This is a genomic window from Proteus hauseri, from assembly GCF_004116975.1.
Classification (GTDB): domain Bacteria; phylum Pseudomonadota; class Gammaproteobacteria; order Enterobacterales; family Enterobacteriaceae; genus Proteus; species Proteus hauseri.
The window spans coordinates 1,614,801-1,672,471 of sequence record NZ_CP026364.1 but is presented as its reverse complement, the minus strand read 5'-3'; the positions used below and the strand labels follow the sequence as shown (position 1 = coordinate 1,672,471).

The following is a 57,671-nucleotide window of genomic DNA, read 5'->3' as shown; positions in this document are numbered from 1 at the left end:
AGACAAAGTAGGTGCAATGTTCTTTTTAGGTAGCGGTAATCAAGCGAAAGGTATCAATAACTACCTGCACGCTAATCCTTATTTTGTTGATGATGATTGCTTATTAGTTGGTGCTCAGATTTTTGTTAATCTTCTGACTCGCTAATTACACTCAATTCTGCCCTAAGCCCGCTTTTGCCCCCGCAAAAAACGGGCTTTTCTTATTTTTAAGATAAATTATTCGATAAAGTTACCATTTAAACTCACTGAACTTAAATCAGGAAGCTTTTGATAGACTTCTTTGCTATGCCATTGTGTTTCCCATTGTTCTGGCATTTGAATAATGTTTCTATCAATATGAGGAGCATATAACGAAATAAACTCATGCATATAATCTTTCATATGCGTATGTTTACTCAAACAAATATGTGTATAACTTGGCTGGACTAAATGATCAATATTAATACATTTTAATGCACCACCATCTTCTTTTTCATCATAAGACGCTGTGGCTATCACACCAATACCAAGATGACGCTTTACATAATATTTAATAATTTCAGTATCTGTTGCCGTTAACGCGACTTTAGGTTTCAGATTATTTTTATAAAATACTTTGTCTAATTTAGAACCTCGGGTAAAACCAAAGACATAAGTAATAAGTGGGTATTGTGCAAGTTGTTCTATCGTAACTAACTCGCCACTCGCTAACTGTGCTAAAGGATGGTCATAGGGGACTAATAAACTACGAGTCCAGCGATAACATGGTAATGTCACCAAGTCTTCATATAAATGCATAGATTCTGTGGCGATAGCAAAATCGACATCACCGTTTTTAACCATTTCTGCTAATTGGGCTGGAGCCCCTTGATGAAAATGTAGCGAAATATTAGGGTAATAACGGCGGAAATGATCTATTACATTGGGAAGTGAATAACGAATTTGGGTGTGAGTGGTTGCTATATGCAAATCGACTTTTTTATTACGGTCTTCTTCTGCAACAATACTTTTTATTTTATCCACTTGCCCAAGAATATCGCAGGCAATTTTATGAACTTCTTTTCCCATCGGACTTAATGCCAATAGATTATTATTTTTACGTACAAATAAAGAAACACTAAGCTCATCTTCTAATATTTTTAGCTGTTTACTGATTGTAGGCTGAGAGGTATATAACTTCTCCGCAGCATTGGTAATATTGAAGTTATTCTTTACGACTTCAACAAAGCTTCTCAGTTGGTTAATGTTCATTTGGGGGTACCTGGGTTAATCTGCACAAATGTGTGGTTAATTATTAGTTTTATAAAATGATTATTTTTAATATCTTTAGTTGAGAATGTATAACTGCATCTCTATTTTTATACACAGTAATTCTTATTCTTTATACCGCTTTGTTAATAAGAATAGCGATATTTATTCTATTATCCACTTATCTATTTTAATCATTCGAGGAAACACTAAATAAAAATAAATTATTGCCATTTTAATTTTGCTAACAGTCGCTCTATCACGCATTTTTACCGTATATTACCGATGAGAACTATCACTTCTTTTATTATGCATAATACATATATAAATGGATTATCCTGCGTCAAAAAATTAACTTAAATAATAGCTTGCTATAAAATACAAATAAAAACATATCATTACATAAAAAAAGACACCAAAATTAAACACTAAATTAAAGCCAATCAATACGCATTAACTTCTGCGATTTTACAGAAAAGCCAAATTCCGTTATGCTATAGATCACATTTTTAATCTTGAGGCTACGTTTTGTTATATCAAAACAACACAAAAAACTTCCTAAACTTTCAGTCAATCTCATCTATACTCAATAAATATCTCCTTATCTATTAGCTTTAAATCACTCTTTTAACTATGTAGAAGTAGACTGTTTTTTAGTGAATCTTTATCACTCACTCTTCTCGCTATCAAATAGTAACTTCATTTCTTTTAATTAATTGAATAACAAGAATTGACTAATACCTTAATAAAGGTCACTTAATATGAAAATGAAGAAGAAAAGAAACAAACCATTACAAATCAACGACATAACAATCATAGATGACAGTAAACTAAAAAAAGCAATCACGGCTGCAGCATTAGGTAATGCGATGGAGTGGTTCGACTTTGGTGTTTATGGTTTCCTTGCTTATGTATTAGGACAAGTCTTTTTCCCTGGGGCATCACCTGGTGTTCAGATGATTGCTGCACTTGCCACCTTCTCAGTACCCTTTCTCGTACGACCATTAGGTGGTGTTGTTTTCGGTACGTTAGGCGATAAATTTGGTCGACAAAAAGTATTGTCTGTCACCATCATTATTATGGCGCTAAGTACCTTTGCTATCGGTCTGATACCCTCTTATGAAACCATTGGTATCTGGGCACCTATCTTGCTGTTACTCGCTAAATTAGCACAAGGTTTCTCAATAGGTGGCGAATATTCAGGTGCTGCTATTTTTGTCGCAGAATATTCACCAGACCGTAAACGTGGATTTATGGGAAGTTGGTTAGATTTTGGTTCTATCGCCGGCTTTGTTTTAGGTGCAGGTGTCGTTGTATTAATTTCAACAACCTTGGGTGAAACTGCGTTTCATGAATGGGGATGGCGTATTCCGTTCTTCTTAGCATTACCTTTAGGTCTTATTGGCTTATATCTGCGTCATGCATTAGAAGAAACGCCAGCATTCCAACAACACATTGATGAGATGAATAAAGATGATCGTAAATCTATCGAAAATCCACCTCGTGTCTCTTTACGTGAAATCGCATCAAAATATTGGAAAAGTTTATCTGTTTGTGTCGGTTTAGTTATCGCAACTAATGTCACTTACTATATGTTATTAACTTATATGCCGAGTTATTTATCTCACAATCTTAATTACTCAGCAGATCACGGCGTATTAATTATTATCGCGATTATGATGGGGATGCTATTTGTCCAACCTGTAATTGGTTTATTAAGCGATAAAATTGGTCGTAAGCCTTTTGTTATTATTGGTAGTATCGGATTATTTGTCTTGGCTTACCCGGCCTTTATGATGATTAACAGCGATGAAATTGGCTTAATTTTCTTAGGATTATTAATTATTGCCGTTTTACTCAACTGTTTTACCGGTGTTATGGCATCAATTTTACCCGCCATATTCCCAACACATATTCGTTATAGTGCATTAGCTATCGCATTTAATATTTCAGTATTAATTGCCGGTGCGACACCAACAGCGGCTGCATGGTTAGTTGAAGCCACAGGTGATTTATATATGCCTGCATATTATCTGATGGTTGTAGCTATTGTCGGTTTAATTACGGGTATTAAAATGACAGAAACAGCAAATAAACCGTTACGTGGTGCAACACCTGCGGCGTCCGATAGATCAGAAGCAAAAGAAATTCTTTCTGAACACTATGATAATATTGAGCAACGAGTGGAAGATATCGAATCTGAAATTGAAACATTACAGAAAAAACGCCAAGCACTTATCGACCAACATCCTAAATTAGACTAAAAAGAGGTTACCATGTACCCAGCGCCTGTTCATTTGGTTTGGTTTCGCAATGATTTAAGAGTGACAGATAACAAAGCTCTTTTTTATGCTTGCCAAGATAAACAAGCGCTGGTGCATGCGATCTTTACTATTACGCCTGAACAGTGGAAAGCACATAATATGGCTTTATCACATCAGGCGTTTATTCATGATGCGCTACTGAACCTTTCAATATCGCTAGCTAAATTGAATATCGTACTCACCGTTATCATAAGTGACACATATTCTGATGCAGCAATTTCTGTTGCTCAATATTGCCAACAGCATCAAGTAACGGCGCTTTTTTTTAATCACCAATATGAGCTGAATGAACAACGTCGTGATAAAAAAGTCATGGCATTACTTGAGAATAAAACCACTATTTATTCTTATCACGATCATGTATTTATTCCGCCAGGTAATGTAGTGACACAACAAGGGGAAATGTATAAAGTTTTCACCCCTTTTAAAAATGCATTTTTACGCTTATTTTTTTCACAAGATAATGCTTCGTTACCAATCCCTGAAATAAGGGCTAATCAAAAGGCGGTATTACCTCTAAAAGCCCCTTTATTCCCTATTGAAACTTCAGCAACTGCCTCTTTTATTCCTACGGAAGAAGATGCACTTAAGCGCTTAAAAAAATTCTGTTATGAAAGTATTCCCCATTATGCAAAATGGCGAGATATTCCAGCGGTTGATGGAACAAGCCAATTATCACCCCATCTTGCCGTTGGGTTGCTCTCTGTCCGCCAATGCTTTAATCGTTTATACCAAACTGAACCTGATTTTATGGAAAATAACACATCTGGTGCTTTCACCTGGTTTAACGAACTGATTTGGCGAGAATTTTATCAGCACCTTATCGTTGCAAACCCTAATTTATGTAAACATATCGCTTTTCAGATATGGACAGAAAAAATTAGCTGGCTAAATGATAACGATAATTTTAAAGCATGGACTCAAGGCCTAACAGGATTTCCAATTATCGATGCCGCAATGAGGCAGCTGAATCAAACAGGATGGATGCATAATCGCTTACGTATGTTAACCGCCAGCTTTTTAGTTAAAGATTTGCTGATTGATTGGCGCTGGGGTGAGCGCTATTTTATGTCGCAATTAATTGATGGTGATTTTGCAGCAAATAACGGTGGCTGGCAGTGGGCTGCATCAACAGGTACAGATGCTGTTCCTTACTTTCGTATTTTCAATCCCACCACACAAGGCCGTAAGTTTGATGCTGATGGTGAGTTTATTCGCCACTGGTTACCTGAACTTGCTGATGTACCAATTCGTTATATTCATACCCCTCACGAATGGGCTGCAAAAACAGATAATAATATCGACTATCCTTTTCCCATTGTTGATCATGCTAAAGCAAGGATCAGAGCAATTGAGGCTTATGAGCAAGCAAAGAAATAAAAGCTACCACAACCGCATCGCGATAATAAAAGCAGCTCTTAAAAGAGCTGCTTTTATTTAAGCATCATTATATTAGAAACTAACCTGTATTACGCATACCTGCTGCAATACCCGCAATTGTTACCATCAGCGCTTGCTCAATTCGAGGATCTGACTCGCTATGAGTACGAGAACGTTGTAATAACTCAGCTTGAAGTACGTTAAGTGGATCAGTATACACATTACGCAGGGCAATAGATTCAGCAACCCAAGGTAAACCCGCCATGAGGTGCTCGTCTTTAGAGATAGCGAGTACACTCTTAATATCATCCGAAAGCTGCTGGCGTAATTTGGAACCTAATGGCCATAAACGTTCTTCAACTAAACGCTGGTCGTAATATTCAGCTAACCAAAGATCTGCTTTAGCGTAAACCATTTCTAACATCGCAATACGCGTATTAAAGAATGGCCAATTTTGGCACATGTCGTCTAATACTGCTTGTTTACCATTATCAATCTCATGTTGAAGAGCCGCACCGGCACCAAGCCATGCTGGTAACATTAAGCGGTTTTGTGTCCATGCAAAAATCCACGGGATTGCGCGTAATGTTTCAACACCACCAGTAGGGCGACGTTTTGCTGGGCGAGAGCCCAGTGGTAATTTACCTAATTCACCTTCTGGCGTTGCTGCTCGGAAGTAAGGAACAAAATCAGCTTGTCCTCTTACATAGTCACGATACATAGCACATGAAACATCAGATAAAGAATCCATTACCTCAATCCAAGGCGCTTTCGGTTCTGGCGGTGGCAATAAATTTGCCTCTAAAATAGCACCAGCATAGTGAGCCAAGCTGCTAATAGTCACTTGTGGTAAACCAAATTTAAAGCGGATCATCTCACCTTGTTCGGTAACACGTAATCCACCTTTTAAGCTTCCTGGTGGTTGAGAGAGTAGCGCCGCATGTGCTGGAGCACCACCACGACCAATTGTGCCCCCACGACCATGAAATAGTGTGAGTGTAACACCTGATTTTTCACATAGCTTAATCAGAGAATCTTGCGCTCTATATTGCGCCCATGAAGCCGCCATTACGCCAGCATCTTTTGCAGAGTCAGAGTAACCAATCATCACCATTTGTTTATCGTCAATTAAGTCGCGATACCAAGGGATATCAAACAAACGGGTCATCACACTTTCAGCGTTATTTAAATCCTCTAAGGTTTCAAACAATGGGGCTACAGGTAACCGAATATTAGCGCCAGCTTCTTTTAGTAATAATTTTACGGCTAATACATCAGAAGGCACTTTTGCCATTGAAATAACATAAGAAGCAATAGAATCTTTTGGTGATTGCGCAATAACACGACAAGTTTCAAAAACCTCTTGTGTTGCTGCACTTGGCTGCCAGTCGGTTGGAATAAGTGGACGCTTAGAATTTAATTCTTCTAATAAGAACATCTGTTTCTGTTCTTCAGACCAGCTTGCATAATCGCCTAACTCTAAATATTGGGTGAGTTCAGATAATGCGTCGGTATGGTTAGTACTTTCTTGGCGAATATCAAGCTTAACCAGTTGTAAACCAAAACAGCGAATACGACGTAATGTATCTAACAATTGTCCGTTAGCAATAATACGCATACCACACTGATTTAAGGACTGATAACAGGCATAAAGTGGATCCCAAAGCTCTGCGTTATCCAGTAATAAACCTTCCGGAGGCAAAGATTGTTGGCCTTTAATACGTTGCTCAAGATAATCACGAGTGACTTGCAAGCGAGTTCGTAGCTGTTTTGCGATTTCGCGATAAGGCTCGGCAACATCAGTGCCTCCGGCTAAATCACGTAGCTCTGGTGTACTTTCTGTCATTGAAAGTTCAGAAACCAGCACTTGAATATCATTTAAAAACAGATCTGCGGCTTTCCAGCGACTCAACAATAAAGCATGGCGGGTAATTTCAGCGGTTACATTTGGGTTACCATCGCGATCCCCTCCCATCCATGAAGTAAAGCGAACAGGTGAAGCCTCTACGGGTAAGTTGTAATCAATAGATTCTTTTAATTGTTCATTAAATTCACGCAAGAAAGCCGGAACACCTTCCCATAAACTATTTTCAACAACAGCAAAGCCCCATTTTGCTTCATCTATTGGCGTTGGGCGAATTTTTCTAATTTCATCGGTATGCCAAGACTGCGCAACTAATTGACGCAAACGACGCATAATATTGGTGCGTTCGTAATCCGCCAAATCATCATGGTCAAGCTGAGAAAGACAGCTATTTACTTCAACGAGTTTATGAATCAGTGTGCGACGCGCAATTTCTGTTGGGTGAGCGGTTAACACAAGTTCTATTGAAATTTGCCCTACTGCTTCTTTTAACTGTTCATCAGTAAAATTTTTATCTTTCAGTCGTGTAATAAGTTTTGCCAATGCCACAGGATTACTTGCCGCTTCACCATGAGGCGAAATGCTATGGTATTGCTCTGCCACATTCGTCAAATTCAGAAATTGATTAAATGCTCTAGCAACAGGTAATAATTCATCGTTAGAGAGATTCTGTAACGTTAATAACAGCTTTTGTCGCTGAACTTCGTTACCAGCACGAGATGATTTAGATAATTTACGGATTGATTCCACTTTATCTAAAATTTCTTCACCTAACGCTTCTTTAATTGTGTCTCCGAGTAGCTTACCAAGCATACTGACATTGCTACGCATAGCTGAATATTGTTGATTCATAAGACTCCTGACCTTGGCTTTGTGTCGGTAACAACATGGTCCTTCCTAATAGAAAAGTCATGTCCTCCCAGTTGTGTAATTAACTTTCATTTCTGATGTGACTTTGTTTTGATTTTTGTGATAAGCCACACTGCTTTTTTTCATAGCCTACTATTCATATCAGAAAATAAACACTTTGGGGGATTTTTCTGAAATTTAATTACGACTTCAGTGTTATAAGAATCGCTAATATTCGCGTTGTTTTGGCTCAATTTTATCAAGAATAAGGACTTTTTTTTATTTCTTATCGACTAAAAAGTGTTTTTTACTAAAAATGATGAGATATATGAAAATTTATTTGGCAAAAAATAATAATAAATTTTTTCATGATGTAAGTGGCTTATACCCTTATTATAAAAGTAGCATATAAAAGTCACGTACCATATATGTTATATAAAGCTTCGCTTATTGAATTTTAATCAAATAATTTTAGTGACTAATGATTTTATTTATAACCCTTCTCTCTATCTAATACCTTATTTGTCTTATCTTTTTCAGGTTTCTCTGTCAGATTAATAACTCAATAATAACTAAGGATCTGATTCTTTCTTTTATCTGATTTTTATGTTTATTATTTTTTACAGCAAATAGCAATAAAACAAAATAAAATATGGATTAATAACAACTATTCATTACTAATGAAAAAATAACATCACATAAGTAGTTTTAAATATAATTATCATAAAACAGGGGAAATCTATGGATAACGAATTACTTAATGCATTAGCACTCATAAAAACAAAAGAGTGGGTAGATTTAACACACCCATTTGATAAAGATTCACCACACTTTTTTATGTTCGATCCGGCTGAATTTAAAACTTTATTTGACTATCAAGATGGTTTTTTTGCACAACAATTTACCTTCCCAGGACAATATGGTACGCACATTGATGCACCTTGCCATTTTGTTCCTAATACTCGTTATTTGCATGAGTTAGAACTTAAAGAATTAGTCTTACCTCTTATTGTTATAGATCAATCAGCACGAGCAAAAGTTGATACTAATTTTACTTTTTCAACAGCAGATATTCTTGAATTTGAAACACAACATGGTGAGATTGAAGCGGGGACTTTCGTCGCATTACGTACAGATTGGAGTAAACGCTGGCCATTACAAGAAGCTATGGATAATAAAGATGCCGAAGGTAAAAATCAGATCCCTGGATGGGGAATTGATGCGCTAAAATTCTTATTTGAAAAGCGAAAAGTAAAAGCAATAGGTCATGAAACCTTTGATACCGACTCAGCACAAGATTTTCATAAAAACCATGCATTATTAGGCGAATATTACGTTTTAGAACAAGATACTTACCAAATTGAATTAATGACAAATCTTGATAAATTACCGACGCGTGGCGCGGTTATTTTTAACATTGTCGCTAAACCTTATAACGCCAGTGGCTTTCCTGTACGCTCTTTTGCTATTTTGCCTTAATCTGCGGTTTTATTTTATAGCAAAATAACGAACAAAGCGCTGAAGATCAGCGCTTTGTGTTAATGATAATACGTTTACTTTTTCAACGAATCGACTTTCTTTTCTATATCGTCTTTCAACTCAGACGCTTTATGTTTCACATCGTGAGCTGTTTGTGTGACTTTTTCTTCTGCTCGATGTTTTACCTCCGTCGCTTTATCTTTTAGCTCGTCAATCTGTTTTTCGAGTTTTGACATTTATCGCTCCTTTTTGACTAGAGATACTTTTAGTATAGACCAACTAATAAATTATGTGGGTCGATAAGAAAATATTTATCTAATGATATTTATTTCAAACTTGCTTTTTCATTACGCTTACTGCGTTTTGATATTTTCTCTAAATACCCCATCACAAATGCCGATAACACAAAAGTTAAATGAAGAAGCACGTACCACATTAATTTATTATCAGGAATGTTTTTTAAATCCATGAAAACACCCAATAAATGAATAGAGGAAATAGCAACAATGGAAGCAGCCACTTTATTTTTTAATGATTCAGCATCCATTTTACCAAGCCAAGATAATTTATCTTTTGCCCCTTCTATCTCCATATTGCTAATAAAATTTTCATAGCCAGAGAAAATAACCATAATTAGCAATCCACCCACTAAGGCTAAATCAATCAAAGAAAGCAAACGTAAGACTAAATCAACCTCAGATATAGCAAAGATATTTGGCAATATTTCATACATCGATTCAAAAAATTTTATGGTTAATGCCAATAATCCTAACGAAAGCCCAATATAAACGGGGGCAAATAACCAACGCGAACGGTACATCCACTTTTCTAGTACTCTATTCATTATTATTCCTCAATGTACAACATCATAATCAGCATTAATTTGAGTATTAAGTATGGAGCAGAAAAAGCCAATAAAAACTATCAGCAGTAAAAACTACTGATAGCTAATTTATAAAAAGAGGAATTAAAGAAGTTGAGAAAGACGATTTAAATCTGATTGAATTGCGCCAGCAGTGACATCTCGCCCAGCACCAGGGCCTCTGATTACCAGTGGATTATCGCGATACCAGCGACTTTCTATCGCAAAAAGATTATCACCGGGTAACAGTGATGCAAGTGGATGATCTTTTCTCACTGCTTCAACACCAACTTTGGCTTTTCCATTAGCATCAAAACGCGCGATATAACGTAAAACCATGTCCATTTCATTTGCTGCGGCTAATCGTTGCGCCATTTGTTCATTTATCACTGCGCTATTATCAAAGAATTGCTCTAATGACCCGGTTTCGGCTTGAGCGGGTACTAAAGATTCCACACGCACTTGCTCTGGTTCAATATCGTAACCCGCTTCACGCGCCAAAATAATCAGTTTTCGCATCACATCTTGGCCAGATAAATCAATGCGAGGATCAGGTTCTGTTAACCCTTGCTGCCATGCTTGCTCAACAAGTTCGCTGAAAGGCACAGTGCCATCGAATTGTAAAAATAGCCAAGATAAGGTGCCGGAGAAAATACCGCTGATTGATAAAATCGTATCACCACTTTCTCGCAAATCACGCACAGTATGATTAATTGGTAAACCCGCACCAACTGTCGCGTTATATAACCAGTGGCGCCCCGTTTTTGAGAATGCATCTCTTGTTGCTCGATAGCGTAAACTGGAAGCCGATCCCGCAATTTTATTAGCGCTAATAACATGGAAACCATAGCTAGCAAAATCTTCATAAGATGCTGCAAGTGATTCACTAGCTGTTATATCAACAACAACTAAATCATCAAAAGGATGTGCTCTCATCCAAAGATAAAGCGCTTCTTCATCCAGTTCAGTGGCTTCTTCATCAAAGAAAGCTAAAGCTCGACTTGGATTAATACCTTGATAATCCAATAAACTACGACGGCTATCTACAACCCCCGCAAGAATAAATTCAAAATCGCTACGTGCCGATAATGGCCCCTGCTCTCGAGAAAAAAGCTCCAGCCAACGTGAACCAATATTTCCTTTACCAAAGAGCACTAAGCCAATTTGTTTTTCTGCTCTAAATAAAGTTTGATGTAAACCTTGTAGTAAATGCTCAGTATAATTGCGCAACACGGCAACTAAGCTGATGTTATCTTCGGCATGCCAAATAAATTCAACAGGTTGATCTTTTAGTTGCTGATAAAAACGATGGCAATGCAATGGGTTTTTACACACACCAGCACCGACTAATGCCACTAAAGAAAAACCTTCGCGCAAATGTAATTTTCCTGGTAACACGGCATCTTGCAGCACATCAAGTGCACTGTTAGCCACTTCGCTGGTATAGCAAAGTTGCAAAAGATGGCTATCGCGATCAACACCTGTTGCTAATGGACGGATTTGTGCTCGTTTTAGTAATTCATCAACTTCTTTCGCTCGTTGCTCAAAATTTTCATGGGTTGCTAATTGAAGCTCTATTAAGCAGACATCATCATGGCTGGTAACAATTTTAGCTCCCGTTCCTGATGCCAATACTCGTTCTATTCGAGTCGAACCCTGTTCGGGTTGATAGCTACAACGAAGTTGCAAATCAATATTACTACCCGATACTGGTTGCAATGTACGGGTGTGCAAAACAGGGGCTGCTAACCGAGCAAGTTCACTCGCTTCATCTAAACGCAGCAATGGCAATAAGCACGCATCCTTCACTTTACGAGGATCTGCGCTATAAACCCCAGCAACATCACTCCAAATAGTGACTTTTCCTACATCGGCTAATGCACCAACTTGTGTTGCTGAATAATCGCTACCATTACGGCCTAATAAGACGGTTTCACCTTGCTGATTACGGCTAATAAAGCCCGTCACGACAAAACGATTTTCAGGATATTTAGCGAGTAAGGTTTGTAATAAAGGACGGGATAATACTTCATTTACTTGTGGTTGTGCTGCGCGTTCTGCACATAAAAACTCTCGCGCATCGAGCCAAGCACTTGGTAAACCTTGCTCTGTTAATAGATTTGCCATTAAGCGTGCCGACCAAATTTCACCATGCCCAACAACTTCAGCATAAGTTGCATCTGTTATCGGTTTATCCAGTAAGTAACTTAATCGCTCAAGATCAGCAATAAAGGCTTGGGATAATCGCTCTGCATTCTCTTTTGATAACAAACCTTCAATTAAAGATAACTGGTAACGTCGTAGGGTTTGTTGAACTTGATGGGCAGAAATACGGTCACTTTGACTGAGCTTAAGCCAGCTAATTAACTGATTAGTCGTTGAACCCGCGGCAGAAACCACCATTAAATCATTAGGCTGGCTATAATTTGTCATGATATTTACGACGCGTTGGTAACATTTTATGTCTGCAAGACTGCTACCACCGAATTTATGTAACTGACGGCAAATAGGTTCTGCCTGTTGTTTTATCGCCACTACACTCATGATCTACGGTTACCTTTTGGTTGCTGCATCAAACGCAATTTGCAAATCGTTAATTAAATCCTGACTATCTTCAATACCGACAGAAATGCGAAGTAATGAGGCGCTGATCCCAGCGGTTTTTCTTGCCTCTTCTGACATTCCTGCATGAGTCATGGTTGCAGGATGGCAAATCAACGTTTCCACCCCACCTAAAGATTCAGCCAGTGTAAAAAGGGTTAAGTGAGATAAAAAGGTTTTTATCACTTGCTCTGTGCCTTTTAACTCAAAACTTAACATTGCACCAAAACCTTGCTGCTGTTTTTTCGCTATATTATGACCAGTATGGTTTTTTAATGCAGGATAATAAATTTTTTCGACTAAAGATTGTGTCTGTAAATAATCCACAAGTATTTGGGCATTTTCTTGCTGAAGCCGAATACGAGGAACTAACGTTCTTATTCCTCGAAGTAATAAATAACTATCAAACGCACCTGATGTTACGCCAATATTATTCGCCCACCAGCTTAAATCCTCAAGTTGTTTCCTGCACTGACAGATAACAACACCTGCAACAATATCTGAGTGTCCATTAAGATATTTTGTACATGAATGCACAACGATATCCGCACCGAGCGCTAGCGGTTTTTGCAACACTGGGCTCATAAAAGTATTATCCGCAACAACGAGTGCACCAACTTGATGAGCAAGTTCACTTATTTTTTCAATATCAGTGATCCGTAATAATGGGTTGCTTGGTGTTTCAATAAAGACAATTTTTGGCTGTTGCGCTAATGCCTTTTGTAACGCGCTCTCGTCATTTTGATCAACAAAAATAACCCGATATGCACCACGCTCTTGTTGGCTATTAAACAAGCGATAACTTCCACCGTAGCAATCGTGAGGTGCAATAATCACATCTCCCGGTTGAAGAAAAACCGTACAAATTAAATGAATAGCAGACATTCCACTACTAGTGACAACCGCACCAACGCCACCTTCTAATTCAGCTAATGCTTTTTGTACCATATCACGTGTGGGATTGCCCCTACGTGAGTAATCATGTTCGCGTGGTTGATTAAATTCTGGAAAATTATAGGTACTGGAAAGATAAATAGGCGGTACAACACAACCGAATTGAGTATCTTCATTCAGCCCATTATGGATGGCAATTGTGGCGGTTTTCTTTGTCATATGGGACACCTTGTGACTACGATAAAAGGATAAGTCCCTAACAGCATAGCTAACTAGACACCAAGACGTCAACACATCTAGACATCTAAACTCCTTTACGGATAGATTAAGTAATGGAATAATATTGAACTTAACAGTATCGCCAGTGACCTATTGCTTTTTCTCACACCTTCAGCCAGAAGAGTCGGTGGTTTTAGAAAAGTCATGATAAACTGGCATGGCTCATCAGAATATGGATTTAGCCCTATTCTGACTTCAACTAAATGATATTAATTAAGGTAATTCATGGCTGAATGGAATGGTGAATATATCAGCCCTTACGCTGAGCATGGGAAAAAGAGTGAGCAAGTCAAAAAAATAACAGTTTCAATCCCATTGAAAGTGTTGAAAATTTTGACCGACGAACGCACTCGCCGTCAAGTTAATAACTTGAGACATGCAACCAATAGTGAATTATTGTGTGAAGCCTTTTTACACGCATTTACCGGACAGCCTCTGCCAAATGATGAAGACTTACGTAAAGAACGTAACGATGAAATCCCTGAAGAGGCAAAAGAAATCATGCGTCAAAGGGGCGTTGATCCCGATACTTGGGAATATTAACCACAAGCAATATTTCACATGATCTTTTAATTACTACAAAACAAAAATGCCCAAAGCTTTCACTTTGGGCATTTTTTCAATTCCGAACTGTCTACAGATTTTCAGACTAAACTGAAACCCTGTGACAACAAATATCTTATTTGCTGCCTGGAATTTTGAAACGTTTGTTGAACAGATCAACACGACCACCGGTTGCAACATCACGTTGTTTACCAGTATAGAATGGGTGGCATTTATCACAAACGTCCAGATTCAGGTTGTGACCTGCAGTGGAGTTGATTTTCATAACGTTACCGCAAGAGCAAGATGCAGTAATTTCTTCGTATTTAGGATGGATATCTTTTCTCATGGAAAACCTCTACTAAGGCCGTGTCGCCATTCAGCCCACAGCCGAACACCACACGTCGTGTTGATTGAAATTAATTGTTTGGTAATTTAACTACCAAAGGGGGCGGATCATACAGAATATCCACTAAACGCGCAATGAAATCTGAACACTTTTTGTGATATTCTTACAGGCACCTTGTTACTAAAACTCTCGGAAACCCTGATATGACTATAGTTCAGGTAATATTACCTGTACCACTGTTTTCTTCCTTTGATTATCTGTTACCAGAAGGAATAAACACACCTGTAATAGGCTGCCGTGTTATCGTTCCTTTTGGTAATAAACGCCGTTCTATTGGTATTGTCAAAGGATTAAGCACACATAGCGAATTTCCGATAGAAAAACTCAAACCTATAGAAGAAGTACTTGATGATGAAAGCTTATTTCCTGGTGTCTTGTGGGATTTGCTTAATTGGGCTTCAGCCTATTACCACTACCCTTTAGGTGAAGTGCTCTTTCATGCGATGCCGATTTTGTTACGGCAAGGAAAGCCCGCAGAGTTCACACCACTATGGCAATGGTACGCTACAGAAGAAGGGCTCAATATCGATTTGAATAGCCTAAAAAGTGCTAAAAAGCAGCAACAAGCGTTAGCTGCACTTCGCCGAACCCCATTATATCGTCATCAATTAGAAGAGCATGACATCACCACCGCCATACTTAACAACCTTAAAAAGAAACAACTCGCAGATTTACGCCCTATTCAACCTGCGCCAATTCATTGGCAAAATGAATATGCGGTGCAAGGTGAGCGATTTAAACTAAACACTGAACAAGCAATAGCTGTAGGTGCAATTACAGCACAATCGGATCAATTTTCACCTTGGTTATTACTTGGTATTACAGGTTCAGGTAAAACAGAAGTTTATCTTAGTGTATTAGAAAAAATTCTTGAGCAAGGTAAACAAGCCCTAGTACTTGTGCCCGAAATTGGTTTAACACCGCAAACTATTCGCCGCTTTAAAGCGCGCTTTAATGCCCCAGTTGATGTTTTGCATTCAGGTTTAAATGATACCGAACGATTAGCGGTTTGGCTGCGAGCTAAACGTGGTGACAATGCAATAGTTATTGGTACTCGCTCGGCATTACTCACCCCTTTTCAAAATTTGGGTATTATTATTATCGATGAGGAGCACGATAGCTCTTATAAGCAGCAAGATGGCTGGCGCTATCATGCTCGTGATTTAGCTGTTTTTCGTGCAAAACAAGAAGACATTTCTATTGTTATGGGAACGGCGACGCCCTCTATTGAGACTAGCTATAACGTTGAGCAGAAAAAGTATCAGCAACTCACGTTATCTCAGCGCGCAGGAAATGCAAAACCCGCCACCGAACATTTAATTGACTTAAAAGGGCAACCGTTAGTCACCGGTTTATCACCTGTTTTAATTGGTGCAATCAAACAACATCTTAATGCGGGCAATCAGGTAATGCTCTTTTTAAATAGAAGAGGATTTTCACCGACATTGCTATGCCATGAGTGTGGTTGGATAGCTGAATGCCCACGCTGCGATCACTATTATACCTTACATCAAAAGCACGGTATGTTGCGCTGCCACCAATGTGATAGTCAACGTCGTATTCCTGCCCAATGTCCACAATGTGGTTCAACAAACTTAATTCCTGTGGGATTAGGAACAGAACAACTTGAACAAAGTATTGGAACGCTATTTCCAGATACACCAATAACACGTATTGATAAAGATACAACGAGCCGGAAAGGCGCTTTAGAGCAGCAACTAGAAGATATCTATCAAGGTGGTTCGCGTATTTTGATTGGTACACAAATGCTGGCTAAAGGACACCATTTTCCTGATGTCACGCTGGTGGCACTACTTGACGTTGATGGCGCCTTATTTTCAAGTGATTTTCGTGCTGCGGAACGCTTCGCTCAGCTTTATACTCAAGTTTCTGGGCGTGCGGGAAGAGCAGGAAAACAAGGGGCGGTGTATCTACAAACACACCAGCCCGAGCATCCTCTTTTATTAACACTGCTAGAAAAAGGCTATGACGCTTTTACGAAAGAAGCATTACAAGAGCGACAAGCGACCTTTTTGCCGCCTTATTCTAGCCATATAATGATCCGCTCTGAAGATAATAATAATCAGCGGGCGCCACAATTTTTGCGCCAACTAAAGCAGTTTTTTGAACAACATCCAATGCGCGATGCTAATTTATGGGTAATGGGTCCACTTCCTGCTATTCAAGCAAAACGGGGAGGAAATTACCGCTGGCAATTATTACTTCAGCACCCATCTCGGGGTTATTTACAGAAATTAATGTCGGTAACTTATCCACAAATTGTGGTGCTACCTGAAAGCAAAAAAGTGAAATGGAATATCGATGTTGATCCAACAGATTGTTGATCATATATACATTCATAAATTGAATGTATTTTAAACAATATAATCTTAATAATAAAAGACAAACAATTGCTCGTTACGTAGCAAGACTATTTATCAATTTTGCGAACTAACTCATAAAAACGATTGGTATCACACTTTTTATGCAAACTAGGTAACAGTATCTATTTAAAAAGTGGGTAGAATAACAATTTAGAATATTTCTTGAATGAAAACCGTCGATAATTTCTTGTTTTGAACTGCGACGGTTTTTTTGCAATAAAAAAGCAATCGTTTAACCAAACCATCAGAAGGGAGGTATGGGGTTTGCAACAGAATAATAAAGATAATACGCAAGCGACAATGAAAGATGTTGCACTTGCGGCTGGCGTGTCAACGGCAACTGTTTCACGTACATTAATGAATCCAGAAAAAGTATCCACACAAACTCGCCAAAAAGTTGAGCAAGCTGTTCTTGATGTTGGTTATTATCCTCATAACCTCTCTAAGAACCTTAAACGTAATGAATCAAAGACTATCCTCGTGATTGTTCCAAATATCAGCGATCCTTTTTTCACTGATGTTGTTTGTGGTATTGAAGAAACAGCCGCTCAACATGGCTATTTAGTCCTTATTGGTGACTGCAAACATCAGCAAAAACACGAAAATGCCTTTATCAATTTAATTATTACCAAGCAAATTGATGGCATGTTACTTCTTGGCTCACATATCCCTTTTGATGTATCCAAAGAAGAACAGAAAAATCTGCCTCCTATGATTATGGCAAATGAGTTTGCGCCTGAACTTGAATTACCAACAGTACATATTGATAATTTGACGGCTTCTTTTAGAGCAACTCATTATTTGCAACAAATGGGGCATAAGCGTATTGCCTGTATTACAGGCCCTGAAGATATGCCTTTATGCCGTTATCGCTTACAAGGTTATATTCAAGCAATGCGTAGAACCGGTGTACCGCTGCGTGAAGATTATATTATCCGCGGTGATTTTACTCATGAAAGCGGTGCAGAAAGTCTGAAAAAACTCATTTCTTTACCTGAGCCACCTACTGCTGTTTTTTGTCATAGCGATATTATGGCGATAGGCGTGATGTGGCAGGCGAAAAAATTAGGATTGCAACTCCCTGATGATCTCTCTGTTATTGGTTTCGATAACCTTGATATTACCCGGTATAGCGAACCTGCCTTAACAACGATGGAACAGCCTCGTTATCAAATTGGCCGTCAATCTATGTTGCTATTACTTGATCAATTACAAGGGCGACCAGTGCCACCAGGTTCTCGTTTATTAGATTGTGAGCTTATTGCAAGAGAAAGTGTCTGTCGGCTTAAAAGCTAGGCAAAACTCACTATGTTAAGTAACATATCGTTTGTGATACCTATTCCTTTAATTATCAGCGAATCGAACTGTGGCACAACGAGACTATGTGGGACGAGGGCAGACATCTGCTCGTCGTAAAAAGACAACGAAAAGTAAAGGTAAAAAGGCCGCTAAAGGGTTGCCTTTGACAACGCTTATTGCGGCAATTGCGATTGTGGCGCTGTTTATCGGCGGTCTCTATTTTATTACACAAAATAAAAAAGAGTCCGTACAAACAACGTCGCCCGCAACTGGACAACATCCAGCAAACACCCTTCCACCAAAACCTGAAGAACGCTGGCAATATATTAAAGAGCTAGAAAATCGTCAGGTTGGTACACCTTTACAGCCTAATTTATCCGCTCCTGGCAGCCAGATTAATCCGAAATCTACGCTTTCGCCTGAGCAATTAAAATTTCTACAGCAAATTGAAGCAGATAAGCGCCAGCCTGCTGTACAACTTCCTGAAGTGCCTTATAACGGTGAAGTGCCTCGCTCTCAAGTAGCGGTAACACCACCGGCAGCAATAACACCATCAACACCGCAACAACCTGCTCCTGCAATTCAAGAGCAAGCCCCTGCGATAGTGACACCTGCTAAGCCTGTTACTGAAAGCCGTTTTTTAGTTCAATGCGGCTCATTTAAAAATACAGAACAAGCAGAATCAGTCAGAGCGACATTAGCTTTTTCTGGTGTCGAAAGCAGAGTGACAAAAGGAAATGATGGGTGGATCCGCGTATTATCAGGCCCCTACAATAAAGAACAAGCCAACACAGTAAGCAGACAAGCGGCAGGTGCTGGCGTATCAGGTTGTATTCTTCGCTCTTCTGGGGGTTGAAAAATGAAAATTCTCCCCCACCTATAATTTTAATTCACATTACGGGTAGTGCTGGATCATAAAATGCACTCCCCGTTATTCTTTTTATTGATTAAACCAGGGGCTGACTCATGACTACAATCGTAAGTGTTCGCCGTAAGGGCCAAGTTGTAATCGGTGGTGATGGACAAGCGACGATGGGTAATACCGTCATGAAAGGCAATGTCCGCAAAGTACGCCGTCTTTATAACGATAAAGTCATTGCGGGATTCGCTGGCGGCACTGCTGATGCATTTACTCTTTTTGAACTATTTGAGCGTAAATTAGAACTCCATCAAGGGCATTTAACTAAAGCAGCCGTTGAACTCGCTAAAGATTGGCGTACCGATAGAATGCTACGCAAACTCGAAGCATTACTGGCCGTTGCAGATGAAAACACCTCCTTGATTATTACGGGTAATGGTGATGTTGTTCAGCCAGAAAATGATCTAATTGCGATAGGTTCTGGTGGCCCTTATGCACAAGCAGCCGCACGAGCAATGCTAGAAACGACAGATCTCAGCGCACGAGAAATTGCTGAAAGAGCACTTAATATTGCTGGAGATATCTGTATTTACACCAACCATAATGTCAACTTTGAAGAACTCTCTTCAAAAGAGTAAGGATCTGAGCGCATGTCCGAAATGACTCCTCGCGAAATTGCCAGCGAACTCGATAGATTTATTATCGGTCAAGATAAAGCAAAACGTGCAGTGGCAATAGCCCTACGTAACCGCTGGCGTCGTATGCAGCTTGATGAAGCGCTACGCCACGAAGTTACCCCTAAAAATATCCTTATGATTGGACCTACAGGGGTAGGTAAAACAGAAATTGCTCGCCGTTTAGCAAAATTAGCTAATGCACCTTTTATTAAGGTTGAAGCAACTAAATTCACCGAAGTGGGTTATGTGGGTAAAGAAGTTGATTCTATTATCCGTGATTTAACCGACTCTGCGGTTAAAATGGTTCGTAGCCAAGCGATAGAAAAAAATCGTTTCCGTGCTGAAGAAATGGCAGAAGAGCGTATTCTTGATACCTTAATTCCACCCGCAAAAAATAACTGGGGTGTAACAGAGCAAGCTTCTGAGCCTTCAGCCGCGCGTCAATCTTTCCGTAAAAAATTACGTGAAGGACAACTAGACGATAAAGAGATTGAAATTGAGTTATCAGCGACACCTATGGGTGTTGAAATCATGGCTCCTCCAGGAATGGAAGAGATGACGAACCAATTGCAATCTATGTTCCAAAATTTAGCGGGTCAAAAGCAAAAAGCACGCAAAATGAAAATCAAAGATGCGTTTAAGCTAATTGTTGAAGAAGAAGCAGCTAAATTAGTAAATCCTGAAGAACTAAAACAGCAAGCGATAGATGCAGTTGAACAACACGGTATCGTTTTTATCGATGAAGTTGATAAAATCTGTAAACGTGGTGGCCAAAGCTCGGGTCCTGATGTTTCTCGTGAAGGTGTGCAACGTGACCTCTTACCACTGGTTGAAGGTTGTACAGTTTCAACAAAACACGGTATGGTAAAAACCGACCATATTCTGTTTATTGCATCAGGCGCATTCCAAGTTTCTAGCCCATCAGATTTAATTCCTGAATTACAAGGGCGTCTGCCAATTCGTGTTGAACTTCAAGCACTGACAGCAGAAGATTTTGAGCGTATCCTGACCGAACCAAATGCATCACTGACTAAACAGTATGAAGCATTAATGGCAACAGAAGGCGTTTCTATCAGCTTTACACCAGACGGTATTCGCAAAATTGCAGAGTCTGCGTGGCGTGTAAATGAAACCACCGAAAACATCGGTGCGCGTCGTCTTCACACTGTTTTAGAACGTTTAATGGAAGAAATTTCCTACGATGCGAGTGAGCGACAAGGTCAATCTATCGTAATTGATGCAGAATATGTTAAACAGCATCTTGATGAGCTTGTAGCAGATGAAGATCTGAGTCGATTTATTTTATAATCAACTTGTGCGATCCTTATCAGCAATATTTTACGTGGGAGGCTTGCCTCCCATTCTTATTTTTATAATAACAACGAACACGAGTATTGAATTTCAGCATGAGCTCTCTAAATTCCACCAGCCGGACTCAGGCCTGGCTTGAAAGTTTACGACCCAAAACATTGCCTTTAGGGTTAATCGCGATAGTGACTGGTTCTGCACTGGCTTACTGGATGGGTCATTTTGAGCTACCTATTGCACTGCTGGCCATTTTAACAGCAGGAACTTTACAGATCCTATCAAACCTCGCTAATGATTATGGTGATGCTGTAAAAGGAACTGATACTGAAGAGCGTTTAGGGCCACTGCGTGGAATGCAAAAAGGTGTAATAACACCAGCTCAAATGAAAAAAGCGCTAATTTTAAATGTTATTATTTCCTGCATTTCAGGTATTGCACTTATTGTTGTCGCATGCAAAAAGCCAGAAGACGCCATTGGATTTCTAATGATGGGCTTGTTAGCCATTGTCGCCGCAATTACTTATACCGTAGGGAAACGCCCTTATGGTTATATGGGACTCGGTGATATTTCAGTCTTAATCTTCTTTGGTTGGCTAAGTGTTATCGGTACTTACTACTTACAAGCAAACACTTTCGCTATTGAGACATTACTCCCAGCGACTGCATGTGGATTACTTTCTGTCGCTGTTCTTAATATTAATAATATGCGCGATTTAGAGAGTGATATCCAGGCGGGCAAAAATACCTTAGCGGTTCGTTTAGGCGCTGCTGGATCTCGTACTTATCATACCTGCGTTATTTTTCTTTCTATTGTCTGCTTAATTTTCTTCACGCTACTTTATATGCACCGTTGGACTGCGTGGCTATTTTTATTAGCCGTACCAATGTTATTACTGCATATTAAACGTGTTAATGCAGACCATAGCGGTGAAGCGATGCGCCCATTGCTTGAGCATATGGTTAAAGCCGCACTACTTACCAATGTATTATTTTCTTTAGGTTTAGTTTTAGAATAATTTTAGCGGATTGTTGATTTGACTCACTGAATTACCAGTGAGTCTTTTGCCAACACCCCCTGTTAAGGGATATACTGAACTTTCCTGTGGCAACCTGACGTAAATCCTATGAATTATGATACTTCTGAACTCTGTGATATCTATCAAGAAGATATCAATGTCGTAGAACCGCTCTTTTCAAACTTTGGTGGTCGTAGCTCTTTTAGTGGGCAAATCATCACCGTAAAATGTTTTGAAGACAATGGCCTGCTTTATGACTTACTAGAAGAAAACGGTAAAGGCCGCGTTCTTTTGGTCGATGGCGGTGGCTCTGTGCGTAAAGCCTTAATTGATGCTGAGCTAGCACAACTTGCTGTTCTCAATGAATGGGAAGGTATCGTTGTTTATGGCGCGGTACGCCAAGTAGATGCATTATCTGAGCTTGATTTGGGTATTCAAGCAATGGCAGCAATACCTGCGGGTTGTCCTAGTGAAGGAATTGGCGAAAGTGATATTCGTGTTAACTTCGGCGGTGTAACCTTCTTCTCTGGCGATTATCTTTATGCAGATAACACTGGAATTATTTTATCAGAAGAGCCACTTGGCTTAGATGTCGATGACGACGAAGAACAACTAGACATTTAAGTAAGCTATTACTTAGTTGTGTCTTCTCTTCTATTGCGCTGTTCAAGAGATATAAAAGCCACCCTAGAGTGGCTTTTATTTTAACTAAATACAAAGTTAAACAATTTACTGTACGTCTTCCATTTTGCCTAACAGTGCGCGTAAACGTTCTTGCCAACTTGATTGCTCTTGTTTTAGTTCATCGTTTTCACGAACTAATGCTTCTCTTGATTCTTTAGCACCTTCCACTTCTTGGCTTAGCGCGTCATTCTTTTCTTTTAACTCTTCAATTTCCATCTGTAATAAAGTGATGGTATCGATAGCTTGTTGTACTTTAGATTCTAACTTCTCAAAAACTTCAAATGACATACTGTAATCCCCCATATAATCGATACTCCCGATTGTAAGTAGCCTATCAACAACTGTCTAGCATCTTCCGTGGAATTACATTTTTTTTTCATTCTGTCAAAAACACTGGTCTGATCACATTACAAATGTCGAACAAGTCACTATTCAAGAGCGTTTTCACTCATTTTCATGATGAGACACACAAAATTCAATTTCGCTTATTCTCGTTTACGCTCATTAACGATAAATTTACAGTTATCTTTTCAATTAGAAAAGAATACTAACAATAAATAACCCTCTTTCAGGATAGAATATATGAGCCAGACGAAAACCACTCTTACGGGTCAATGTATTTCCGAGTTTATCGGAACTGCATTGCTAGTCTTCTTCGGTCTTGGTTGTGTTGCAGCAGCGCGTATTGCTGGTGCTCAGCTAGGCCTTTGGGAGATAAGCATTATCTGGGGGCTAGGTGTTGCCTTAGCCGTTTACCTTACCGCTGGCACATCGGGTGCTCACCTGAATCCTGCCGTTACAGTTGCATTTTGGTTATTTGCCTGTTTTGAGCGCAGAAAAGTATTACCTTATATCATTGCACAGATGTTAGGCGGCTTCTTTGCCGCGCTTATCGTGTACTTTATGTATTACAATTTATTCACCGACTATGAACAAGTAAATGGAATTATACGAGGCTCACAAGAAAGTCTCTTTACCGCCGGTGTTTTCTCTACCTACCCTGCAGCACAAATTTCTGTTGTACATGCATTCTTTATCGAAGTTATTATTGCAATCATTCTGGTTGGGCTTATTTTAGCACTGACTGATGATGGTAACGGGGTTCCTAAAGGCCCACTAGCACCTTTACTTATTGGTATCTTAATCGCCGTTATTGGTGGGGCATTTGGCCCATTAACCGGTTTCGCCTTAAACCCAGCTCGTGATTTTGGTCCTAAACTGGTCGCTTACTTTGCTGGTTGGGGCGATATAGCGCTTACTGGCGGGCGAGATATTCCTTACTTCTTAGTACCTATGATTGCGCCATTTATTGGTGGTATCTTAGGTGCGTTAGCTTACCGTAAATTAATTGGCCGTCACTTACCTTGTGATACCTGCAAAATCGAAGACGACAAATAACTATTAGATAATATTGTTGATTATCAGAACGGATTATTATTATGACAACTGAAACAAACCTATCGAATACTGAGAAAAAATATATTGTCGCTCTAGATCAGGGGACAACCAGTTCACGCGCAGTGGTTATTGACCACGATGCAAATATCGTCAGCATTGCACAACGTGAATTCACACAAATTTATCCTAAACCAGGCTGGGTTGAGCACGACCCAATGGAGATTTGGGCAACACAGAGTGCAACTTTAGTCGAAGTTTTAGCCAAAGAAGATATTCCATCAGACCATGTAGCGGGTATCGGTATTACTAACCAACGTGAAACAACTATTGTTTGGGAAAAAGAAACCGGTAAACCTATTTATAATGCGATTGTATGGCAATGCCGCCGTACTGCAGATTTCTGTACTCGTTTAAAAGATAAAGAAGGCGTTGAAGAGTATATTCGCCAAAATACCGGATTAATGGTTGACCCTTATTTCTCGGGTACAAAACTCAAATGGATCCTCGACAATGTTGAAGGCGCTCGTGCAAGAGCAGAAAAAGGCGAGCTATTATTTGGTACCGTTGACACTTGGCTCGTGTGGAAAATGACGCAAGGTCGTGTTCATGTCACTGATTACACTAACGCCTCTCGTACAATGTTATTTAATATCCACTCATTAGATTGGGATCAGAAAATCCTCGATCTGTTGGATATTCCTCGCAATATGCTACCAAAAGTGGTGGCATCTTCTGAAGTTTATGGCCAAACCAATATCGGTGGTAAAGGCGGTACTCGTATCCCTATCGCAGGTATGGCGGGCGACCAACAAGCTGCACTTTACGGCCAACTGTGTGTGCAAAGCGGTATGGCAAAAAACACCTATGGTACAGGTTGCTTCTTACTAATGAATACAGGTAAAGAAGCTGTGCGTTCTAATCACGGTTTGTTAACCACCATTTGCTGTGGCCCTCGTGGCGAAGTGAATTATGCGTTAGAAGGTGCTGTATTCGTTGGTGGTGCATCGATTCAATGGCTACGTGATGAGCTAAAACTAATTGATGAAGCGACTGACTCAGAATATTTTGCAACCAAAGTGAATGATACTAATGGTGTTTATGTTGTTCCAGCATTTACTGGTTTAGGTGCGCCTTATTGGGATCCGTATGCTCGTGGTGCGATTTTCGGCTTAACCCGTGGTGCAAATCGTAACCACATTATTCGTGCAACCTTAGAGTCTATTGCTTATCAAACTCGTGATGTTCTTGATGCAATGCAAGCAGATTCTGGTGCTCGTCTACAGTCGCTGCGTGTTGATGGTGGTGCAGTTGCTAATAACTTCTTAATGCAATTCCAATCTGACATTCTAGGCACTCGTGTAGAACGTCCTGTTGTTCGCGAAAGTACGGCTCTAGGGGCCGCATTCCTTGCGGGTCTGGCTATCGGATTCTGGGATAATTTAGATGAAGTAAAAAATAAAGCGGCAATTGATAAAGAATTCCGTCCTGGTATTGAAACCACTGAACGTAACTATCGTTATAACGGTTGGAAAAAAGCCGTTGCACGCGCTCAAGAGTGGGAAGATCGCGGCTAATTGCTCAACATAATTTAAAGCGTTAGAGAGAGAGAGGTAGCTCAGGCTACAAAACTAAAATGCCGATAGCTTATAAAAGCTATCGGCATTTTTCTAAGATAAATATTAAAATCTATAAATTCGCTAAACAGTATGCTCTTCATGGCTAAAACGATGCGCCAGCGGTACCCAGCAAAGCACAATAGCAACCGACATAATAAACATAATCATTCCTAAACTAAATTGATTGTGTTGTGGTAATAATGCCGAAAACCATGTTGCTATACCTGAACCTACATTTTGTAAGCCACCCACTAATGCTCCAGCAGAACCCGCTAAATAAGGAAAAGGCTCCATCGCCCCAGTTGTTGCTAATGGAAATAACATTCCTGCACCAAAGAAAAATAAAGCCGCAGGAACGAGCAATGTCCAGATATTTATAATGTTTAGCCAACCGGGGATCCACATTAAAATACCTGCTGTTAAGCAACAAAAAACCGAATGCCACATTAATTGAACAAAGGTTTTTCCTTCACGCCCAGCATACCAAGCACCAAAAAATGCCGCAGGAATAGGCAGAATAAATAAAATACTAATCGTAATACTATTTAATCCTAATACCCCACCCATTAACACACCACTACAAGCTTCAAAAACAGCGATGCCGGATAATGCGCAAATCAGCATAATCAAAAAAGCACTGAACGTACTGTTTGATAACAATAAATAAAAAGAGGACAGCATTTTACGTTTTTCAGCTTGTACTGGACGCGTTTCAGGCATCCAACGATACATACAAAACAAAACACTTGTTCCTAATAATAATAGGAAAATATAACAGGCATGCCAGCCAAAAAAATGTGCAACCACACCACCAATCATTGGTGCTAATAATGGGCTAACAAGCACCCCCATATTCAGTAAACTGTTGGCGTAACGAAGTGCTGTGCCTGTATATAAATCACGAGGTTGAGTACGTGTCATAACACCGGCAACACCTGTACCCATACCTTGTAATGTACTTGCGATAACTAATGTGGTTAGATTTTTTGAAAAAATCGCCACTAATGTAGCTAAACAAAAAATGATCATGCCAATCAAAATGACGGGGCGACGCCCAATTCTGTCGGAAATAGGGCCATAAATAAGTTGTGAAAATCCATAAGAAAAAAGATAGGCGCCCATTACTTGTTGTACGGCACCTGTCGGTTCACCGAAATAAACCGCCATATCAGCAATAACAGGAACATAAATAGTTTGGGTCATCTGACCCACAGCAACTAGTGCAATAATCAGTAATAACAGATTTGCATGTTCTAACTTTCTCATTTCTTTGCTCAAGAATTAACAATTAACAGATTAACGGACAGGAAAACACTCCAGAGGATTTATTTAAATAAACTCTGCGAATGCACTTCTGCTAAGAATGAGACTAAGGTAACAAATTTAGAAAAATTTGCGAGATAGTCAGCAATTTTTGTATGAGTGCTAATGTCAGAGAAATACACCATAGTTGTCAATATAAATGTACATTTTATATCAACAATTAACAAAATTTCAGATTAATAACACCAGCACATCATCTTGATAAATAAAAATCAGCTTCTTCTTTAGAATAAACAGGCGATATACGCGCGTTCATAAGAGAGGAGATAACATAATATGGCAAACTGGGTCAGTGGAAAAGTTATCCAAGTTCATCATTGGACAGAGGCATTAATGAGTCTGATTGTACAGGCACCTGTAGATAAGTTTACAGCAGGGCAATTTGCAAAATTGGCATTAGATATCGAGGGCGAACGTGTACAACGAGCCTACTCTTATGTAAATTCTCCAGAAGATCCTCATTTAGAATTTTATCTTGTTACGGTGCCAGAAGGTAAGCTAAGCCCTAATTTATCCGCGCTAACTATTGGCGATGAAGTGCTTATAACACAGCAAGCTAGTGGTTTTTTTGTCTTAGAAGAAGTTCCCGATGCAACAACCTTATGGATGCTTTCAACTGGTACCGCTATTGGCCCGTTTTTATCTATTTTACAACTTGGTGAAGATCTAGAACGGTTTGAAAATATAGTATTAGTTCATGCTGTTCGTTACGCCAACGATTTAAGTTATCTTCCGTTAATGGAAAAACTAGTCGAACGTTACCAAGGTAAATTACGCATACAAACTATTGTTAGCCGAGAAAACCATATTGGTTCATTAACGGGACGCATTCCGGCATTAATTGAAAATGGTGCCTTAGAAAAAATGGTGGGATTAACCATCACCCCAAAAGAGAGCCACATTATGCTATGTGGTAATCCACAAATGGTTAGAGATACTCAACAACTCCTTAAAGAACAACGAGAAATGCGTAAACATTTACGACGTAAACCGGGGCATATCACTAGTGAGCAATATTGGTAATAGCTATGCTCGTGACAAAAAATAAAACTAAGGGCTGACTTCACTAAGAAATCGGCCCTTACTTGTTAATCTAAGGCTATCGATGAATAGCGATTAAAGTTAACGTAAACGTTTATAGTCAACTTTCTCTGTCTGTTGCCCAAAATAATTAGCACCATCAGTACCAACAAATACACCGCAATCGAGCAATATCACCATAATAATAAATAGAGGAAGAAAACGCCCTATTGCCCATTGCCAAAACGAGTCTAAACTACTGGTATCGGCTAATCCTAGCATTACAGCAAATAACAAAAGTAAAATCCAAATACCGCGTTTATTTCTGTCATGTAATCTTTTAGTAAAAATAGCACACATAGGATAGAGGATAATAAACAATAGCACCCAAGTTAAGATCGCAGGTAGCGGGTAATATTCATTTAAAAGAGAAAAAGCTAAAAACAGGACGAAACACACCCCAAAACCAGACCAAAAATCACGACGCCCAATTCGACCTTTGAATGAAAACGCCCAATGTTGTAATGTCATTAATATTTTCTCAATAGTATACTTATTTAGTGAGTTACTCTGTCCATTTGCTATCCAATAATACAGACTGAGTTTATTTTCACCTATAGCAGAACAGACAAACGGAGGACAGATGATAAAAAAAAGCATCGATAGAACGTTAATTCCGATTATTATCAGTATTGCTCTTTGTTTGCCTACATCGGTTTTCGCGACAGTAGAATTAGTCGCACAAAAACAACCTAGTAAAGATGATATTTCTTACCTTAAACAGGATGCACCTGTTTTTGAACTGACTATTCCTATGTTGCGCGCAAATTTCAACCAGCGAAACCCACTATTATTTTTAAACGAATATAAAATTATTACCAATAACGATATTACGATCCCTCTCGTTAGAGCCGCCACACGCATCACACCTTACTTATATTCATCGGCCGTGTTAGAACGTGGTAGCGAAAAAATAAAAAGCCTACAACTCACGCTAATTCACACTCCAGAATCACCCGAAATAGAAAAACAGAATCTTGAAATAGCAACAAAATACATTACATCATTTGTGGCACAATTTGACGTTTCTATTACCCCAACACAAATTCAAGAAGTACTCGATTTATTCGCCTTCAAAAATAATATTCCTGTTTATATTAGCCATAATGTAGGCGCAATTCGTTATATTATTACTAACGAAGGAACTCAACTAACAACCTTTGCCATTGAACCCATTAAGCTGTCACTCAATAGCAATATCGATTCAGCTATTCCGTGATAAAAAACAAAGCTATTCTATTCAATGTTCTCTATACTGTTGTGTATCAACATAATTGTATGTGTTTATCAGCAAATTTAATTTAAACCACTCGGTTGGAGGAAAAGTTATGCGCCATCCATTAGTCATGGGTAACTGGAAACTCAACGGCAGCATTAAAATGGTACACGAATTAATCGCTGCATTACGTAAAGAAGTTAGCGGTGTTGCAGGTTGTGACGTTGCTATCGCACCGCCTACAGTTTACCTGTGCCAAGCTCGCCACGAAGTTGGTGGTAGCCGTATTGCATTAGGTGCTCAAGATACGGGTGTTAACCTATCAGGTGCTTTCACTGGTGAAACTTCCGCAGAAATGCTGAAAAATGTCGATGTTAAATACGTTATCATCGGTCACTCAGAGCGTCGTACTTACCATAAAGAATCAGATGAGTTTATCGCTCAAAAATTCGGTGTATTAAAAGAATTAGGTTTAACACCTGTATTATGTATTGGTGAAACTGAAGCTGAAAACGAAGCAGGTAAAACACAAGAAGTTTGTGCTCGCCAAATCGATGCTGTTTTAAATGCACATGGCGCGCAAGCATTTAAAGGTGCAGTTATCGCTTATGAACCAATCTGGGCTATCGGTACAGGCAAATCTGCAACGCCTGCACAAGCTCAAGCTGTTCATAAATTTATTCGTGACCATATCGCGAAGAAAGATGCCGCTATCGCTGAACAAGTGATTATCCAATACGGCGGTTCTGTTAATGATAAAAATGCGGCTGAATTATTTGGTCAACCAGATATCGATGGCGCATTAGTTGGCGGAGCTTCACTTAAAGCAGATGCATTTGCCGTTATCGTTAAAGCAGCAGCAGAAGCTAAAGCGAAAAAATAATTTTTATCTTAATAGGTTATACCTTTAATCGATAAAAAATAGAAAAAATCACCTTACTACATTAAATAGAAGGTGATTTTTTTATCTCTTACTTTTTCTATCTCGTATTAACGACGACTAATTTCATCAAATACGCCCCCTGAAGCAAAATGGGTTTTCTGTGCTGATTGCCAGCCACCAAAGACTTCATCAACAGTAAACAGCGTTAACTGAGGAAAACGATCTTGGTATTTTTCAGCTATTGCGCTATCTCTTGGGCGATAATAATTTTTTGCTGCAATTTCTTGGCCCTGAGGTGAGTAAAGATATTCTAAATAAGCAGTTGCTATCTCACGAGTACCGCGTTTATCAACAACTTTATCAACTACCGCAACAGTAGGTTCAGCCAAAATAGAAACCGATGGTGTAACTATCTCAAACTTATCAGCACCTAATTCATTAATAGCAAGTAGCGCTTCATTTTCCCAAGCAACCAATACATCACCAATTCCTCGCTCAACAAAAGTATTTGTCGCACCTCTAGCGCCTGAATCAAGAACTTCCACGTTTTGATACAAATTTTTTACAAATGCCTTGGCTTTTTCTTGATCTTGTTGATTCGCTTTTAAACCATATCCCCAAGCAGCAAGATAGTTCCATCTCGCACCACCCGAGGTTTTAGGGTTTGGTGTAATAATAGAAATACCAGGTTGAATAAGTGAATCCCAATCTTTAATTTGTTTAGGATTTCCTTTTCTAACTAAAAATACGATAGTTGATGTGTAAGGTGCTGAATTATCAGGTAAACGCGTTAACCATTGTTTATCTATACGCCCTCTTTCTGCTATTGCATCAATATCATAGGCAAGTGCAAGTGTGGCAACATCGGCTTCAATACCATTAATCACCGAAGTTGCTTGTTTCCCAGAACCACCATGAGACTGGCGAATAATGACTTTATCACCAGTTTTTTGTTCCCAATATTGACTAAATGCTTGATTATATTTTTGATAAAGTTCTCTCGTTGGATCGTAAGAAACATTCAATAGTTGAATATCTTTAGCCCATGCATTACTAGAAAATACAAGTATTGCGAAAATCGTTGATAAGGTACTCCATCGTTTAAACATGTCTATCCCCTATTATTGAGTTTCATAACAGGCTGACAGAAAGCGTTATAACGATGAAATAATAAAAAACGACTCGTTAGATAAAACAAGCATATGCGAGCATATATAAGAAGTAGGAGCAGAATGTGTGAAAACGAGAGTTAAATAAGAAAGCCAAATGAAATGTTTTCATCGAACATCGAGAAGCTGTTCTGATGCAAAATCAGATGCATCAGAACAGTTCACGAATAAGGAGATCAGCTGAAAAAACGTATACTTTAATACAGTTTTTTCGCGGTTTCATACCAATCAGATTTGAAGACACGCTTCATATTCATCACTGCATCAATAATATCGTGATGAACTAATTTTTCGTTTTGGATCCCAACACAACGGCCACCAAAACCTTCTAATAGAAGCTGTACTGAATAAGCCCCCATACGAGAAGCAAGGATCCTGTCATAAGCGACAGGAGAACCACCCCGTTGAATATGACCTAATACGGTTGCACGAGTTTCATGTTTTGTTTCAGTTTCAATAAAACGTGCTAATTCATGAACATCACAAACGTGCTCAGTGATTGCAACGATAGCATGACGCTTACCGCGCTCAATACCCGCTTTAATTTCAGCTAATAACTCATTGCGATCAAAATGCAGTTCAGATTCTGGCAACACCACAAATTCACAACCACCGGCGATAGCAGCAGAAAGCGTTAAGTCACCACAGTAACGTCCCATCACTTCAACGATAGAAATACGTTTATGAGAAGTCGATGTATCACGTAAGCGGTCAATTGCTTCAACAGCTGTTTCTAATGCGGTGAAATAACCGATAGTATAATCAGTACCCGCAACATCATTATCGATGGTGCCAGGTAAACCAATACATGGGAAACCAGCTTCAGTTAATTTTTTTGCACCAAGATAAGAACCATCACCACCAATAACCACAAGTGCGTCAAGTCCATTTTGCTTCATATTTTCGATAGCAACAGCACGAACATTATCTTCGCGGAACTCAGGGAAACGGGCAGAACCAAGGAAAGTACCACCACGGTTTATCATGTCGGATACACTAAAGCGGTCGAGTTTTTTCATACGGTTTTCATATAGCCCCATATAGCCATCAAAAACACCGTAAACCTCTAAACCTTCGCTTAGTGCAGCACGGACAACACCACGGATTGCGGCATTCATACCTGGTGCATCACCACCACTTGTTAAAACCCCAATTCTTTTGATCCCATTGACCATGATTACCTCTGATTCTTATTCGATGTAATTATTGCAAAATTGTCGGAATAACTTTTTTATATCAATACTGGCTTATTTGGTATAATTCGCCAATATTGCAAATGCTGAATTGATTCAACATCACCATTGTACGGATATTTTTCATCACTTCATCATTATCGTACATTTTTTTTAATAAACTTGACGCGCATTAAACAAATCAGACAGCCTGTATAACAATTATACGTATTAAAAATAGGTTACTGGCTACGTTAACACTTTTTATACAGATACTTTACTGCCTTTTTGCTTTCATCTCAAAAAAACGCTATTTATGCTAAAAATTATCATCGGCAGATTTCGATAAAAATTGAATTTACTCTTTTAAAGAGCGGTTACACTTTATTTTTCACTTTTTAGCGTTCAATCATTCAATTTGAGATAGCATTATAAAATAATACTAATCCCCTACACTTTTGTGACTAATAGCAGCATTTGTGCTCTTTTTTACCGATTTTACGCCTAGGCTGTTACAGAATATCAAGCGGTACCTCTCCTTCTGATGGAAAATAAAAATAACGTCGTGTAATGATTACCTCTTTGATTATAGATGTAATGACTCATTATTGATGGTTAGAACCATTACGGTGTCAACACAGCACCTAAATATGCACGGCATATAACATCGTGATACCAACAAAAATTCTTACTAAAGGTTTACAACCCGAATACTCTGAGGCGTTGTTGTAGGAAATGATAGAAATAATGTAGACTAATGTAGAAACCATTCCGCACATTAATGCGTAATTTTATTATCTATATAGATAGATTTTTGTAATTCATTTTTCATAGTTACTCACCTAAGATAATATTTAGGTTATATGTATGAGATATCTGTCTATAGACACTAATACACATTTTTAGTCTCTATTTTTTATATTAAATCGCTAGTTACAATTTACCCTAGGCTCTGTAAGTCATGAATAAAGAAAATAAACGTAAAATTAGAGTAGGACTCATCGTCGATGAATTTTTTGGAGCCGCAAACACAAGATTTGGCGGTTATGGTTATTTAGCCAGATACTACATAGCAAAATATTTAAAAAATGATGAGTTTGAATTTGATGTTTTACTTGGTAAGGGAAAAAGTCATTTTTTTGCTGAAAAAAATGTTGTTGATGGCGTTACATTATATAAATTACCTCGTAGAAAGTGGTTCACCCAGCAATTCTTAAAAAAGAAAAACTACGATATTTACTTCAGTGTTGAGCTCACTCACGACAATATATTAAAAAATGAATTAGACCCTAACAAAAAACTAATTCTTTGGATCCAAGATCCAAGACCAATGTACGAATGGGATGAGATTTTTACTGTCGATTTAATTCCTGAAACATCCTACTACAACCAAAAAATTTATGATCTTGTTCATGATTGGTATAAAGCGGGAAGAGTGCGTTTTATCACACAAGCAAAATGTTTAAATCAAAAAGCTATCGATTTATATCAATTAGATAAAGATGTTCCTATTGAATTTGCACCGAACCCAATTGATATCGACTATAATTTTGATGTTTTAACTTACCCTAAACAAAACAACATTGTCTTCTTAGGCCGCATTGCTTCTGTTAAGCGCGGTTGGATTTTTTGTGAAATCGCGAAAAAAATGCCCAACTACAATTTTTATGTTTTAGGTAAAATATTTAGAGCTGATGATAAAAATCACGACATTATGTCTGAATATGAAAAAATCCCTAATCTACATTTTGTTGGTCATGTTGAAGGTGAAGAAAAAAATAAATACTTACGTGATGCAAAAGTATTAGTTAACAGCTCAATTCATGAAGCATTACCCGTATCATTTTTAGAGGCACTCTCTTTCGGCACACTACTAGTCAGCAATAGAAATCCAGACGATTTAACCTCTAAATTTGGTATTTATGTTGGTGAGGTTTTGGGCAATGGATTTGATAAAGTCGATCTATTTGTCGATGCGATTCAAAATCTAATAGAAAATGAAGATAAAAGAAAAGCACTTTCATTAGAAGCTATTGAATATATTAAAAAAGTTCACAATGTTGATGATTTTATTAAAAATACTCATGCAATAATTAAAGAAGAAATAAAAAACAAATAAAATCTCTGTGACTGTTTTTTACTATCGACAATTAAATAAACAAAAAGCCCCTTCTAAAGGGGCTATAAAAAGAGTATTTCTACTGATTTTCTGTTGATTACAGCATTGCACAAGTTATTCTTTTTTATCTTAATTATTTTTATTGAACTCAAGCATCTATTTTTTAGGTAGATTTATTGTGTTTGTAATTTTTAGAAATATTATTAACCCTACCGAAAAAACTGAACTTACTAATAGTGAAATAAAAAAAAGCCCCTCTCCAGAGGGGCTGCAAAAGACAGGGATGGTGTCTATGGCAAGGAAAAAACTTCGTTGTTGCTACTTACTCTCTAACTAGGTACTGCTCTACTACACTCTAACTCAATTACTGTTTGTTGCTGCCATCAAAAGATGACATACGTTGCTGATAATTTTTCTCCAACTGTGCTTTTTGCTCTGGAGTCAGCAACTGATACATTTGGTTGTGAACTTTTGCCATCTCGACATGACGTTCGATAGCTTGTTGATCCATATTTTGTACTTGTGCTCTTACTGCAGCTTCATCAAATTGAGATGCAGTCACTAATTTATGCATATTTTCACGATGTTGACGGAAATTAGCATTGTTATATCTATCTTGATGATGCTGGCGCATTAAATCGCGCATTTGGGTACGTTGTTGTTCAGTTAATGTAATTCCATAAAACATATGGGATTCATCAAAATTACGGTTCATCATATGGCCACGTTGTCCATGGTGACCTCTATAATCGCGGCCATCATGCATGCCGTTACCGTTATAACCACAATGATAGTTTCCGTTGTATTGTTGTTCAGCGGAAGGATTAGTATTTGCTGTTTCAGCTAACACCATCGTCGGAGCTACCAAAAACATTGATGCTAATGCAACCATTGCTACTTTACGCATTGCTTTCACTCCTGATTCCTAATTTGGTTATTTCATTCCGACCTAATAACTAACACTTTTCTAAATATGTGTAATTTGTTGCTATGTGGATTACTATACAGCTACACCTGCAAACTAGCGTCAGAGCGTGTAAAAGAACGTAAAGTCATGGATCCGCGCTATTTATTATCGTATTTTTCTCTTGGAGGAATTGACGAATGCATAAAATCTTATTAGTGGATGACGATCGCGAATTAACATCGCTATTGAAAGAACTGCTTGAAATGGAAGGCTTTAATGTTGTAATCGCCTCTGATGGCGAACAAGCGTTGAAACTTATTGATGCTTCTATCGACTTGTTATTACTGGATATTATGATGCCACGTAAAAACGGAATTGAGACGCTAAAAGAGTTACGCCAAAATTTCCAAACCCCAGTCATTATGTTAACAGCGCGAGGAAGTGATCTTGACCGAGTGCTTGGCCTAGAATTAGGTGCTGATGACTATTTACCTAAACCTTTTAATGATAGAGAACTTGTTGCACGTATCAGAGCTATTTTGCGCCGTTCTAACTGGAGTGAGCAAAAACAGACTGACAGCAACACATCGCCTACGTTACAAGTTGATAAATTACAGCTTAATCCTGGTAGACAAGAGGCGAGTTTCGACAACGAACCTTTAGAATTAACCGGAACTGAATTTACATTGCTTTATTTACTTGCTCAACATTTAGGACAAGTGGTGTCTCGTGAACATTTAAGCCAAGAAGTCCTTGGTAAGCGTTTAACGCCATTTGATAGAGCAATTGATATGCATATTTCTAATTTACGCCGTAAATTACCAGAGAGAACAGATGGACAACCTTGGTTTAAAACATTACGTGGCCGCGGTTATCTGATGGTTTCCATAACGTGATAAATAATTTCTATGATAAATAGTCTGTCAGCGCGCATTTTCGCAATATTCTGGCTGACGCTAGCACTAGTTCTTGTGCTAGTTATGATGGTACCTAAGCTGGACTCGCGCCAGCTTACCACTCTATTAGAGAGTGAATACCGTCAAGGTGTTATGCTAGAACAACATATAGAAGCTGAACTAGCCCAAGATCCTGCTAATGATCTGCTTTGGTGGCGGCGTTTAATTCGCGCTATCGATAAGTGGGCACCACCAGGTCAGCGCCTTATTATTGTCACCAGTGAAGGTCGAATTATTGGTGCGCAACGCAATGAGATGCAAGTTGTCAGAAACTTTATTGGTCAATCTGATAACGCAGATCATCCCAAAAAGAAAAAGTATGGTCGTTCTGAGATGTTAGGGCCATTTTCAGTGCGAGATGGTGAAGATCACTACCAACTTTACTTAGTACGCCCATCGAGCAGCCCGCAATCTGACTTTATCAACTTATTATTTGATAAACCTTTGCTACTTCTTATATTTACCATGCTTATCAGTACACCATTATTAGTATGGTTATCTTGGAGTTTAGCAAAACCGGCAAGGCAGCTTAAAAATGCGGCTGATGACGTTGCTAAAGGTAACTTACGGCCTCATCCAGAGCTGGAGACGGGTCCTCAAGAGTTTTTAGCGGCAGGTACAAGCTTCAACCAGATGATTAGTGCATTAGAACGTATGGTTGCAGCTCAACAACGATTAATTTCTGATATTTCACATGAACTTCGTACCCCACTCACTCGTTTACAACTTGCCAGTGCTCTTTTGCGTCGCCGCCACGGTGAAAGTAAAGAATTAGAGCGCATTGAAACAGAAACTCAGCGTCTCGACGGTATGATTAACGATTTACTGGTGTTATCTCGCAATCAATACAAAAACGAATTATTACGTGAAAATGTAAAAGCCAACGAATTATGGGACGATATTTTAGATAACGCCAAATTCGAGGCAGAGCAGAGCAATAAAACATTACAAGTCATCGCACCACCGGGGCCTTGGACTATTTATTGTAATCCCTACTCGCTTGCTAGCGCTTTTGAGAACATTGTGCGCAATGCGCTGCGTTATTCAAACTCACGCATTGAAGTGGCCTTTAAAGAACAGAACCAAGGTATTTCAATTATTGTGGATGATGATGGCCCAGGTGTTAGCCCTGAAGACAGAGAGCACATATTCCGACCTTTCTATCGTACAGATGAGGCACGAGATCGTGAATCTGGCGGTACAGGTCTTGGTTTAGCCATTGTAGAAACCGCAGTAAGTCAACACCGAGGTAATGTAAAGGCGGATGACAGTCCATTAGGTGGATTACGCGTAGAAATTTGGTTACCAAGAGCAGGAACAGGGAATAAATCGGCAAATTCATAAATTGAGTAGAAAAATTACTCTATCCATATATCCTGCCATCTATTGAAGAATAGGTGGCATATTCTCTTTGTTAACGTCTTATGATGTAATTCAGAATGATCTGGCTGAATCGACCCTTATTCCGATATTTATATATCTACAATCAATGCTAAAATAGCGAGCTATTACTTGACCCACTGGTTTGTAGAGTCTACTCTCAGTGCGGTTTTGGCATATTGTTAAAGTATGCTTATATAACAAAACCCTTATAATACATAAAGATAAGGGTTTTTCGAGATTAATTTTGGCGCTCTGGGAGCCGTAAACCTAGTGCGGTAGCTATGTTAAAAATAAGTAGTGATGTTTAGTTGTATTTTTGCTGAATTATTATAAACAATACGCTCAGAATATAAACTTTATCAAACTACTTTTTATTTAAACTAAAACAATTAAACATATATTTTTAGGATTTAAAAATGAAAGGCATTATTTTAGCTGGTGGCTCAGGAACAAGGCTTTATCCTATAACAATGGGTGTATCTAAACAGCTATTGCCTATTTATGATAAACCTATGATTTACTATCCATTATCTGTATTAATGCTAGCAGGTATACAAGAAATATTAATAATTACTACACCTGAAGATCAGAGTAGTTTTCAACGATTACTGGGTGACGGTTCACAATTTGGTATTTCTCTTGAATATAAAATACAGCCTAAACCTGAAGGATTAGCACAAGCATTTATTATTGGTGAAGATTTTATTGGTAATGATAGTGTTTGTCTTGTCCTAGGAGATAACATTTTTTATGGTCAGGCATTTTCACCAAAACTAAAAGAAGCAGCATCAAAAACAATTGGAGCAACTGTATTTGGTTATCAAGTAAAAGATCCAAAAAGATTTGGTGTTGTAGAATTTGATGAAAATAAAAAAGTTATTTCAATAGAAGAAAAGCCATCAAAACCTAAATCTAACTACGCTGTGACTGGTTTGTATTTTTATGATAACAATGTAATTAGTCTAGCGAAAAAAATCAAACCATCCATACGTGGTGAGCTCGAAATTACAACATTAAATGAAATGTACCTACACCAAAATAAATTAAATGTTGAAATGTTAGGCCGTGGTTTTGCTTGGCTAGATACTGGTACATATGAAAGCCTGCTTGAAGCAGCTCAATTTGTTGAAACTATTGAAAAAAGACAAGGTTATAAAGTAGCTTGCTTAGAAGAAATAGCCTTTCATAATGGATGGATTAATAAAGAAAATATACTCGAACGTGCAAAATTAATGGCTAAAAATAGCTATGGTGAATATTTATTAACTTTAGTGAAATAGCCAAATGAACGACCTAAAACAAAAAACAACTAATGGTCTAAAGTGGAGTGCGATAGAAAGGCTAACAACTCAAGCGGTACAACTCAGTGTTATGCTAATTTTAGGTCGAATGCTGGGCCCTACGGTATTTGGCTTAATTGGAATGTTAGCCATTTTTATCGCGATTTCACAAACATTAGTCGATAGTGGTTTCAGTAATGCATTAATCAGAAAAAAAATAAAATCAGAATCTGATTATGCAACCACATTTTATTTTAATATATTTATATCATTTTTATGTTATATAATCTTATATATTTCCTCACCTTACATTGCAGAATTTTATAATCAACCACAATTAGAAATACTAACTAAAATTCAAGGACTTGTTATTATAGTTAATGCTTTTTCTATTATTCAAAGAACAAAGTTAACTATAAATATGAATTTTAAAACACAAGCAAAAGTATCATTACTTAGTGTATTCTTAAGTAGTATATTGTCTATATATACAGCTTATTTAGGATTTGGTGTTTGGGCATTAATTATTCAAATATTGAGTTTTTCTCTTCTTAATACAATATTATTAAATATTTCTTTACCTTGGATTCCTAAAAAAAGATTTTCTAAAAGATCATTTTCTTATCTATTTGGCTTTGGCTCAAAGTTATTACTTTCTAGTTTAATAGATACTATTTATAATAACCTTTATCAAATTATTATAGGAAAAATATTTTCCGCAAATCAGCTCGGATTATTTGCCCAAGCAAATAATTTATCATATACACCATCAATGGCACTGACAAGCGTAATACAAAGAGTTACATATCCGATGTTAAGCCATGTACAAAATAATAAGGTAGAATTTGATTCTATATATCTTTTAACTTTAAGACTTACTGCTCTTATTGTGTTTCCATTATTAATAGGTTTAGGTATTATCGCACAACCTTTTATACTAATTATTTTAGGTGAAAGTTGGAGTTATACAGCAACGTTACTAAGTATATTATGTATTGCCTATATGCTATACCCTATTCATGCAATAAACTTAAACTTGTTACAAGTTAAAGGTCGAACAGATCTTTTTCTAAAATTAGAAATAATAAAAAAAGTACTCGTTACAATTATTTTAATAATTACAGTGCCTTTAGGGATTGAAGCTATATGTATCGGTATAGTCATACAATCTTATTTAGCATTATTAATTAATACATACTACACAGGAAGATTGACATCAATAAATATAAAAAAACAATGTAAATATTTATTTCCTATTTGGATTATTACTATTGTCACTGCATTATTTAGTTGGAATATATCATTATATATTGAAAATATTTATATCCAACTAGCATTTATGTTAACTATAACACCTATTATATATATAATATTCATTCGTATTTTCCAATATGATCTATTCAATATTATTATCTCAAATATTTTAAAGAAGAAAATGTAAAATGGAAAAGATTACTGTTACAACACCTCTACTACCTCCGCTAGAGGAACTAACTCCATACTTAGAAGATATATGGAGCAGAAAGTGGCTAACAAATAATGGGCATTATCATCAGTTACTTGAGAAAGAACTCTGTAAATATCTTGGTGTTAAATATATTAGTCTATATTCTAATGGTACATTAGCTTTAATTTCTGCATTACAAGCTTTAGAACTAAAAGGTGAAGTTATTACAACACCATATAGTTTTGTAGCAACTAGTCATGCTATTGTTCTTAATAATTTAAAACCTGTTTTTGTTGATATTGATCCTATTACTTATAACCTTGACCCTAAAAAAATCGAAGAAGCAATAACAGATAAAACATCAGCAATTATTCCTGTTCATGTGTATGGCACACCATGTGATAATAAAGCAATACAAAAGATTGCAGATAAATATAATCTAAAAGTAATTTATGATGCAGCACATGCTTTTGGTGTCAAAAAAGAAGGTGTATCTATATTAAATTGGGGAGATCTCTCAATATTAAGTTTTCATGCCACCAAAGCGTACTCAACTATTGAAGGTGGTGCAATTATTTGTCATACACCTGAAATGAAAAAGAAATTAGATCAGCTAAAAAACTTTGGTTACGAGTCAGAAACAGAGATTCCAATACTTGGTTCTAATGCAAAAGTAAATGAAGTACAAGCAGCTTATGGTCTGGCCAGCTTAAAATATATAGATAATGCAATTGCAGCAAGAAAATCAGCTGCGGAATTTTATAAAGAAAAATTATCTAAAATTGAAGGTATTACTTTTCTAGATATAAAAGATAATGTTAAATTAAATTATTCTTATTTTCCTATCATCATTAATGAAAAAATTTATGGTGAAAGTAGAGATGAATTATATTCTAGACTACGAGATAATAATATTTTATCGAGACGATATTTCTATCCACTAATTACTGAATTTGATTTTTATAAACATAATAATTATAAAAAATATGACCTTAGTATATCTGAAAGTATATCAAATAATGTTATTTGTTTACCTATGCACCATAATTTATCTATAGATAATATTAATTTTATTATAAATATAATTAAAGGCAATAAAATATAATGATTTTAGCTATCATGCAACCATACTTATTCCCTTATATAGGGTATTATCAGCTGGCTTATCATAGTGATCTGTTTATATTTTATGATGATGTAAACTATATTAAGGGAGGGTACATAAATCGTAATAATATTCTAACAAAAAATGGTTTTCAGTTATTTACTATTCCTATAATTAAAGCATCTAGCTTTAAAAAAATAAATGAACTTTATTTTCAAGAAGATACTCGAAAAATTCTAACTTCTATATCTCAAACATATTCTAAAGCTCCATATTTTTCCTCTATTTTTCCTCTTATTGAAAAAATATTAAATGATAACAACAGGAATGTTGCAAACATAGCATCAAGATCAATAATTGAAGTTTTTCAATATATCGGTTTGAAATTACATCATGATTTTTCTTCTAAAATAAATTATAACCGGGAAAATAGTGCCCAAGAAAAAATATATGAATTATGTAAAATAAATAATGCAAATAAATATGTAAATGCATATGGAGGAGTGTCTCTTTATGATAAAGATGAATTTAAGAAAAGAAATATTGAATTAAGTTTTATAAATTCCATACCTACTCCTTACACTCAAATAAATTCAAGTGAATTTATAAAAAACGCCTCAATGATCGATATTTTAATGAATTGTAGTAAAGATGAAATAATAAACCAATTAAATAATTATACAGTTATATAGGTGAAATATGTCATTTTATACACAAGAACAACTTTTAGAAATTGGATTTAAAAGTATCGGAAAAAATTGTAAAATAAGTAGCAAAGCTTCAATATATAGGCCTGAGGAAATTGAGATAGGTAATAATTGTCGCATTGATGATTTTGTTATTTTATCTGGAAAAATCCACTTAGGAAACAACATTCACATTGCAGCTTTCTGTAATTTAAGTGCTGGAGAATGTAGTATTTTATTTGAAGATTTTTCTGGATTAGCATATGGATGTCATGTATTTACAGGAACTGATGACTATAGTGGTAGAACAATGACAAATCCAACTATACCTCTAAAATATAAAGGATTAAAAGAGAGAAATATCATTATTGGAAGACATTCGATTATAGGTACAAATTCAATTATTATGCCTGGTATAAATATAGCTGAAGGCACAGCTGTCGGTGCATTATCTATGGTTACAAAGAGTACGAAACCATGGGGTATCTATTTTGGCAATCCAGCGAAAAGAATAAAAGAAAGAAAAAAAGATTTACTAATTTTAGAAGCTGAGTATTTAAAAGAACATGATAAATAAACTAGTCTCTCCTATATCAGAAAGAGAAATAACAGATGAATGGATTCATTCTGATATTACTTATATTAGTATTATTTGTTGTACTTACAACCAAGAAAACTATATATCTGATGCAATAAATAGTTTTTTAGCACAAAAAACAAAATATAAATTTGAAATTATTATCCATGATGATCACTCAACTGATAAGACAAGTGAAATTATTACTTCCTTTAAGAATAAGTTCCCTAATATAATAAAAGTCATAAAACCAGAAGAAAATTTATATTCTAAATATGGAGTTAACGCTCCCGGCTTAAATGCAATATCTCAATCATCAGGAAAATATATAGCGTTTTGTGAAGGAGATGATTTTTGGATTGATAAAAATAAAATACAAAATCAAATTGTTGCACTTGAAAATAATAATATCAATATATGTTTTACTGCTGCAAAATATTTATTAATGGATAAAAATAAACTAATTGATTTTGCTAATTATAGTAATTCAATAAAAATATTCACCTTATCAGATGCCATAATTAAAGGTGGAGGTTTTATGCCTACAACTACAATAATGGTAAGAAAAGATACTCTGGACACTCTTCCTAACTGGTTTATAAATGCTCCTGTGGGAGACTATTTTTTACAAATGCATAGTTCAAATCCTCATGGTTCAATATATATTCCTGAATCAACTGCAGTGTACAGAATAAATACCCAAGGGTCATGGACCGATACTAGGAATAAAATTAGTCCCGATAAAATAGTAAAGGAAAGTGAAGATTATGAAAATTATCTAAATTCATTAAAAAAATATTTTCCTATTGATAGTAAAATTATTGATATTGCTATTTCTCAACAATTAGCAACGCTTGCATTTTTAGCAATGAAATTAAAATATTTCCATATCGCAAAAAATATAATAATGATATCTTGGGGATATAATAAAAATGTGAATAAAAAACAAACTATAATATACTTATTTAGAAAAAATCTTTCCTTTTTAAATTATTTCATTAATTTAATAAGAAAAATAAAATGAATACTTCAATAGCTTCTATAACATTATTTTTGTTTATATTCTCCTTTCCGATAATAGGAGCATTAAATTCAAGTCATATATCCATGTTGCTAATTAGCATGTATACAATATGTCATATTGACTCATGGAAGTATTTTAAAAAAATATTCTTATCCTATGTTTCATTATTTATTTTCTTATTATTAATATTGTTTATTATATATAGTGTACTAATTACCTCATTGTTGTATCAATATGACTTCACTATAGTAAAAACAATTATTAACAATCTAGTTTCTTTTATTTTTTGTATTTTAATTACTTCTCTACTTTTTTATAAAAATCAAAAATCAGAAATAGCTTTAGATAAATTTTTCGTTTCAATATTGATAGTACAGTCAATAATAATAATTGTAATGCTAATTTCTCCTGATGTTCGTAATTTAATTCAGTCATATATAAGGTCTGATGAAGAATTACGGAGAATGGCAGCTTATGATGGAGTTAGAGGACTAGGTTTATCTGGTTCAATTGCTTTTGGCTTAGCGATTACTATGGGATTTTTAAGCTTGATCTTAATGAAGTGGATTAGTGAAAATAAATCTACCTCTATTTTCTTGAAATTTATATTATTTTCAATCGCATTTATAGCATCATTATCAGCAGGAAGAACTGCAATATTAGGTTACTTTTTAGGAAGTGTATTTTTCTTATCTAGAAAAATAAAAATCAAATCTTTAATCAATTCTTTATTATTAGTATGTTATGCCTTAATAATCATTACACTAATTATGTATTTATTAGATAGTAACGAATATTTAAATAAAACAGCAAATAGATATATAGATTATGCATTTCAGCCTATTTTAAATTTCATTAATACAGGTTCTTTCTCTGTATCATCATTGAATTCATTAAGCAATATGTATTTCTTTCCAGAAAATACTTCGACTTGGTTTATTGGTGATGGCAAATACACCTCTGATGATGGATTTTATTATAAAAATACAGATAGTGGATATATGCGATTCCTTTTATTTTTTGGATTAATAGGGAGTTTTATTCCTTATCTTGGTTTTTTTGTCTTTTGTTTTTTTGTAATAAAAAAATCAAAAGAGTCTCGATTACTTTTTTCTCTAGCTATTATTATGGGAATTATTTTCCATTATAAAGCAGAGGTAATTTTCTTTAACGTTGCTTATATGAAAATTATATATATTTATGGTTTTTATTATATTTACAAACAAAAATTTTTTAATATAAGAGAATATGAAAAAATATAAAGCACTACAGATTGGAAATTTTGGCGGTAATAAAGAACAAATAGATGGTCAAACAATAAAAACAAATTTATTCTTTAATTTAGTTAAAGAAAATTACCATAACACATTAAAAATAGATATATATAAATATAGTAAAATTCAATTCTTACTTTTATTTATTAAACTTCCTTTTTTTATCTTAAGAAGTGAGGTTATATTTATAGGGCTTGGAAAAAAAGGAATGAAAACCTTAGCTCCTTGGTGTATTTTTTTATCTAGAGTTTTGAACAAGGAGATAAATTATTATGTTATTGGTGGATGGATTTATACACTATTAAGAGAGAATGAATGGTTATTAAAACACTTCAAATATTTTAATAAAATCCTTGTGGAACTACCATCAATGATAACTAATGGTAACAACATTGGTCTTTACAATATAGAATACTTCCCAAATTTTAGGCAGACAAAGAATATAACAATAACAAAAAAAACTAGAGAAAACTGTCTGAATCTAGTTTTTTTCTCTAGAGTGATAAAAGAAAAAGGTATTTTAATTTTACTTAATGCCATGGATAAAGTTAATAGCGAAAATTTAAATATAAATTTAACTATTTTTGGCCCTATATATGATGAATCTATAAAATATGAAATAGAAAAAAGGGAAAATGTTGTTTATTCTGGAGTACTCAATCCTTTCTCAAATTCTTTATATGACATATTAAATCAATATGACTTAATGATTTTCCCTACTTTTTATAATGGTGAAGGATTTCCTGGAGCAATTGTAGATGCATTTATTTCAGCAATTCCCGTTATTGCATCCAATTGGAAGTATAATGCTGAAATTATTACAGATGGCTACAATGGGAGAATAATTGATAATAATAGCGATACTTTATATAAAATACTAAAGCATTATTATTTAAATATTAATGAATTAGATTCCATGAAAATTAATGCAAAAATTAGTTCAAATGATTACAGCTATGATAAAGCATCTGAACTATTCAAAAATCTATTTTTACATAATTATTAAGGTATGTCATGAAAATCACCATATCAGGAACCGGCTATGTCGGTCTATCTAACGGGATCCTTCTTTCCCAAAATAACAAAGTTATTGCGTTAGATATCAATAAAGAAAAAGTCGAATTACTCAATAAAAAAATCTCGCCAATTTCAGATAAAGAAATCGAAGAGTTTTTAGCTACAAAAGAACTCGACTTCACAGCGACTTTGGATAAAACAACTGCTTACCAAGATGCTGATTTTGTTATTATCGCAACGCCGACCGATTATGATCCTAAAACCAACTACTTTAACACCTCATCTGTCGAGTCGGTTATTCGTGACGTTTTAGAATATAATCCACACACCACAATGATTATTAAATCAACCATTCCGGTTGGTTTTACTAAAGAAATGAGAGAGAAATATAATACTGAGAACATTATATTTTCTCCTGAATTTTTACGCGAAGGCCGTGCGCTTTACGATAATCTTTACCCTTCTCGTATCGTGATTGGTGAGCGTTCAGAAAGAGCAGAAACCTTTGCAAATCTGTTAGTTGAAGGCGCACAGAAAAAAGATATTGATGTGCTTTATACTGACTCAACAGAAGCAGAAGCAATCAAATTATTTGCTAATACTTATCTTGCATTACGTGTTTCTTACTTCAATGAACTCGATAGCTATGCACAAGCTTACGGCTTAAATGCAAAACAAATTATTGAAGGCGTTTGTTTAGACCCTCGCATTGGTAATCACTACAATAACCCATCATTCGGTTATGGCGGCTATTGCTTACCAAAAGACACTAAGCAACTATTAGCTAACTACGAATCTGTGCCTAATAATATTATTGGTGCTATCGTTGAAGCTAATCGTACTCGTAAAGATTTTATTGCAGACTCCATTATTGCGAAATCACCTAAAGTTGTAGGTGTATATCGTTTAATCATGAAATCGGGTTCTGACAATTTCCGCTCATCGTCAATCCAAGGCATTATGAAACGCATTAAAGCCAAAGGTATTGAAGTGGTGATTTATGAACCAGAAATGCAAGAAGAAACCTTCTTTAATTCAAAATTAATCAACGATCTAAATGAATTTAAAGCTATTTCTGATGTTATCATTACCAATAGAATGGCTTCTGCATTAAATGATGTTGAAGAAAAAGTTTATACTCGTGACCTATTTGGTAACGATTAATTTATATATTCCCTTTCAGATTAGGCAGTAGTTCTGATGTTATCTAAAAACACTAATTTTTTAATATCTATCATTATGCCATCCTACAATTCTGGTGAATATATAAGGAAGTCCATAGAATCCGTTCTTAAGCAAACTTATAAAAACTTTGAATTAGTTATTATTGATGATTGTTCTAATGATAACACTATTGAAATAATCTCTTCTTATGATGATGAAAGAATAAAGATATTAAAAAACGATATTAATCAAGGTGCAGGAATTACTCGTAATAGAGGTTTATCGGTATCTAGCGGTCGTTTTATTTGCTTTCTAGATAGTGATGATTCTTGGCGAGAGGATAAACTAGAAAAACAGCTTAACTTTATGTTATCTAATAACATAGATTTTTGTTTTTCAGCCTATGATAGGGTTTATGAAGATAATACGTTTATCTGTAAAATTGGGGTACCTGAAAAAGTAAGCTATTCAGATATGCTAAAAGTCTGTTCTATTGGTTGTTTAACAGTAATGTTTGATAAACATAAATTTACTGATTTCGCTATGCCCTCAATTAGAAAAAGACAAGATTACGCATTGTGGCTGAAATTATTGAAACAAACTCCCTATGCTTATGGAATAAATGAATCTTTAGGCTCTTATAACATAAGAGAAAACTCAATTTCTTCTAATAAACTTGATGCTGCAAAATATCAATGGAGAATTTATAGAGAAGAAGAAAAATTAAATATTTTTCATTCTATTTATTATTTCTCTCATTATGCTTTCAATGGTTTTTTTAGATCTAAATTTCCATCTTTAGCTAAAAAAATAGGTGTTCTAAAATAGCACTCATTCTTAATGCCCTATCTTAGGCTTAATATGCTCAATATCGTCTTATTTGAACCCGAAATTCCACCCAATACGGGTAATATCATCCGCCTGTGTGCAAACACAGGTTTTCATCTTCATTTAATTCAGCCTCTGGGTTTTACTTGGGATGATAAGCGCTTACGTCGTGCAGGGCTTGATTATCGTGAGTTTGCTGATATTAAACAACATCACGATTATTATGCTTTTTTAGAAAGCGAAGGATTAAGTCCTGATAATGCACAGTCACCTACTGGTGCTCGGTTATTTGCTTTAACCACAAAAGGTCAGCCAGCACATAGTAACGTTAGTTATAAAGATGGTGATTACTTATTATTTGGCCCTGAAACTCGTGGTTTGCCGCCTTATGTGTTGGATAATATGCCAATGCAGCAAAAAATCCGAGTTCCTATGCTTGCAGAAAGCCGTAGTATGAATTTATCTAATACTGTTGCGGTTGTGGTGTTTGAAGCTTGGCGGCAGTTGGGTTACCCCGGCGCTTTGCTTAGAGATTAAATCTAATCGGTGATATAAGTCGTATTTAAACAAAACTTATTTTTAATGTCGGCTTATGCTTCTTATTTAATTTTATCTTTATAAAATCAAAGTAACAAAAAGGCGCTATATCTAATGATATGCGCCTTTTTTATATTCTAAATACCATCGCCACACTCAAAACCAGACATAGAACCATTAAAATGCTGATCCATATCGAATGACGGTTTATCACTTGTTGGACGTCCTACAATACGAGCCGGTACACCCGCAACCGTGGTATGCGCAGGTACTGCATGTAAAACCACAGAACCAGCACCAATTTTAGCGCCTCGTCCAATCTCAATATTGCCAAGAATTTTAGCACCCGCACCAATCATTACACCTTCGCGTACTTTGGGGTGACGATCTCCGCCCGTTTTACCTGTTCCGCCTAATGTAACAGATTGCAAAATAGAAACATCATTCTCAACAACTGCGGTTTCACCAATCACAATGCCTGTTGCATGATCAAGCATAATGCCATGCCCAATACAGGCTGCTGGGTGAATATCTACACCAAAAGAAACTGAAATCTGGTTTTGTAAATAAATCGCGAGTGCTTTGCGCTCTTGTTGCCACAACCAATGAGCAATACGATAAGCTTGTAAGGCGTGAAATCCCTTTAAATAAAGTAATGGAGTGGAGTATTTATCAACCGCAGGATCACGTAAACGAACAGCTGAAATATCATAAGCCGCAGACTCAATCATAGAAATATCACTGCGATAAGCATCCTCAACAATCTCACGCACAGCAATAGCCGGCATGGTTGGCGTTGCCAATTTATTGGCTAGCATATAACTTAATGCGCTACCGAGATTTTCATGTTTAAGGAGTGTTGCATGGAAAAAACTTGCCAAGATAGGCTCGCAATCTGCTAACGCTCTTGCTTCACTTTTAATATGATCCCAGACTCGTTTTAGTTCTTCTAGTGACATACTCACTCTCATTATTTTTACATTAAAGCCTAAGTCTGGACTTAGGCTTTAATGGGCATTTATAGACTTACAACTAATATGGATATACGTAGATATTGGGAACATCTCGTGCTTTAAAATAAGCTTAGAATAACGAGCTGTCCACTTCATCTTTTGTTGCCCGTCCTAATAAAGCTAATGCTGCCTCTTTCACATCTTTATGCTGATATAAAATCTGGTAGATCTGCTCTGTTATAGGCATTTCAACACCAACTTGTTCTGCTAATGCTCGAACTTCCTTAGTGTTACGATAACCTTCAACAACCTGACCAATGGCTTCTTGCGCAGCATCTACATCAATACCTTGGCCTAGCATCATACCAAAACGGCGGTTACGTGATTGGTTATCAGTACAGGTTAAAACTAAGTCACCTAAACCTGCCATCCCCATAAACGTTGCTGCATCTGCACCTAAGGCTTTACCTAAACGGCTCATCTCAGCAAGACCACGCGTAATTAATGCGGTACGCGCATTCGCGCCAAATCCCATACCATCAGACATACCTGCACCAATTGCGATAACGTTTTTAACTGCGCCACCTAATTGCACACCAATAAAATCAGGATTTTTATACACGCGGAAACTTTTACCACAGTGGAAAAGTTGCTGAAGTTCTTCAGAAAAAGCGTTGTCCGTTGAAGCAACAGAAATAGCCGTTGGTAAGCCCGCAGCAAGCTCTTTAGCAAAAGTTGGGCCAGATATAACTGCTAATGGGATTTCATTACCTAATACTTCACGCGCCACATCTTGCAACAAACGGCCGGTGTGTGCTTCAAGTCCTTTTGTCGCCCAAACTACACGCGCATCCTGACGTAAAAAGGGTTTGATCTGTTGCAATACATCACCAAAAACATGACTTGGGATCACAACCAGAATATTACGGCTCGCTTCTATCGCCTTTTGCAAAGAAGCTTCCATATGTAAACTATCAGGAAAAGAAACATCCGGCAGAAAAGCCTGATTACAACGCGCCTGCTCTAGTGCAGCAACATGCGCAGGATCATGACCCCAAAGCACAACGTCATGACCATTGCGTGCCAGTGTAATCGCTAAAGCGGTGCCGTATGATCCGGCACCGATAACTGTCATAGAAGCATTGTTCATTAAGCTTCTTCAACTCCTGCATTTGGTGCATCCTGTTGCTGTAAATAGTTCATAAACAGCGCATCAAAGTTAACAGGTGCTAAATTCAGTTGTGGGAAAGTACCACGGCTAACTAAGTTAGTGATACATTCACGAGCATAAGGGAACAGAACATTCGGGCAATATGCACCTAAACAATGAGCCAGTTGCGTTCCTTCAATACCTTCAACAGTGAAGATACCTGCTTGTTGAACTTCACACAGGAATGCCGTTTCGTCATCCATAGTTGCAGTAACAGTTACGCGCAGAATAACTTCATAAACATTTTCAGCTAAAGTATTAGAAGAAGTATCAAGATCTAATTTAACTTCTGGTTGCCACTCTTTTTGGAAAACTTGTGGGGCATTAGGCGCTTCAAAAGAGATATCTTTTGTATAAATACGTTGAATTTGAAAAGTCATCTCTTGGTTTTGCTGTTCTGACATAATAATCTTACCTTTTTATATCCTTATTAATTGAATAGCAGTAAGTATAGAACTCAATCTGCCCGCTCGTTATTTTTTGCCCTTAGCAAGTGGTAAATTCTCACCACTCCAGCCTGAAAGGCCATCTTTTAAAATAAAGACCTTTTCAAAACCGAGTTTAGTTAGGCTTTCGGCTGGTTTTGCACCTTCCATACCTGATGGAGAGACAACAATAACTGGCTGTGATTTATATTTCTCCAGCTCAGCAATATTGTTATCTTTGATTTCAGAAGGTGTTAAATTGATAGAATCAATGATGTGTCCTTTGCGGAACTCATCACGGCTACGGATATCAACACACACCGCACCCTCTTTATTTATCAAAGAAATAGCTTCTGTACGGGAGATATTTTTCGTTTTTGAAAAAAGCCCTTTAAAGGTCAGCACAATGACCGCCACCAGCAGCGCAACCCAAACAAAACTTAACAGGGTGTGCCGGTTGAAAAATTGCATTACTTCTTGCAGCATAGGATGCAATCACTCTCGTTGGTTAAAAATAGTATCAAAGAGCCAAAGTATACCTTTGTAATGGCGCAATTACAGCCTATTCCTTATTTTCTCTTGCAGTTTTTGCGGAAAGTTTCTCAACAATCATTTTTTTTATTGACGGATTTCTGTACCATTAGTACCGGATAATCCTATGAAGAAGATTCGGAAGGTTCACTTCTTTCCACTCCACAGGATCCCTCTTCAGGCAAGCTATTAAGAAACCCGCACCCACAATAATGGCTATTCTACGTAAGAAAACCACTTTCTGCGTAAGATTTTGCACCTGTCTGAGATAAAGCAACTATCTGTTATTTATTTAAAAGTATTGAGAACACGAGCATGTCGCAAACAAATCAAGTGCCCAAAATTGGATTCGTTTCTTTAGGTTGTCCGAAAAACTTAGTGGACTCTGAACGTATCCTAACCGAACTGCGTACAGAAGGTTACCACGTTGTTCCTACCTATAATGATGCTGATTTAGTCATCGTCAACACCTGTGGTTTTATTGACAGTGCAGTACAAGAATCCCTTGAGGCAATTGGTGAAGCGCTCAATGAAAACGGGAAAGTTATTGTTACTGGCTGCTTAGGTGCAAAAGAAAACCAAATTCGTGAAGTGCACCCTAAAGTGCTAGAAATCACGGGTCCTCATAGTTATGAGCAAGTTTTATCACATATTCATCATTATGTACCAAAACCTGATCACAATCCTTTTGTTAGCCTTGTGCCCGAACAAGGGGTTAAATTAACTCCCCGCCATTATGCTTATTTAAAAATCTCAGAAGGCTGTAATCATCGTTGCACGTTCTGCATTATTCCTTCTATGCGTGGCGATTTAGATAGCCGTCCTATTGGAGATGTATTAAATGAAGCCAAAAGATTGGTCAATGCTGGCGTAAAAGAGTTACTGGTTATCTCCCAAGATACTTCAGCTTATGGTGTTGATACCAAACATCAAACAGGTTTTTGGGATGGAATGCCCGTAAAAACCAGCATGACAAGTTTATGCGAACAACTAGCAAAATTAGGTATTTGGGTACGTTTGCACTACGTTTACCCTTATCCTCATGTGGATGATGTTATTCCATTAATGGCTGAAGGGAAAATTCTGCCTTATTTAGATATCCCTTTACAACATGCAAGCCCTAAAGTTTTAAAACTAATGAAACGTCCGGGTTCTGTTGAACGTACACTAGAGCGCGTAAAGCGCTGGCGTGAGATTTGTCCCGAGCTAACACTGCGTTCAACTTTTATTGTTGGTTTTCCTGGTGAAACAGAAGAAGATTTTCAAATGTTGTTGGATTTCTTAACTGAAGCACGCTTAGACAGAGTCGGCTGTTTTAAATACAGCCCCGTTGATGGTGCAAAAGCTAACGAATTACCAGACCAAATCCCCGAAGATGTTAAAGAAGAGCGTTATCACCGTTTTATGCAATTACAACAGCAAATCTCAACAGAACGTTTGCAAGAAAAAATTGGTAAAACACTACTGGTAATGATTGATGAAGTTGATGAAGAAGGTGCGATAGGTCGTAGTATGGCAGATGCACCCGAAATTGACGGCACAGTGTATCTTAATGAGCAATTTGATGTTGAACCAGGACAAATAGTACGAGTTCTGATTGAACATGCTGATGAATATGACCTTTGGGGCACTATCGTCGAATAATTTCTCTATCTCGACAGCGTAATATTCTATTGCGCTGTCACACTGATAACCTCTTTTTCCTCTTACCGACTATTATTGCTTTATAATCTCGTATTAATTAAATAGATTACTTGTTAAGTATTATCTGAAATTACGTCTTTATTTCCTGTTAACTGGTCAGTTGATGAGTGACATGGAATAATCTTACAAACTGTTATTAAGGGTACTTTGGTCAGATGGCAGAGAAAAAGGATCTTCAAAAAAAAATGTATCAGCCTTCTCGTGTATTTTCGTTACCGTTAATCACGTTGCTTATTAGCACCTCTTTATTCTCTGCAACCAACGTTTTTGCCAATACATTAACGGATAACCGTAATCAGCTTAAAGATCTTCAAACCACCATTGCTGAAAAAGAAAAACAAGTTCAAGAACAACAAAAGCAACGCACCTCTTTATTAACACAACTAAAAACTCAAGAAACACAAATATCTCATGCGGGGCGTTCTGTTCATGAAACACAAAGTCGCTTGCAAACCTTGGCAAAAGAAATAAAAACAATTACAGCGAATATTGCTCGACTGCAAAAACAATATAATTCACAACAAGAGTTATTATCTCACCAGATGGACGCCGCTTATCGCCAAGGAAAGCACCAAGGTATCGAACTACTTTTTCGTGGTGAAGATGGCCAACGAGAAGAACGTATTTTAGCGTATTACAGCTATATTAATGATGCGCGTAAAGAAACTATGGTGCAGTTAGCACAAACATCAAAAGAACTTGAAGTTGAAAAAGCGGCACAACAAGCTAAGCAAAACGAGCAAAAACAAGTTCTCACAAAACAACAACAAGAAAAGCAAAAACTTGATAATGCACTAACCGCTCGCCAAAAAATACTCACTCAGCTTGAGTCAACATTAAAAGAAGACCAGCGCAATTTAGCCACCATGCGGGCTAACGAAGCGCAATTAAGAAATAAAATTGCACAAGCAGAACGAGAAGCAAAAGCTCGCGCAGAACGAGAAGCCAGAGAAGCAGCACGTATTGCGGCAAAACAACGAGAAGCCCAACAACGTGGGTCAACATATAAACCAACCGCAGAAGAGCAATCGTTGATGTCTCGAACTGGGGGCTTAGGTAAACCTGCGGGGCAAGCTATTTGGCCAATTCGAGGTTCTTTATTACATCGCTTTGGTGAATCAATTTCAGGCTCAGGTGAATTACGCTGGAAAGGTATAGTTATACCCGCAGCACAAGGCACTGAAGTTAAAGCCATTGCTGATGGTCGCGTTCTACTTGCTGACTGGCTACAAGGCTATGGTTTAGTGGTCGTTGTAGAACATGGTAAAGGGGATATGAGCCTTTATGGTTATAACCAAAGCGCACTAGTTAACGTAGGTCAACAAGTTAAAGCCGGGCAGCCTATCGCATTAGTTGGTAATAGTGGTGGGCAAGAACGTTCAGCACTCTATTTTGAAATCAGACGTCAAGGGAAAGCGGTTAACCCGCTCCCTTGGCTTGGGAGGTAGTTTTGCTATTTTTTAGTGCATTACAACATGTAACATCTTGGATAACTCGTTTAATACTATTAAGTTTAGTATTAACGACACCCACAATAGCTGCTCAGTTAGCCATTGTGATTGATGATTTTGGTTATCGCACTAAAGAAGACAATCAAATATTACAACTTCCAACCGCTGTCTCTATTGCGATTTTACCTGATTCGCCGCATGGAAAAATAGTTGCAAATAAAGCACATCAGCAAGGTAGAGAAATTCTCATCCACATGCCAATGGCGCCTATTAGTAAACAACCTTTAGAGCGCGATACATTAAAACCCAGCATGGGACAAGACGAAATTAACCGTATTATTCAACATGCTATTAATAACGTACCTTATGCTGTGGGAATGAATAATCATATGGGAAGTGCGATGACATCTGATAGACAAGCAATGGATAGAGTCATTAAAGCACTAAACCATTCTAATCTTTATTTTTTAGATAGTGTGACTATTGGCAACACTCAGGCTGCGATAGCAGCAAAAGCAGCGGGTGTTCCTTCTTTGCGCCGTCATGTGTTTTTAGATAACGTACAAACAGAAGCAGAAACTCGCCAACAGTTAGCGCGAGCCATTGCTTTAGCACGTAAAAATGGTTCAGCAATTGCGATAGGTCACCCTCACCCATCCACAGTAAGAGCATTACAACAACAGCTACCTCTATTACCTGCTGATATTCAACTGGTAGCGCCCAGCGCGCTCCTAAAATCACAACCCATTAAACCAATCCAACCAGAACAACCCAAAACACCCGAAAAAGAACCAATACCAGAGCAACCTCAAGCACCAAAACCAGCGTCATGGTTAAAACCAGCACATCAAGCAATTATATCAATGAAACAGAGCACCTTAATAAAGGTGTTCTCTAAAAGCCTCTCTACACCTGAGTCGGATAAAAAAATAATGCCCAAACCTGCTAACAACAGTGAAGATACGGCTCAGTAAATAAAAAGAGTCCGTCAATACGGACTCTTAATCACTGTTCTATCAAGCTAGGTTTAATTTGATTTCCAATCTAAAATCACTTTGCCTGATTGACCCGAACGCATGATATCAAAACCTTTTTGGAACTCATCAATTGGAAATTCATGAGTAATAATCGGCGTAAGGTCAAGACCCGACTGAATCAGTGCAGCCATTTTATACCAAGTTTCAAACATCTCGCGACCATAGATACCTTTAATAAACAAACCTTTAAAGATAACTTGCCCCCAATCTATCGCCATATCTGAAGGCGGAATACCAAGCAACGCAATACGACCACCATGATTCATGGTACTCAGCATGGTACGAAACGCAGCGGGTGCCCCTGACATCTCTAAACCCACATCAAAACCTTCTGTCATACCCAGCTCTTTCATCACATCAGTCAGGTTTTCTTTGCTGACATTTACCGCACGGGTTACACCCATTTTTTTCGCTAGATCAAGGCGATATTCATTAACATCAGTAATAACAACATGGCGAGCCCCAACGTGCTTACAAATGGCAGCAGCCATAATTCCGATAGGTCCTGCCCCGGAAACAAGCACATCTTCACCTACTAAATCAAAAGATAATGCCGTGTGCACTGCATTGCCAAATGGGTCGAAAATCGCCGCTAATTCATCAGGAATATTGTCTGGAATTTTAAACGCATTAAAAGCAGGAATAACAAGATACTCAGCGAAACAACCCGGACGATTAACACCCACACCAATGGTATTGCGGCATAAATGCGTACGACCACCACGACAATTTCGACAATGTCCACAAGTGATATGCCCTTCACCAGAGACACGATCACCAATATTAAAGCCTTTTACCTCTTGCCCTATCGCGACTATTTCACCGATATATTCATGACCCACAACCATAGGTACAGGAATTGTTTTTTGAGACCATTCATCCCAGTTATAAATATGAACATCAGTGCCACAAATTGCTGTTTTGCGAATTTTGATCATTACATCATTATGACCTAACTCAGGTACTGGCACATCTGTCATCCAGATGCCTTGTTGCGCTTTTAATTTTGACAGTGCTTTCATAGTGAGGACCTTATGCAATCACATTCAGTTGTTTACCAATTTTAATAAACGCTGCAACAGCTCGTTCAATTTGTTCTGTGCTATGTGCTGCTGACATTTGTGTACGAATACGCGCTTGTCCTTGCGGCACAACAGGATAGAAAAATCCTGTAACGTAAATACCTTCATCGAGTAAACGAGTCGCAAACTCTTGTGCTAATTTCGCATCACCTAACATGACCGGAATAATTGCATGATCA

Annotated in this window: 53 protein-coding genes (2 of these 53 cut by a window edge); 34 read left to right on the top strand and 19 right to left on the bottom strand. The window is 37.2% G+C overall.

Features of this window, described 5'->3' with window-relative positions:
- Window positions 1-145, top strand: partial view of a M20 metallopeptidase family protein gene (locus tag PH4a_RS07545; protein ID WP_129038967.1) — the 3' end only. Its footprint begins 1,034 nt before the window's first position; only the last 145 of its 1,179 coding nucleotides appear in the window; its start codon lies beyond the left edge, outside the window; its stop codon occupies window positions 143-145.
- A gap of 71 nt (window positions 146-216) precedes the next feature.
- On the opposite strand, the gene PH4a_RS07540 is transcribed toward PH4a_RS07545, so the two are convergent.
- A complete protein-coding gene (locus PH4a_RS07540; protein WP_129038965.1) occupies window positions 217-1,230 on the bottom strand; it encodes a LysR substrate-binding domain-containing protein in 1,014 nt (337 codons plus the stop codon).
- Window positions 1,231-1,988: 758 nt separating this feature from the next.
- On the opposite strand from PH4a_RS07540, the gene proP reads away from it, so the two are divergent.
- Both proP and phrB read left to right on the top strand, forming a co-directional pair.
- Window positions 1,989-3,491, top strand: a complete 1,503-nt coding sequence (gene proP, locus PH4a_RS07535; RefSeq protein WP_129038963.1) for a glycine betaine/L-proline transporter ProP — start codon at window positions 1,989-1,991, stop codon at window positions 3,489-3,491.
- Window positions 3,492-3,503: 12 nt separating this feature from the next.
- Window positions 3,504-4,931: a deoxyribodipyrimidine photo-lyase gene (gene phrB, locus PH4a_RS07530; RefSeq protein WP_129038961.1), complete on the top strand. Its 1,428-nt coding sequence runs from the start codon at window positions 3,504-3,506 to the stop codon at window positions 4,929-4,931.
- 79 nt (window positions 4,932-5,010) lie between these two features.
- On the opposite strand, the gene ppc is transcribed toward phrB, so the two are convergent.
- Window positions 5,011-7,647 (bottom strand): phosphoenolpyruvate carboxylase, encoded by a 2,637-nt coding sequence (gene ppc, locus PH4a_RS07525; protein ID WP_129038959.1) that lies wholly within the window; start codon window positions 7,645-7,647, stop codon window positions 5,011-5,013.
- A 738-nt stretch (window positions 7,648-8,385) separates the two neighbouring features.
- On the opposite strand from ppc, the gene PH4a_RS07520 reads away from it, so the two are divergent.
- Window positions 8,386-9,123, top strand: coding sequence for a cyclase family protein (locus tag PH4a_RS07520; RefSeq protein ID WP_129038957.1), 738 nt, complete (start codon window positions 8,386-8,388; stop codon window positions 9,121-9,123).
- A 74-nt stretch (window positions 9,124-9,197) separates the two neighbouring features.
- Here PH4a_RS07520 and PH4a_RS07515 read toward each other — a convergent pair whose 3' ends face one another.
- The 4 genes from PH4a_RS07515 to metB all read right to left on the bottom strand — a co-directional run bounded on the left by PH4a_RS07515 (window position 9,198) and on the right by metB (window position 13,699).
- Window positions 9,198-9,359 carry a YtxH domain-containing protein gene (locus PH4a_RS07515; protein ID WP_129038955.1) on the bottom strand — a complete coding sequence of 54 codons (162 nt, stop codon included), beginning with the start codon at window positions 9,357-9,359 and terminating at the stop codon, window positions 9,198-9,200.
- Between the two features lie 89 nt (window positions 9,360-9,448).
- Window positions 9,449-9,967, bottom strand: a complete 519-nt coding sequence (locus PH4a_RS07510) for a TIGR00645 family protein (RefSeq protein WP_064718477.1) — start codon at window positions 9,965-9,967, stop codon at window positions 9,449-9,451.
- Window positions 9,968-10,090: 123 nt separating this feature from the next.
- The gene (locus PH4a_RS07505; RefSeq protein WP_064718476.1) at window positions 10,091-12,529 is read right to left on the bottom strand and encodes a bifunctional aspartate kinase/homoserine dehydrogenase II; all 2,439 of its coding nucleotides are present in this window, start codon (window positions 12,527-12,529) and stop codon (window positions 10,091-10,093) included.
- A 9-nt stretch (window positions 12,530-12,538) separates the two neighbouring features.
- Window positions 12,539-13,699: a cystathionine gamma-synthase gene (gene metB / locus PH4a_RS07500; RefSeq protein ID WP_129038953.1), complete on the bottom strand. Its 1,161-nt coding sequence runs from the start codon at window positions 13,697-13,699 to the stop codon at window positions 12,539-12,541.
- A 285-nt stretch (window positions 13,700-13,984) separates the two neighbouring features.
- On the opposite strand from metB, the gene metJ reads away from it, so the two are divergent.
- Window positions 13,985-14,302: a met regulon transcriptional regulator MetJ gene (gene metJ / locus PH4a_RS07495; protein WP_064718474.1), complete on the top strand. Its 318-nt coding sequence runs from the start codon at window positions 13,985-13,987 to the stop codon at window positions 14,300-14,302.
- 136 nt (window positions 14,303-14,438) lie between these two features.
- Here the strand turns inward: metJ and rpmE are convergent, their stop codons facing one another.
- Window positions 14,439-14,651: a 50S ribosomal protein L31 gene (gene rpmE / locus PH4a_RS07490; RefSeq protein ID WP_064718473.1), complete on the bottom strand. Its 213-nt coding sequence runs from the start codon at window positions 14,649-14,651 to the stop codon at window positions 14,439-14,441.
- Between the two features lie 203 nt (window positions 14,652-14,854).
- Between rpmE and priA the strand changes: the two genes are divergently transcribed.
- The 7 genes from priA to rraA all read left to right on the top strand — a co-directional run bounded on the left by priA (window position 14,855) and on the right by rraA (window position 22,878).
- On the top strand, window positions 14,855-17,056 hold the full coding sequence (gene priA, locus PH4a_RS07485) for a primosomal protein N' (protein WP_129038951.1): 2,202 nt from the start codon (window positions 14,855-14,857) through the stop codon (window positions 17,054-17,056).
- A gap of 303 nt (window positions 17,057-17,359) precedes the next feature.
- Window positions 17,360-18,391 (top strand): DNA-binding transcriptional regulator CytR, encoded by a 1,032-nt coding sequence (gene cytR / locus PH4a_RS07480; protein ID WP_074379328.1) that lies wholly within the window; start codon window positions 17,360-17,362, stop codon window positions 18,389-18,391.
- Between the two features lie 70 nt (window positions 18,392-18,461).
- On the top strand, window positions 18,462-19,250 hold the full coding sequence (locus tag PH4a_RS07475; protein ID WP_129038949.1) for an SPOR domain-containing protein: 789 nt from the start codon (window positions 18,462-18,464) through the stop codon (window positions 19,248-19,250).
- A gap of 110 nt (window positions 19,251-19,360) precedes the next feature.
- Window positions 19,361-19,891 (top strand): ATP-dependent protease subunit HslV, encoded by a 531-nt coding sequence (gene hslV, locus PH4a_RS07470; protein ID WP_064718470.1) that lies wholly within the window; start codon window positions 19,361-19,363, stop codon window positions 19,889-19,891.
- A gap of 12 nt (window positions 19,892-19,903) precedes the next feature.
- Window positions 19,904-21,238: an HslU--HslV peptidase ATPase subunit gene (hslU, locus tag PH4a_RS07465; protein ID WP_064718469.1), complete on the top strand. Its 1,335-nt coding sequence runs from the start codon at window positions 19,904-19,906 to the stop codon at window positions 21,236-21,238.
- Window positions 21,239-21,336: 98 nt separating this feature from the next.
- The gene (locus PH4a_RS07460; RefSeq protein WP_064718468.1) at window positions 21,337-22,254 is read left to right on the top strand and encodes a 1,4-dihydroxy-2-naphthoate polyprenyltransferase; all 918 of its coding nucleotides are present in this window, start codon (window positions 21,337-21,339) and stop codon (window positions 22,252-22,254) included.
- A 108-nt stretch (window positions 22,255-22,362) separates the two neighbouring features.
- A complete protein-coding gene (gene rraA / locus PH4a_RS07455; protein ID WP_129038947.1) occupies window positions 22,363-22,878 on the top strand; it encodes a ribonuclease E activity regulator RraA in 516 nt (171 codons plus the stop codon).
- Between the two features lie 105 nt (window positions 22,879-22,983).
- On the opposite strand, the gene zapB is transcribed toward rraA, so the two are convergent.
- Window positions 22,984-23,226 (bottom strand): septal ring assembly protein ZapB, encoded by a 243-nt coding sequence (zapB, locus tag PH4a_RS07450; RefSeq protein WP_064718466.1) that lies wholly within the window; start codon window positions 23,224-23,226, stop codon window positions 22,984-22,986.
- 294 nt (window positions 23,227-23,520) lie between these two features.
- On the opposite strand from zapB, the gene PH4a_RS07445 reads away from it, so the two are divergent.
- A complete protein-coding gene (locus PH4a_RS07445; protein WP_064718465.1) occupies window positions 23,521-24,336 on the top strand; it encodes an MIP/aquaporin family protein in 816 nt (271 codons plus the stop codon).
- 41 nt (window positions 24,337-24,377) lie between these two features.
- On the top strand, window positions 24,378-25,910 hold the full coding sequence (gene glpK / locus PH4a_RS07440) for a glycerol kinase GlpK (protein WP_109406151.1): 1,533 nt from the start codon (window positions 24,378-24,380) through the stop codon (window positions 25,908-25,910).
- A 123-nt stretch (window positions 25,911-26,033) separates the two neighbouring features.
- On the opposite strand, the gene emrD is transcribed toward glpK, so the two are convergent.
- Complete coding sequence (emrD, locus tag PH4a_RS07435; RefSeq protein WP_129038945.1) at window positions 26,034-27,218, bottom strand: multidrug efflux MFS transporter EmrD; 1,185 nt, start codon at window positions 27,216-27,218, stop codon at window positions 26,034-26,036.
- A 333-nt stretch (window positions 27,219-27,551) separates the two neighbouring features.
- Between emrD and fpr the strand changes: the two genes are divergently transcribed.
- On the top strand, window positions 27,552-28,298 hold the full coding sequence (fpr, locus tag PH4a_RS07430) for a ferredoxin--NADP(+) reductase (protein WP_129038943.1): 747 nt from the start codon (window positions 27,552-27,554) through the stop codon (window positions 28,296-28,298).
- Between the two features lie 99 nt (window positions 28,299-28,397).
- Here fpr and PH4a_RS07425 read toward each other — a convergent pair whose 3' ends face one another.
- Window positions 28,398-28,826, bottom strand: coding sequence for a DUF805 domain-containing protein (locus PH4a_RS07425; RefSeq protein WP_129038941.1), 429 nt, complete (start codon window positions 28,824-28,826; stop codon window positions 28,398-28,400).
- A 112-nt stretch (window positions 28,827-28,938) separates the two neighbouring features.
- Between PH4a_RS07425 and PH4a_RS07420 the strand changes: the two genes are divergently transcribed.
- Window positions 28,939-29,574 carry a DUF1454 family protein gene (locus PH4a_RS07420; RefSeq protein WP_064718456.1) on the top strand — a complete coding sequence of 212 codons (636 nt, stop codon included), beginning with the start codon at window positions 28,939-28,941 and terminating at the stop codon, window positions 29,572-29,574.
- 109 nt (window positions 29,575-29,683) lie between these two features.
- The gene (gene tpiA / locus PH4a_RS07415; protein WP_064718455.1) at window positions 29,684-30,454 is read left to right on the top strand and encodes a triose-phosphate isomerase; all 771 of its coding nucleotides are present in this window, start codon (window positions 29,684-29,686) and stop codon (window positions 30,452-30,454) included.
- A gap of 107 nt (window positions 30,455-30,561) precedes the next feature.
- On the opposite strand, the gene PH4a_RS07410 is transcribed toward tpiA, so the two are convergent.
- Both PH4a_RS07410 and pfkA read right to left on the bottom strand, forming a co-directional pair.
- Window positions 30,562-31,563, bottom strand: a complete 1,002-nt coding sequence (locus tag PH4a_RS07410) for a sulfate ABC transporter substrate-binding protein (RefSeq protein WP_129038939.1) — start codon at window positions 31,561-31,563, stop codon at window positions 30,562-30,564.
- A gap of 257 nt (window positions 31,564-31,820) precedes the next feature.
- Window positions 31,821-32,798, bottom strand: coding sequence for a 6-phosphofructokinase (gene pfkA / locus PH4a_RS07405; protein ID WP_129038937.1), 978 nt, complete (start codon window positions 32,796-32,798; stop codon window positions 31,821-31,823).
- A gap of 958 nt (window positions 32,799-33,756) precedes the next feature.
- Here pfkA and PH4a_RS07400 point away from each other — a divergent pair.
- The gene (locus PH4a_RS07400) at window positions 33,757-34,914 is read left to right on the top strand and encodes a glycosyltransferase family 4 protein (RefSeq protein ID WP_129038934.1); all 1,158 of its coding nucleotides are present in this window, start codon (window positions 33,757-33,759) and stop codon (window positions 34,912-34,914) included.
- 364 nt (window positions 34,915-35,278) lie between these two features.
- Here PH4a_RS07400 and cpxP read toward each other — a convergent pair whose 3' ends face one another.
- Window positions 35,279-35,821 carry a cell-envelope stress modulator CpxP gene (gene cpxP, locus PH4a_RS07395; RefSeq protein ID WP_129038932.1) on the bottom strand — a complete coding sequence of 181 codons (543 nt, stop codon included), beginning with the start codon at window positions 35,819-35,821 and terminating at the stop codon, window positions 35,279-35,281.
- Between the two features lie 197 nt (window positions 35,822-36,018).
- On the opposite strand from cpxP, the gene cpxR reads away from it, so the two are divergent.
- The 13 genes from cpxR to trmL all read left to right on the top strand — a co-directional run bounded on the left by cpxR (window position 36,019) and on the right by trmL (window position 49,099).
- Window positions 36,019-36,717 carry an envelope stress response regulator transcription factor CpxR gene (cpxR, locus tag PH4a_RS07390; RefSeq protein ID WP_064718450.1) on the top strand — a complete coding sequence of 233 codons (699 nt, stop codon included), beginning with the start codon at window positions 36,019-36,021 and terminating at the stop codon, window positions 36,715-36,717.
- A gap of 12 nt (window positions 36,718-36,729) precedes the next feature.
- The gene (cpxA, locus tag PH4a_RS07385; protein WP_129038930.1) at window positions 36,730-38,121 is read left to right on the top strand and encodes an envelope stress sensor histidine kinase CpxA; all 1,392 of its coding nucleotides are present in this window, start codon (window positions 36,730-36,732) and stop codon (window positions 38,119-38,121) included.
- Between the two features lie 455 nt (window positions 38,122-38,576).
- Window positions 38,577-39,440, top strand: a complete 864-nt coding sequence (rfbA, locus tag PH4a_RS07380) for a glucose-1-phosphate thymidylyltransferase RfbA (protein ID WP_129038928.1) — start codon at window positions 38,577-38,579, stop codon at window positions 39,438-39,440.
- Between the two features lie 4 nt (window positions 39,441-39,444).
- A complete protein-coding gene (locus tag PH4a_RS07375; RefSeq protein WP_129038926.1) occupies window positions 39,445-40,881 on the top strand; it encodes a lipopolysaccharide biosynthesis protein in 1,437 nt (478 codons plus the stop codon).
- A 1-nt stretch (window position 40,882) separates the two neighbouring features.
- Window positions 40,883-41,992: a DegT/DnrJ/EryC1/StrS family aminotransferase gene (locus PH4a_RS07370; RefSeq protein WP_129038924.1), complete on the top strand. Its 1,110-nt coding sequence runs from the start codon at window positions 40,883-40,885 to the stop codon at window positions 41,990-41,992.
- On the top strand, window positions 41,992-42,684 hold the full coding sequence (locus PH4a_RS07365; protein WP_129038922.1) for a WbqC family protein: 693 nt from the start codon (window positions 41,992-41,994) through the stop codon (window positions 42,682-42,684). Before PH4a_RS07370 ends, PH4a_RS07365 begins: the two co-directional genes overlap by 1 nt.
- A 7-nt stretch (window positions 42,685-42,691) precedes the next feature.
- A complete protein-coding gene (locus PH4a_RS07360; protein WP_129038920.1) occupies window positions 42,692-43,255 on the top strand; it encodes an acyltransferase in 564 nt (187 codons plus the stop codon).
- On the top strand, window positions 43,245-44,279 hold the full coding sequence (locus PH4a_RS07355; RefSeq protein ID WP_129038917.1) for a glycosyltransferase family 2 protein: 1,035 nt from the start codon (window positions 43,245-43,247) through the stop codon (window positions 44,277-44,279). The genes PH4a_RS07360 and PH4a_RS07355 overlap by 11 nt, the downstream gene beginning before the upstream one ends.
- Window positions 44,276-45,541, top strand: a complete 1,266-nt coding sequence (locus PH4a_RS07350) for an oligosaccharide repeat unit polymerase (RefSeq protein WP_129038915.1) — start codon at window positions 44,276-44,278, stop codon at window positions 45,539-45,541. The genes PH4a_RS07355 and PH4a_RS07350 overlap by 4 nt, the downstream gene beginning before the upstream one ends.
- Window positions 45,528-46,559 (top strand): glycosyltransferase family 4 protein, encoded by a 1,032-nt coding sequence (locus PH4a_RS07345; RefSeq protein ID WP_129038913.1) that lies wholly within the window; start codon window positions 45,528-45,530, stop codon window positions 46,557-46,559. The genes PH4a_RS07350 and PH4a_RS07345 overlap by 14 nt, the downstream gene beginning before the upstream one ends.
- Before the next feature lie 8 nt (window positions 46,560-46,567).
- Window positions 46,568-47,734: a nucleotide sugar dehydrogenase gene (locus PH4a_RS07340; protein WP_129038911.1), complete on the top strand. Its 1,167-nt coding sequence runs from the start codon at window positions 46,568-46,570 to the stop codon at window positions 47,732-47,734.
- Window positions 47,735-47,770: 36 nt separating this feature from the next.
- On the top strand, window positions 47,771-48,562 hold the full coding sequence (locus PH4a_RS07335) for a glycosyltransferase family 2 protein (protein ID WP_129038908.1): 792 nt from the start codon (window positions 47,771-47,773) through the stop codon (window positions 48,560-48,562).
- A 33-nt stretch (window positions 48,563-48,595) separates the two neighbouring features.
- A complete protein-coding gene (trmL, locus tag PH4a_RS07330) occupies window positions 48,596-49,099 on the top strand; it encodes a tRNA (uridine(34)/cytosine(34)/5-carboxymethylaminomethyluridine(34)-2'-O)-methyltransferase TrmL (protein WP_064718441.1) in 504 nt (167 codons plus the stop codon).
- Window positions 49,100-49,236: 137 nt separating this feature from the next.
- Here trmL and cysE read toward each other — a convergent pair whose 3' ends face one another.
- The 4 genes from cysE to PH4a_RS07310 form a co-directional block, all read right to left on the bottom strand.
- On the bottom strand, window positions 49,237-50,058 hold the full coding sequence (cysE, locus tag PH4a_RS07325) for a serine O-acetyltransferase (RefSeq protein WP_064718440.1): 822 nt from the start codon (window positions 50,056-50,058) through the stop codon (window positions 49,237-49,239).
- A gap of 124 nt (window positions 50,059-50,182) precedes the next feature.
- Window positions 50,183-51,202 carry an NAD(P)H-dependent glycerol-3-phosphate dehydrogenase gene (gene gpsA / locus PH4a_RS07320; RefSeq protein ID WP_064718439.1) on the bottom strand — a complete coding sequence of 340 codons (1,020 nt, stop codon included), beginning with the start codon at window positions 51,200-51,202 and terminating at the stop codon, window positions 50,183-50,185.
- Window positions 51,202-51,666, bottom strand: a complete 465-nt coding sequence (gene secB, locus PH4a_RS07315) for a protein-export chaperone SecB (RefSeq protein WP_064718438.1) — start codon at window positions 51,664-51,666, stop codon at window positions 51,202-51,204. The genes gpsA and secB overlap by 1 nt, the downstream gene beginning before the upstream one ends.
- Window positions 51,667-51,735: 69 nt before the next feature.
- On the bottom strand, window positions 51,736-52,173 hold the full coding sequence (locus PH4a_RS07310; protein WP_064718437.1) for a rhodanese-like domain-containing protein: 438 nt from the start codon (window positions 52,171-52,173) through the stop codon (window positions 51,736-51,738).
- 360 nt (window positions 52,174-52,533) lie between these two features.
- Here PH4a_RS07310 and rimO point away from each other — a divergent pair, with 360 nt between their 5' ends.
- The 3 genes from rimO to PH4a_RS07290 all read left to right on the top strand — a co-directional run bounded on the left by rimO (window position 52,534) and on the right by PH4a_RS07290 (window position 56,347).
- Complete coding sequence (gene rimO, locus PH4a_RS07300; RefSeq protein WP_129038906.1) at window positions 52,534-53,862, top strand: 30S ribosomal protein S12 methylthiotransferase RimO; 1,329 nt, start codon at window positions 52,534-52,536, stop codon at window positions 53,860-53,862.
- Between the two features lie 215 nt (window positions 53,863-54,077).
- Window positions 54,078-55,370, top strand: coding sequence for a murein hydrolase activator EnvC (gene envC, locus PH4a_RS07295; protein ID WP_129038904.1), 1,293 nt, complete (start codon window positions 54,078-54,080; stop codon window positions 55,368-55,370).
- Window positions 55,371-55,372: 2 nt separating this feature from the next.
- Window positions 55,373-56,347: a divergent polysaccharide deacetylase family protein gene (locus PH4a_RS07290; protein ID WP_129038902.1), complete on the top strand. Its 975-nt coding sequence runs from the start codon at window positions 55,373-55,375 to the stop codon at window positions 56,345-56,347.
- Window positions 56,348-56,400: 53 nt separating this feature from the next.
- On the opposite strand, the gene tdh is transcribed toward PH4a_RS07290, so the two are convergent.
- Window positions 56,401-57,432, bottom strand: coding sequence for an L-threonine 3-dehydrogenase (tdh, locus tag PH4a_RS07285; protein ID WP_129038900.1), 1,032 nt, complete (start codon window positions 57,430-57,432; stop codon window positions 56,401-56,403).
- A gap of 10 nt (window positions 57,433-57,442) precedes the next feature.
- On the bottom strand, window positions 57,443-57,671 hold the final stretch of the coding sequence (locus PH4a_RS07280) for a glycine C-acetyltransferase (RefSeq protein ID WP_129038898.1). 971 nt of this gene lie beyond the right edge of the window; 229 of the gene's 1,200 nt are visible here — the last part of the coding sequence; its start codon lies beyond the right edge, outside the window — the gene reads right to left on this strand; it ends in the stop codon at window positions 57,443-57,445.

Excerpts from the sequence above, each read along its gene's own strand:
- PH4a_RS07515 (WP_129038955.1), bottom strand. The coding sequence starts at position 9,359 with ATGTCAAAACTCGAAAAACAGATTGACGAGCTAAAAGATAAAGCGACG.
- metJ (WP_064718474.1), top strand. The coding sequence starts at position 13,985 with ATGGCTGAATGGAATGGTGAATATATCAGCCCTTACGCTGAGCATGGG.
- PH4a_RS07425 (WP_129038941.1), bottom strand. The coding sequence starts at position 28,826 with ATGACATTACAACATTGGGCGTTTTCATTCAAAGGTCGAATTGGGCGT.
- PH4a_RS07370 (WP_129038924.1), top strand. The coding sequence starts at position 40,883 with ATGGAAAAGATTACTGTTACAACACCTCTACTACCTCCGCTAGAGGAA.
- PH4a_RS07345 (WP_129038913.1), top strand. The coding sequence starts at position 45,528 with ATGAAAAAATATAAAGCACTACAGATTGGAAATTTTGGCGGTAATAAA.
- cpxP (WP_129038932.1), bottom strand. The coding sequence starts at position 35,821 with ATGCGTAAAGTAGCAATGGTTGCATTAGCATCAATGTTTTTGGTAGCT.
- PH4a_RS07420 (WP_064718456.1), top strand. The coding sequence starts at position 28,939 with ATGATAAAAAAAAGCATCGATAGAACGTTAATTCCGATTATTATCAGT.
- zapB (WP_064718466.1), bottom strand. The coding sequence starts at position 23,226 with ATGTCATTTGAAGTTTTTGAGAAGTTAGAATCTAAAGTACAACAAGCT.
- PH4a_RS07355 (WP_129038917.1), top strand. The coding sequence starts at position 43,245 with ATGATAAATAAACTAGTCTCTCCTATATCAGAAAGAGAAATAACAGAT.
- rimO (WP_129038906.1), top strand. The coding sequence starts at position 52,534 with ATGTCGCAAACAAATCAAGTGCCCAAAATTGGATTCGTTTCTTTAGGT.
- PH4a_RS07310 (WP_064718437.1), bottom strand. The coding sequence starts at position 52,173 with ATGCTGCAAGAAGTAATGCAATTTTTCAACCGGCACACCCTGTTAAGT.
- tpiA (WP_064718455.1), top strand. The coding sequence starts at position 29,684 with ATGCGCCATCCATTAGTCATGGGTAACTGGAAACTCAACGGCAGCATT.
- pfkA (WP_129038937.1), bottom strand. The coding sequence starts at position 32,798 with ATGGTCAATGGGATCAAAAGAATTGGGGTTTTAACAAGTGGTGGTGAT.
- PH4a_RS07445 (WP_064718465.1), top strand. The coding sequence starts at position 23,521 with ATGAGCCAGACGAAAACCACTCTTACGGGTCAATGTATTTCCGAGTTT.
- phrB (WP_129038961.1), top strand. The coding sequence starts at position 3,504 with ATGTACCCAGCGCCTGTTCATTTGGTTTGGTTTCGCAATGATTTAAGA.
- tdh (WP_129038900.1), bottom strand. The coding sequence starts at position 57,432 with ATGAAAGCACTGTCAAAATTAAAAGCGCAACAAGGCATCTGGATGACA.
- emrD (WP_129038945.1), bottom strand. The coding sequence starts at position 27,218 with ATGAGAAAGTTAGAACATGCAAATCTGTTATTACTGATTATTGCACTA.
- fpr (WP_129038943.1), top strand. The coding sequence starts at position 27,552 with ATGGCAAACTGGGTCAGTGGAAAAGTTATCCAAGTTCATCATTGGACA.
- metB (WP_129038953.1), bottom strand. The coding sequence starts at position 13,699 with ATGACAAAGAAAACCGCCACAATTGCCATCCATAATGGGCTGAATGAA.
- cpxA (WP_129038930.1), top strand. The coding sequence starts at position 36,730 with ATGATAAATAGTCTGTCAGCGCGCATTTTCGCAATATTCTGGCTGACG.
- PH4a_RS07540 (WP_129038965.1), bottom strand. The coding sequence starts at position 1,230 with ATGAACATTAACCAACTGAGAAGCTTTGTTGAAGTCGTAAAGAATAAC.
- trmL (WP_064718441.1), top strand. The coding sequence starts at position 48,596 with ATGCTCAATATCGTCTTATTTGAACCCGAAATTCCACCCAATACGGGT.
- ppc (WP_129038959.1), bottom strand. The coding sequence starts at position 7,647 with ATGAATCAACAATATTCAGCTATGCGTAGCAATGTCAGTATGCTTGGT.
- PH4a_RS07460 (WP_064718468.1), top strand. The coding sequence starts at position 21,337 with ATGAGCTCTCTAAATTCCACCAGCCGGACTCAGGCCTGGCTTGAAAGT.
- PH4a_RS07340 (WP_129038911.1), top strand. The coding sequence starts at position 46,568 with ATGAAAATCACCATATCAGGAACCGGCTATGTCGGTCTATCTAACGGG.
- rfbA (WP_129038928.1), top strand. The coding sequence starts at position 38,577 with ATGAAAGGCATTATTTTAGCTGGTGGCTCAGGAACAAGGCTTTATCCT.
- envC (WP_129038904.1), top strand. The coding sequence starts at position 54,078 with ATGGCAGAGAAAAAGGATCTTCAAAAAAAAATGTATCAGCCTTCTCGT.
- priA (WP_129038951.1), top strand. The coding sequence starts at position 14,855 with ATGACTATAGTTCAGGTAATATTACCTGTACCACTGTTTTCTTCCTTT.
- gpsA (WP_064718439.1), bottom strand. The coding sequence starts at position 51,202 with ATGAACAATGCTTCTATGACAGTTATCGGTGCCGGATCATACGGCACC.
- hslU (WP_064718469.1), top strand. The coding sequence starts at position 19,904 with ATGTCCGAAATGACTCCTCGCGAAATTGCCAGCGAACTCGATAGATTT.
- rraA (WP_129038947.1), top strand. The coding sequence starts at position 22,363 with ATGAATTATGATACTTCTGAACTCTGTGATATCTATCAAGAAGATATC.
- rpmE (WP_064718473.1), bottom strand. The coding sequence starts at position 14,651 with ATGAGAAAAGATATCCATCCTAAATACGAAGAAATTACTGCATCTTGC.
- PH4a_RS07335 (WP_129038908.1), top strand. The coding sequence starts at position 47,771 with ATGTTATCTAAAAACACTAATTTTTTAATATCTATCATTATGCCATCC.
- hslV (WP_064718470.1), top strand. The coding sequence starts at position 19,361 with ATGACTACAATCGTAAGTGTTCGCCGTAAGGGCCAAGTTGTAATCGGT.
- proP (WP_129038963.1), top strand. The coding sequence starts at position 1,989 with ATGAAAATGAAGAAGAAAAGAAACAAACCATTACAAATCAACGACATA.
- PH4a_RS07360 (WP_129038920.1), top strand. The coding sequence starts at position 42,692 with ATGTCATTTTATACACAAGAACAACTTTTAGAAATTGGATTTAAAAGT.
- PH4a_RS07400 (WP_129038934.1), top strand. The coding sequence starts at position 33,757 with ATGAATAAAGAAAATAAACGTAAAATTAGAGTAGGACTCATCGTCGAT.
- cpxR (WP_064718450.1), top strand. The coding sequence starts at position 36,019 with ATGCATAAAATCTTATTAGTGGATGACGATCGCGAATTAACATCGCTA.
- PH4a_RS07510 (WP_064718477.1), bottom strand. The coding sequence starts at position 9,967 with ATGAATAGAGTACTAGAAAAGTGGATGTACCGTTCGCGTTGGTTATTT.
- PH4a_RS07505 (WP_064718476.1), bottom strand. The coding sequence starts at position 12,529 with ATGAGTGTAGTGGCGATAAAACAACAGGCAGAACCTATTTGCCGTCAG.
- PH4a_RS07350 (WP_129038915.1), top strand. The coding sequence starts at position 44,276 with ATGAATACTTCAATAGCTTCTATAACATTATTTTTGTTTATATTCTCC.
- cysE (WP_064718440.1), bottom strand. The coding sequence starts at position 50,058 with ATGTCACTAGAAGAACTAAAACGAGTCTGGGATCATATTAAAAGTGAA.
- PH4a_RS07410 (WP_129038939.1), bottom strand. The coding sequence starts at position 31,563 with ATGTTTAAACGATGGAGTACCTTATCAACGATTTTCGCAATACTTGTA.
- PH4a_RS07520 (WP_129038957.1), top strand. The coding sequence starts at position 8,386 with ATGGATAACGAATTACTTAATGCATTAGCACTCATAAAAACAAAAGAG.
- glpK (WP_109406151.1), top strand. The coding sequence starts at position 24,378 with ATGACAACTGAAACAAACCTATCGAATACTGAGAAAAAATATATTGTC.
- PH4a_RS07365 (WP_129038922.1), top strand. The coding sequence starts at position 41,992 with ATGATTTTAGCTATCATGCAACCATACTTATTCCCTTATATAGGGTAT.
- secB (WP_064718438.1), bottom strand. The coding sequence starts at position 51,666 with ATGTCAGAACAGCAAAACCAAGAGATGACTTTTCAAATTCAACGTATT.
- PH4a_RS07375 (WP_129038926.1), top strand. The coding sequence starts at position 39,445 with ATGAACGACCTAAAACAAAAAACAACTAATGGTCTAAAGTGGAGTGCG.